Below are 57671 nucleotides of genomic sequence, written 5' to 3'. Positions count from 1 at the left end.
AGGAAAATGGGAAGGAAGCCCTGACTATGGTAAATTCAAAACAGGCTTTATTGGGTTGCAGGATCATGCTAGCCCTATCTGGTTCCGAAACATTAAAATTAGAAGATTATAAAAAGTATCAGGCTGATTGTTATTTAGGCTGTTCAACTTTTTATCAAATCAAGATTCAAATAATACAAAGCTCAACCATGTTGGGCTCTTAAACTCTAAATATGAAAAAAATTAGTTTACTAGCGATTGCACTGAGCTTCGCATTCACAAGTTGTCAGTCTAGCAAAGAACTTTTCAATGGAAAAAATCTTGAAGGATGGCAAACCTATGGTACCGAGAAATGGTATGTAGAAGATGGGTTGTTAATCTCTGAAAGTGGTCCAGACAAACAATATGGCTACCTTGCCACTGAAGAAAACTATAAGAACTTTGAGATCAATTTAGAATTTAAACAAGAAGCCGATGGTAACAGCGGAGTGTTTATCCGATCTGAAATTGAGGGCACAAAGATATCTGGGTGGCAGATAGAGGTTGCACCGCCAAACCTTCATACGGGTGGTATTTATGAATCTTATGGTCGTGGTTGGTTGATCAAGCCATCTCCTGAAAAAGAAGCGGCACTTAAATACGGGGCATGGAATGATTTGAGAATCAAAGTAAAAGACAACCAAATCACTAGTTGGTTAAATGGCGTGGAGATGGTCAATTTTTCTGATGAAAAAATAGGAGCTGCCAACGGCAAAATAGCCTTACAGATACATGACGGCGGCGGAATTAAAGTCTATTGGAGGAATATCCGATTGAAGACGCTTTAATAATTATACCAAAATTCTTGTAATTATTAAACCTGACAGGTTTTGCTCCTTCAGCGGACAGGTAAAAACCGGTCAGGTTTTTTTAGCAACTCATTTATAAGGGATACCTTACAAAGCCATCAAACTCCAAAATGAATTCTGTCATGAAATCTCTTTATGCATTCCTGTTACTATTAGTATTTTCTTGCAATATAAACGATAAAAAAAACATGTTTCCATCAGAAAGTGAAGCGAAAATTGCTATAAAAAAAGCTTTGGCCAATCAAGAAATTGCATGGAACACTCACGATTTGGAAGGATTTATGGACGGGTATTGGAAAAACGATTCCTTAAAATTTTTTGGGAAGAGCGGTATGACTTATGGCTGGGATAAAAGTTTGTCTAATTACAAAACATATTACCCTACCACAGAGGAAAGTGGCACACTCAAATTTGTAATCACTGATATTTCAATGATTGCGAAGGGTGCCTATTTGGTGTTTGGGGAATATCATTTAGAAAGAAATGTAGGTAATACCAATGGTGTTTTTACGATTATATTCAAATACATTAATGGCCATTGGAAAATCGTTGCAGATATGTCCTGCTAAGGAAGCTGCTCTTTCCACACATTTGAACTACTCAGAACTACTCAATAATTGACACCTAGTCAAGCGATCTATACCCTAATGCAACTTGTACTTGAACATCAACTATAGCTAAATGCCACAGTCACCATCCTTTTTAAATAATTGAAAACGAATGGCAAACTAGTGAAGGTTGGGGCCGCTCTTCAAGCTGCGGTTTCCTCAGATTTGAAATGCTCATATAAATCGTCACAGCCCATTCCTATAATGGAAAGTTTTTTACTTTTAATAAGAGATTCATTATGCAATTGAGCCAAAGCATTCACGCCATAACGATCAATACTAGTGAGTTTTTCAATGTTAATGACAACAGCATCCTGTTTTTCAAAAACATTTGAAAATTCTCTTTTGAATTGGTGTACATTGAATTTGTTAAGAACTCCCTTTACTTGAATAAAAGCGGTGTGTTTAGTAATTTCTAACTCCATGACAGCATAGATTAAGTTGGTTAATAAATAAATTTTGGGCTATTAATCATTGGTAATGAGACAAATATGGTTAAAAAATAAAAAACTCAACAATTTATTCGACCAACCGCTTTTTGATGGGTTTAGAGGGCAAAAAATTCCAATATATCCGATAAAAACACCATAAACAAAACCTTTTTAAAACTTCCGATCCGGACTAAACATCTTTAATTCTAGACTTGGTTTTTTTTCTGAAATCAGTTCAGACACTAATTTCCCAGTTCCCGTGGCCATACTCCAACCCAACATGGCGTGACCTGCCGCGATAATTAAATTAGAACATTTGGAAGACGTCCCAATATAGGCCAATCCATCAGGAGAGACCGGCCGTAACCCTGACGCTGCTGCATCTTTTTCAGTATCGGTTACTGATATTTCTGGATAATATTTGGTAACCGCATTAGCAATGGCGTTGACCCTCGATTTATTGATGGTATCATTAATTCCCGCAATCTCCATGGTGCCTGCAAAACGAGTAAAACCGTGCATCGGTGTTACGGCCACCTTGGATTCAACTAAAATGGCGGGCAACTTTATGCCGGTGGACCGTGTGGTATCAATTCTATACCCCTTTCCGGCCTCCAATAATAAATGGATGCCTAACTTTTTACTTAAGGTTGCGCTCCAAGAACCTGCCGCTAAGACAAATTCATCGGCAGTGAGTTTATGAGCTTTAGTGACAAGTGCTACTATTTTCTTATTTTTCACTTCTAAATCTTCCACCTTCTCATTGGGATAAAATACCACCCCATTCGTTTTTAAATAGGCTTTCATTTCCGTCATAAATTCGTTTGGTGTGGTATGTGCATCGCATTTATAATACATACCACCTAAAACGTTCAAATTTACATTTGGCTCCAATTGTTTTAAATCAGTAAGCGTCACTTCATTCACTTCCAAACCTTCTTCCGTAGCCAATCGCGCATGTTTGAGCTCTTCGTGAAGCATTTTCTCAGTCTGAAACAACATCAATATTCCATCTTTTTGATATTGAGATGAGAAGTGCTCCTTTTCCCTAATGTCCTTATATAATTCTTGGCTCAACACTGCCAAGGATTTAATGGCTGGAATCGCGTTTTTAACATGATTGGGATTGCAGGATTTATTAAAGGCATAGGTCCATTTTAAAAAATCAGAATCCAGTCGTGGCTTGATATAAAGAGGGCTTGTGGGATCAAACATCCATTTCAAACCTTTCCGCATTACTCCGGGAGCAGACAAAGGAATGATATGGCTCGGCGATAAAAACCCAGCATTGACATAGGACGCACCAGCGTCCATATTGGATTGGTCAATAATTGTGACGTGATGCCCTTCCTTTTGAAGATAATATGCGGAACACAAACCGATGATTCCGCCTCCGATAACGATAACATTTTTATTCATTTATTCCCATTTAAAATCCCAAATTGGCACCTCCTCCTTTAAATGCTCCACAAAATAATTCCATCTTTTTTTAATGAAATATTTGTTAGCCTTGCCTTGATAACCATGACGTTGACTTGGAAAAATGAACAAATCAAATTCCTTATCTGCATTTATTAAAGCTTCCGCGAATTTAAAGGTGGCGGAAGGATTTACGTTTTCATCAATCCCACCATGCACCAACAATAATTTTCCTTTCAAGTTTTTGGCATTTGTTATATTGGACACCTCTTCATAAGTTGCATCTACTGGCCAGCCTTGGTACATTTCAGGCCACCACGCTTTTTCCATTCTAAAATCATGGTCTGCAGAACTTGCCACCCCTACTTTGTACACCTCAGGAAACGCGAGCATCGCTCTTCCCGTATCATATCCACCTGCAGAATGACCAAAAACCCCCACACGATCAGTATCCACCCAAGCGTATTGATTTCCTAAATAAGAGATGGCCAGAATGTGATCTTCAAGATTATTGCCCATGTTTTTATAGGAATGGTCATGAAATTCTTTTGAACGCCCAGAGCTCCCCAACCCATCCACCATCATCACTATAAAACCGAGTTCGGCCAAGGATTGATTCATAAATGCCCTGTCAAACGATTTTGGAAACATTTGGGTATGCGGACCAGAATAGGTATGATCAATTATTGGATACGATTTGGTGGGATCAAAATGAGTTGGTTTCCAGAGGGCTCCATAAATAGTGGTCTTGCCATCTTTTGCGGTTAATTTAAATGGTTCTGGCGCTGTCCATCCTTTTACCAAAACATCCGCAATCTCTGCCGTTGTTAATTCCGCCACTATTTTACCAGATTTAGCCAATCTCAAAACAGTGTTGGTAGGATTATTTACGCTTGAATAATTATCGACAAAGTAGAGTCCATCGTTTGAAAAAGACACCAAATGATGTGCATTCTCTGGGGTCAGCAAGAGCGTGTTTCCTTTGAAATCAACTTTAAAAAGCTGCTGGTGATAAGGATTCATTTTGGGGTCTTTCCCTGACGCTAAAAAATAAATTTCTTCGTTTTCTTCATCGGTATGTATAACGGAATTGATGTAAAACTTACCACTAGTTAAAGGTTTCGTTTCATTCGTTTTGATATCAACCATATAGAGTTGTCGCCATCCGCTGCGCTCCGACAAGAAGATGACCTTTTGTTTGTTATCAAACTTTCTATACCAAAAATTATCAATATTCGTTTTACTTGTTTCTTCTACAAGCGTCTCTTCAGTTCCTGTATTATGGTCTATTAGTTTTAAAAATTCCTTTTTATAACCTCTTTCTGAATATCCTGCCAACAGTACGCCAGACTTTTCCATCCACTCCACAGCTACTGAATTGATATGTGTTCCTATTGGCAGGTTTGTTTTTACTTCCTTTTTGCTTTCAACATTAAAAAACACAGGTGTGACATGAACCATAGTCGTATCTCCAGGAGAACCTCTGTAATACGATAGTAATTTTGATTTATAAAGGGAGTCAATACTATGGTCTAACAGATACATCTTCTCTGCATTTCTAAAGTCTACAACATCAGCTGCAATCCATTTAGAATCTTTAGACCACGTCACTTTAAAATGTTTTGGACGTTCCGCATTTTCTCCTTCCAAAATATCATACCAACCATAATACGTTGCGTATTCATAGTCTTTTTTACCGTCAAAGCTCAATTGGTACTCCTGATCTGTTTTTGTAGATTTTATGTACAGATTATAATCTTTGGAGAAAGCAATCCAGTTTTCGTTTGGCGACTTAGTTTCAAATTCATTTTTCTCCTGTTTTTGCTCTTCTTTTTTAAGCTGAATTTGATAGGTTTTAGGATGGAATGTATAGGTCTTCGAGTCAAAATCAAAAATTAGACCCTCCCCTTTTGTTCGCTCAATATTTGAGAGCTCCAATTGATTTGCCTCAATTTTTTTTTTCGTTATTTTGGATAATTCTTGAGCAATTCTTTCATGATCAAACAGCAGTTTTACTTTATAATCCTCAAAAGAAAGGGTTTTATAAGTCTCGTTATTTTTGCTGTAATCCACAAACCAAAGTCCGGAATGGTCATTAAACCAATACGCGTTAGTGTAAAGATTAAATACCGTTTTATTGTTTAAATTCTCGTGCATAAAACTTACTGCGCTTTGATACTCTGCTGGAGTAAGTTTTTGTGCACTAACGTGAGTGGTCAGAAAGATGGCTACTAAGAAATAATAAAAGCTCTTCATTGTATTAAATTTATATCACCTGAAATCCAAAGGCATACGGATCATCTTCAGAATCGATTGTTATGGTGTTATGTCCATATATTTTGGCCCAACCTTTAATGCTCGGGATAATAGCTAAGGTATTATTTAAAGTGGTTTCTTTTTCCACACGACCTATAAATTTGCTTCCTATAAAACTTTCATGAACATAATCTTCACCAATCTGCAGCTGCACTTTTGTGTACAACTGCGCCAAACGTGCGGATGTTCCTGTGCCGCAAGGACTTCTATCTATAGCTTTATCGCCATAAAAAACTGCATTTCTTCCAGAGGACGCCGCATTGATTGGTGCGCCTGTCCAAAGTAGATGTGTAACATTTCTTATACTCTCATTTTCCGGATGCACAAACCAATTGGGATATTTCTCATTGATGCGCTGTCTTAACACTTGAGAAAATTGAATAATTTTTGAGGCAGAAAACGCTTGCACGCCTGCAAAGTTTTTTTGTTGATCTACGATTGCGTAATAATTTCCGCCATAGGCCACATCAAAAGTTAACATTCCCAACTCTGGGCATTCAACGGTCAGATTTTCTGCAGCCAAATAACTTTTCACATTGGTCAATTTTACCCAATCCACCTTAGATCCTGATTGTTGGTATTCAATTTCCACCAATCCTGCCGGTGCTTCCATTTTGATGCGACCTGGTGTTTTGGGTATAACCAAGCCTTCTTCAATGGCAATAGTGACTGTTCCAATTGTTCCATGGCCACACATAGGTAAGCAGCCAGAGGTTTCTATAAATAGAATGGCAAAATCATTTTGAGGATTTTGAGGAGGAAATAATATAGAACCACTCATCATATCATGACCGCGAGGCTCAAACATCAAACCTTTCCGAATCCAATCATAATCTTTTAAAAAATGTTGGCGCTTTTCATTTATGGAATGCCCAATAAGGTTTGGGCCACCTTCTTTAATCACTCTCACCGGATTTCCGCAGGTATGTGCATCGATACAAACGAAGGTATTCTTACTCATTTTTTAGTTTCTGAATATAATTATCAACGCGCTTCTCCAGGATGGCTAAGGTCACGGTACCCTGCTCTAAAATAATTTCATGGAAATCTCTGATATCGAACATTGAAGCCAATTCCTTTTCCGCTTTTTTACGTAATTCCCGAATCTTAAGCTCTCCTATTTTATAGGACAAGGCCTGCCCTGGCCATGAGATATAGCGGTCAGTTTCCGTATTGATTTCATGTAATGATAATGCAGTGTTTGAGGCCATATAGTCCACCACTTGCTCACGTGTCCAGCCTTTAGCATGAATTCCTGTATCAACAACCAATCGGCAGGCACGCCACATTTCGTAGGTTAGTTTTCCAAACTGCTCATAAGGCGTGGTGTACATGCCCATTTCATCGGCTAAAAACTCGCAATACAAGCCCCAACCTTCGCCGTACGCTGACAGGTACAGGTTTTTTCTAAATTTTGGAATACTATCTCCCAATTCATTGTTTAAACTTATCTGCAAATGGTGTCCAGGAACAGCTTCATGAACGGTTAATGCTGGCAGGGTATATAGGGTTCTGCTGGGCAAATCATAAGTGTTTACCCAATAATATCCAGGATCTGTATTCTCCTTAAAAGTTCCAATATAGCGGCCTGTGGTATATTTTGGAGCGATGGCCTCAGGCACTGGAGCCACACCATAAGGTTTACGGGGAAGTGTTTTAAAATATCTTGGCAATTGCGCATCTGCCCGTTTGGCCATATCACGTGCAATCATTAACAATTGTTCTGGAGTCTCCGCATAAAACTGCTTGTCAGTCCTTAGGAAATGAAAGAAATCGGCGAAGCTGCCTTCGAAATTTAAGCCTTTGATGACTTGCTCCATTTCTGCTTTGATACGCGCCACTTCCTTCAATCCGATTTGGTGAATGTCATCCGCTGTATATTGCGTACTGGTGGTGTAAAAATTGATCCTATTTTGATAGTATGCTTCTCCATTCGGGATTTCAGAAATGCCTAAAGTGGTTCTTGTTTTTGGAAAATATTCCGATTCAAAAAACGTTTTGATGCGCTTGAATTCAGGCGTTACTTTAGTTTCGATTGCTATTTGAGCCGCATTTAATACGGAATCATTTTGTGTTTGTGTTAAATCGTTCGGTAGATTTTTAAATGGTGAATAAAAAAAGCTATCTTGATAATCCTTTACAATATGGTCGTTATAGGTGGACTCATAGCCCTTAAAAATAACTAAGGGTTGTGAAACGTCTTTTTTCAAACCTTCACGGATGTTTTCCAGATTCTGGTCCACAAACTCCGGAATGGCGTTTAAACGGTTTAAATAATTTTTGACTTGCCCGTAATTAGACAATGGCCCAACCCCATAATTTAAATTACTATGAAAGCCTGAATCTGAAAGCAGCGGGTTGAGATAGTGTTCAAATTTGTAATAATCGATTTTGCCCTGTAAGGAAAATGCTAAAAGTTCGGCCGAAATCCGTTGGGTTTCCGGTAATCCTGTAATATCAATTATTGATAATTCATTGAGCTTTTCTTGAGCAAAATCGGCTTCTGCTTTAAAATAGTCCTTAGTATATAAGCCTAAGGGATAGCGTTTGTTATCATAACCATCATGTTGCTCGTAACTATTAATCAAGCTATCCAACATGGTTGAAGGATTTTGAGAATGTGCATGATCCGTCGCAAAAAGCGAGAGTATTAAAATGATAATAGATTTTAAAAAATTCATAGGTCCTTTTTAGTTTGAATCCCATTAATGTAACGATTTATTCCCAAAACATTTCGATCCTTCAATGCCTTTGGCAATAATTCATTAGGCCAATCTTGATAACTGAAAGGGCGTACCCAACGTTTGATGGCGTGCACGCCAATTGCCGTAAACCTACTATCTGTTGAAGCTGGAAATGGACCGCCGTGCATCATGGAAGGACAGACCTCAACACCCGTAGGCACTCCATTAAAAATGATACGCCCTACCTTATCCTGCAAAGCAGCAATCACTTTTGTATATTTTGATAATTCATTAGTTTCTGCCATGACAGTACCGGTGAGCTGCCCTTCCATGTTCAAGATGATCTCTTCCAATTGCTTTTCGCTCTCACATTGTATTACGATAGAAAAGGGCCCGAAAACCTCTTGATGCAAGGTGGAATTGTCCAAAAAAGTGGCCCCATCCACAGTTACTATTGCTTGTTTCGCGTAGTTGGGCTTTATTTCTGAACTATAATCAGCAGCTACGTCAATTCCGTTTTGTGAAATTGCCGTATTCTTGTTGCGATCATAGGCCTCATGAATTTTTGGATGCAACATGGAAGTAGGATCAATCTTTAAAATTTCTTCAGACAAATTTTGAATAAATTTAGATAAAGACTCACTTTTGATTCCCAATAACAATCCTGGATTGGTACAGAATTGACCTGTTCCAAAGTTATTGAACCCGCATAGGTTTTTGCCAAAGCTTCGGCTTTAATGTTCAAGGTTTCTGGAAGCAAAACTACTGGATTGACACTTCCCATTTCCGCAAATACGGGAATAGGTTCTTCACGCTGTGCAGCGAGATCAAACAGTGCTTTTCCAGCGTTAAAACTTCCGGTAAATCCGACAGCTTTTACTTTTGGGTGTCTTACCAGTTTTTGTCCCACTTCAATACTCTTCCCATTGAGATTAGAAAAAACGCCATTGGGCATTCCCGTTTTTTGCGCTGCTTTTATAATGGCTGACGCTACCAATTCCCCAGTTGCGGAATGCATCGGATGCGATTTGACAATTACTGGACAGCCTGATGCCAATGCCGATACGGTATCGCCACCCGCCGTTGAAAATGCCAACGGAAAATTACTCGCTCCAAAAACAACGACCGGACCAATCGGGATCAGCATTTTGCGAATGTCTGATTTTGCCATGGGTTGACGTTCTGGTTGTGCTTTGTCTATTGTGGCCTCAACCCACGATTCTTCGGTCACCAAATCTGCAAATAATTTTAACTGATTGATGGTTCTTCCTCGTTCACCCCGCGCTCTTCCTTCGGGCAATCCGGTTTCTGCACAATACGTTTGGATCAACAGCTCATCCAGAGCTAGAATCTCTGAGGCAATACTGTTGAGAAACTCCGCCTTTTTTGCCCCCGATATCTGTCTATAAACTTCAAATGCATCTGAAGCCAAATAAGCGGCAGCCACAATTTCTTCTGAAGTGGCTTCTGTAAAAACGGTGTCGTTTTCAATGTTTAACTGCGGATTGAAGGTTTTATAAGTGGTATTACCTTCTGCCGATTGTTGATTTCCAATATAATTTTTCCCTGTGATCATACCTTTCCCCTTTTTGTTACGAATTCTTGAACTTTTACATTTTTCTGAATTGAAGTGAGTCTTTACTTAAGCTTTCGTCTTAGGACTATCAACTTTTGAAACCCACTCTAAGACCATTCTTTCAATTTTTATTCGTGTAATCGTGACTTTATTTTATATATTTTTATAGTCTGGTAATTTTGGTCTGCTTTTGATGGCGTCTTCAATTGTTTTGATAACCTGCCTCCGCTCCTCACCCACCAACGGCAAACGTGGTGCACGTACATTTTCAGTACCAATCTTTGTATACACTTCGGCCAATTTTATATTCTGCACCAATGTAGGAACAATGTCCAATTCTAGCAAAGGCATGAACCAGCGGAATATTTCTATGGCCTCTTTAATTCTGCCCGCTTTTTGAAGTTCGTAAATGGCTACTGTTTCTGCTGGAAAGGCACATACCAAACCTGCAATCCAACCATCAGCTCCCATAATCAAACTTTCAAGCGCAATCGTATCTACACCAGTCATAATTTTCAGTCGGTCACCAAAACGATTTTTTATTCGGGTTACATTTGTAATATTACGAGTAGATTCCTTAACGGCTTCCACATTATCACATTTAAGCAGTTCCTCAAACATATCTAAGGTGATTTCAATTTTATAATCGACGGGATTATTATATATCATGATAGGTAATGATGTATTATCGGCAATGGCCTTAAAATACGCCACCGTTTCCCGATCTCCAGATTTGTAACGCATTGGAGGTAACACCATCAATCCACTAGCGCCATCTTCTTCAGCTTTTTGTGCTGCCAGAATAGCATTCTTTGTGGTTTGTTCCCCAATATTGATTAAAACCGGGACCTTACCTTTTACAATATCTACCGTGGTGGTGGTCAAAGTGCGTTTTTCAGCATCTGATAAGGTACTGGCCTCGCCCAAAGTACCGCCCAAAACAATGCCGTGAACACCCGCTTCTACCTGGGCATTGATATTGATTTCAAAGTTCTTTAAATCAAGTTCATCATTATCGTTGAACTTTGTGGTGACTGCTGGCATGATGCCTTTCCATTGAATACTCATAATTTTGGCGTTTAAATACTGTAAATTTAAGCGTCTTTAGAACGTCATATTAATCTTCATTTAACCTAAATTAATAGGACATTATCCATTATAAAAATAAAACCTTTATTTTTGAATAGTTTACGTTGTACAACACCATGAAAGTTTTACCTTTTAAAATACCGAAACCTCATCAAGACGCCTTCTACTTTCAGATTGATGACGACCTAATTTTTTACGATAAATTGCACCAACATGAGGAAATTCAGTTAAGTTATATTGTGGAAGGACAAGGCAAACTCGTTGTTGGAGATAGCATCAATTATTATGCACAGGGTGATATTTTGGTGATTGGAAGCCATCTCCCGCATGTTTTTAAAAGTGATTACAACATCTCTAGATCGCGCATGTTTACACTGTTTTTTACGAAGAACTCTTTTGGAACTGATTTTTTCGAACTTGAAGAACTCAAGGAATTACAACAGTTTTTCAACCGTTCCAAACACGGATTTAAAGTAATTTCTGAAAGAAAACAGTTGGAAACCTTATTTCTGGAGCTCGAAAAACCCTCTAAATTAAGCCAACTTTTAATTTTGCTTCAATTGTTGAAGATTGCGTCAACGGTCGAATATAAAAGCTTATCCTCATTTATATATGGTAAAAAGTATTCGGATAACGAGGGCAAAAGGATGCGAAATGTTTTTGAATATACCATGAACAATTTTAATAAAGAGATCTCATTACAGGCCATTTCGGAAATTGCCAATATGACGAAAAATGCTTTTTGTAAGTATTTCAAAAAAAGAACCAACAAAACATATATCCAATTCCTGAACGAGTTGCGGCTAGAACATGCCTGTAAACTATTGCAGAATAAGAGTGAATCTTCAATTGCGGAAATTGCTGAAGCCTCAGGATTTTCAAATATTTCAAATTTTAACCGGCAGTTTAAATCGGCATTGGGAATGACGCCACTTGCCTACATAAAATCAACAGCCAAATGAACACAAAACACATTTGGATACTGTTGACTATTGCTGCCATAATTACCATTTACGGTGTGCTTTCTGGAAAGTTCTTCTTTTTATTCTTTATGTTTCCACTTGGATTTGGACTTTTTAAACGAAAGAATAAAGACGATTGAAAATCAGGAGCGATTGAATGCCAACCAATACAATTAGTTCTTTTTTACATATTTAGTGATGATGACAATCTGCTGACCATCAACTCTTCCTTCAATAAATTCAGCGTTTTCATGATCTAGACGAATGTTTCTAACCGCTGTACCTTGCTTGGCGACCATACTAGAACCTTTAACTTTCAGATCTTTAATCAACACGACTGAATCTCCTGCTTCCAAAACAACACCATTCACATCACGGTGGATGATTTTATTGGCCTCATCTTCATGTTCTCCAGTAGCTCTTGCTAAAGCCATAGCATCAGCATCAAGATACATCATGTCCAACAAATCTTTTGGCCAACCTTCTGCCCGCATTCTTTGGAGCATTCGCCACGCCATAATTTGGACGGCCACATGTTCACTCCACATACTGTCATTCAAACAACGCCAATGGTTGGTATCCATGTCAACAGTCCCTTCAATTTGGTCCAAACAGGTTTTACAGACCAAAACATCATTGGCTACATTTTCATTTAGCGATGGAGGGATGGTGTATTGGGATAGATTTTCGTTGGAACCACATAGCTCGCAAGTGTTGTTGCTTCTGTCTTGAAGCATTTGTAAAACCGACATAAGAATAACAATTGAGGATTAATAGAACTTGAAGTTCCAAACAATAAAATATCAAATTCCAATTAGAGGTTTTGATTTTTCAAAGATAGAACTTTTGTGAACATGAAACCTGGAATTTTGAACTTCAATTTAAGGAATCCCGCATCTTTTTGGGCATGCCTTTGACCACCATTTCGTAGGAATGATCAATGAAATCGGCCAAGAGTTTTGGAGATATTTCGTCCGTCGTTAAATCGATGGTATTCCAATGTTTTTTGCTCATGTGGTAACCAGGATAAATAGCTTCATATTCAGCACGTAATTCCTCTGCATAATCAGGATCACATTTGAGGTTGATGGTTTTCTGACCTGCTTCCCACTTTTCCAATCCTATTAAGGCAAACATTTTCCCCAATACTTTAAAAACAAGGGTATCGACATCAAATGGAAAGTCCTCTGTGACTTCTTTTTTTGAAATACAATATTGGCGAAGTTGTTCGATGTTCATAAAAAAACACGTTCAGATTTCAATTGAACGTGTTTAAAATTAATGAATTCTGGGCATCTTTAAAAGTATTTCCCTACCCATTTACAGTCTGGGATACCTTCTACAGAAGTTACCAACACTTTATCAGGAAAAGACGCCATAACGTTAGGATTGGTTTTATGAACGTTTTCAATTTTATATTCGATAAAATTAAAACCTGCTTTTAGGTCGAGATCATACGTGTAACTAACTTGAGCATCACCATCATCTAACATTATCGTTTCGATACAATCATGGTTATATTGAAAAGGAGAGGCTACATAAATCAATTCAAAATAGGATGCCAGAATAGGATCCATATCTGTAGAATCTTCAATCCAAGGGAGTAAATCTTCATTTGACACAGTAAAAACTACACCTACATAACGATTATCAGTTGTCCAAAGAGACAAAGCTCCTGTATCAAAAGAAAATATATTATCGGTTTCCGCAACCATTTCTGAACCCTTATCACATTGCGAAAAAATAGTGTACCAGAGTTTTGAGGATTCGCTCACTTCATCTTCTTTTGTCACATTTTCTAATACTGAAGGAAAATCAAATTTAATTTCTCCTGATTTAGATAGCGCTCCAATAACAATTGGATTTTCCATACCAAAAGGGAATACGACCAAATTTACATCCAAATTTGCAAATGGGTAATTATCAATTGCTGGTTGGGCTTGTGAAAAGCTTAAAGCCATATATGCGAAACTCAATAAAATAGAAATGTGCGTTTGCATGAGTTTTAGTTTTTATGAAATTGATGGTCTGCAATCCTTCATTTTTCAGAATAGATGTTTACCGTAAGCTGAACAACAACTACGACGAGATTAAGGTTTAACCAACATACTGAAGTTTTTAATGAACTTAAGGTTGAAAGAGTCGTTACATGCAAACAATGGCTTACATGAATTTATAATCAGCTTTTTTAATTGATTTTTTAACTTCCTCCAGACCTATGCACTCCATGGTTGCATTTTCTTTTTTGTTTTTTAAGTTTTTCATATCCATATGGATCATGAGCACCTTATCATCAGGGTTAAAATAATCTTTGAGTGCATCAGGAATTTTAGTTTTGCTATTTTTATAGATATCATCAAAGCTAACTTCAGCATCCGTAGTGAAATACATGATCATTTCATATCCGTCATTGACGGCCTTAACCCCTTTACAATCATAACCATTGATGGTTTTGTTTGGCAAGGTTTCAAAAGTGAACTTTTCGGTTTCTTGGTTAACTTCGTCAATATCCAAATCCGGCATTTTATTGACCATACCAATATTATTTCCGTCAGAACCCATAAACATGGCCATGATATTATGTTCATTATCCATAACCGTAAACATATTAGCCATCATGGCAGAAGTGAATCCGAAGTAAGGTGCATCAGGTTTGAGGTAATAATCAAAAACAATTTCGCCTTCAGCAGTTGACATTTTAAGTGAATATTTCCAAGTAAAATCATAAGAACTCGCTACCAAAGATGGATCAGCCTTTTCTTTACCTGCCCCAAATGGATTGATGTCAAACATTTTATCCATAGATTGAGAAGCCTTTTCTGCCGCTTTATTGGCAGTTTTCTCAATAACAGCATTTTCAACCTTTTGCTCTACGCGTTTTTGAAGCCGTTTGAGAAATTGTGACTGTGAGGTTGGAATAAAGCATAGCGAAAAGAATCCCACCAACAGTATTCGACAATTTAAATTTTTCATGTGATTTAGAGTTTTCATTTGACTTAAGTTTTTAATTTTAGATTATAAAATGGGATGATGAGCATCAAACGATGCATCTGCCATTTTTACTTAGGGACAACATGATTACAAAAAAATGAGCGCATAATTTCTTCCATTAAAAGGCACACAACTGTAAGCGATTAAATACAAAATATAAACGTTGCTATTTTATTAAAATTTAGAAGCACCACGGAGAAATAATGATCCGCTAGCTTCAATATCGTGGAGAGTATTTTTCAAAAAATTATTGAATATTTTTTGATAGATTATATCTTATATAACTGCGCATCACAAAATGAATTACAACTATGACTTCATCTTATTTTATGGATATCATCTTGGGGACGTCCACAAAATTCAAGAAATATTCAACAAAAACGCAAATGCTATAATTGCTAATGTATAAAAATATAAAAAAAAATCGACAACAACAATTGTATTTAGCTAAATAATAGACACTTAAAAAGACTGTTGTCAAATAGGATGACTATTTAGAAATTTACAATTTGATATAAAGCTGCTAAAATCAAATCGGAAATTACCGTCAATGATTGAAGTTTTGACACTTTAAAACGTTTTCCAAATGTGCAATAAGGATACTGGAGAGTTAATTCGATTCGCCTTTTAACCCCCTTAAAAATATAAGCATTTCAATAGGAGACCTTCATTACACTACAATCAACCTATCTCTTTGATACATTCAGTTATAAGGGCAGAAAGAATGTACTGAAGAAGTAATTTACGACTTAGAAGCTAATATAATTGAGACGTCAGACTTGGTCTTAACGTAATTACTTAAGTTTCAAAGGTCCCAAATGCGAATCATTAAACGAACTGCTATATTTTAAACCATACCCAAAAATCCTATCCAACGCTGCATGGGTAAATAAGATAATACACGCAAGCTGCAGCATCTCGTTTGCAAGATAAATGCCCGTAAAATAAATTAAGATCGCCACGCCTTTATGATGAAAAATATTATAGCTCAGTGCACCAATTTTTGTGTTGATGAGATATCCGACCATGCCAATATCAGGGGTCAGGATTAAAATCAAAAACCACCACCAGGCAAAATCCAATTGGTTAAATGCAAAAATCCCGAGAGCAAACATAGCCAATTACTCAAGTTTTAAAGTTGTTTTCATGTCAATCAATGAGTTCATATAGCACTGGTTTACTTGGAGTAGCATCATTTTCAAATGGTGCAATTTGCAGATTTAACATATAACTCCCGTCCATTATTTTGTTTCTCACATATATAAATTCAGTGATGGTGCAATCCAACCTTCTATTGCCATCAAAATCCCAAAAAGCCTTGTGTGACAGTAATTTTCCTCCATCATGTTCGCGGTCTACACTTGGCAAATCTACCAACAAATGTTTGATTCCTTTTTCCCGTAGAAACACCATCGCCTCCTCAGTTAAATAAGTCCAATTGGTCTCAGAATAATGCCGATTCTTTTTACTTTTTGTATTGGGCATTGTCCGGATAACAAGCGCTTCAGGCGTTTTACCCTTCAGCAAGAGTGCAATTTGATTTTTGGAAACCACCGTGTCCTTCATGTAGTTTTCTGGAGCAACAGAAATTAATTCTGCAGTAAAAAAGAACTGTTTTAAATTCTTGTTAATGGAGTGGCCTTCTTCCGTAATATGACCAATACATTCCGTATGCGTCCCGTGGGCATGTGGATTGAAATAAATATTATTGAAATTGACCGCAGCACCCGCCTTCACACTTCCAATCCAATCGTCATTTTTAACGGGTTCAATTTTTGGTTCTCCAATATACCACGCATTGACGTTAGTTGTTGAAGCTCGAAGTGGGATGGAAATATCAAGTGGTTTTGATAAGTCAATTTTTATTATTTTGGAATGGTGCTCGATGATTGCTTTCAAGATAAATTGATTTTAAAAAGATCAGATGCAATGCCATCACTCAAAAATTTGCCCTTTTTTGTGACCAGCAGCTTGCCATCGTCAAGATACAATAAATGTTCCATAATATGTTTTTCGGATTGCGCCAAAAGATACGTTTTATACGATTCGCCAAATTCCTGTGCTACTTTCTCTAAACTAACACCCCAAATGGTTCTTAAACCAGTCATTATATATTCATTATATCTATCATTAATAGAAAGAGTTTCCGTTTCGATAGGAACAATGTTCTTATCTAAAGATTTGATGTATTTTGAGTTATTCCGCACATTCCACCCACGGTGTTTTCCATCAAATGAATGCGCCGAAGGTCCAATCCCTAAATACGGTATACCTTGCCAATAGGCCGAGTTGTTGCGACTAAAATATCCTTCCTTTCCAAAATTTGAAAGTTCATAATGTATAAATCCAGCGCCTTCCAGTTTTTCAATAAGAATATGAAATTGCTCTTGCGCCAAATCATCATCTACATTTTTGATAATCCCTTTTTTGATAAAAGTCGCCAAAGCTGTTTTAGGCTCAACGGTCAATGCGTAACTTGAAATATGAGGAATGTCAAACGCCAGTGCGGTTTCAATATTGTCAATCCAGCGCTCGTTACTCATCCCCGGAATACTATAGATCAAATCGATGGAAATATTATCGAAGTGCTTGGTAGCTTCTTCCAAACATTTCTTTGCTTCTTCCGAATTGTGCGCGCGATTCATCAGTTTTAAATCCTCTTCATAAAAAGATTGGATGCCAATGGAAAGACGATTGATTCCGATGGTTTTGTAATCTTTGAAAATTGTTAAAGGAAGCATTTCGGCTGCGCTCAGGGAGTCAGGCTCACTAATGAGATCATCAGGATTGGCTTCTATCGTAATTTCAGGCTTTTCAGAGACATTATAATTTTTGTAGACTTCATCAATCAAAAATTTTAATTCTTCAATCGCTAATAAACTTGGGGTGCCTCCACCAAAATAAATGGTTGCAACGTATTTGTTTTTGAATTCGTCTTTTCGCAATACCAATTCTTTAGCCAAGGCATTGACCAATTCATCCTTTTTATTTAATGAGGTTGAAAAATGGAAGTCGCAATAGTGACAGGCTTGTTTGCAAAAGGGGATGTGGATGTAAATGCCGAAAGACCCATCCAACTTTCTCGAAGTGGAAGCACTCTTATTCGCGTGGTTCATGTTTTTGTACTTCAAAATGGATTATCCTTTTCTAATGATGTTCAACAATGGTTTTGTTTGTAAAATTGGTTTTCGGGATTAAAAGATTAACGAAAATAAAAAAGCTATTCCACAAAGCCCCTTGAAGTTTCATAAAGAAACACTTAAGTGAATACGGATCTGCTGGCTGAAGATTACTAACTTCCTAATACAGAACAAAAAAGCCTCACACTTTCTTTTTTCTCAAATCAATAATCGGATTGTTTTTGACGCCACCTTTGGTCGCAGGGGTGCTATTTTGCTTTACAAAAGCACTCCATCCGGAATAACTTTTCCCAATTTCAATCTTGCCTTCATTATAAAAGTGACATACGGCAGCGGCGAGACCATCCATGGAGTCCAAGTTTTTTGGCAAAGTCTTTAAACCCAATAAACTTTGGAGCATTTTCGCCACCTGTTCTTTACTGGCATTTCCGTTGCCAGTAATGGCCATTTTGATTTTTTTTGGAGCATATTCGGTAATCGGAACTTCTCTGCTCAAACCTGCTGCCATCGCGACCCCTTGCGCACGACCCAATTTTAGCATACTCTGAACGTTTTTTCCAAAAAATGGTGCTTCAATCGCTATTTCATCAGGATGATGGGTATCAATAAGTTCGATGGTACGTTCAAAAATAAGTTTGAGTTTGAGATAGTGATCATCGTACTTTTTGAGGTCAAGTTCGTTGAGCTGTATAAAAGACATCGTTTTACCCACCACTTTTATAAGTCCAAAACCCATGATAGTCGTACCAGGATCAATCCCTAAAATAATTTTTTCTTTTATCATCTAATAAGAACAGTAATTGCACCCACTCAAAGATATAGATACTCCTATGGCAACATAAGCTAAATCGCCATTAAATGAAAATCCATCCGTGACCACATTATATTTATCACTACCAGCAAGCGAATATGCATAAGATCCATCCGCAAAAATTGATACAGACTTTGACAGCCTGTAATGCAATTCAAGACCGGCCAATAGATTTATATATGTATAAGTGTTATTTGAAAAATTACCCAAAGGTTTGGTCATACTCACACCCAGACCTGCATGTGCCACGATGCCAATTGGTGGTGGCAAAAAGGTAAATATATCTTTAAAATCATACACTGCCTGCGCATTAATGCGGGTATAATTTAATTTGTAAGGTAAAGAACTCTCTGCTTCAGACGACCGATTGTAACCCAAATCAAGCTTAGCACCCCAGTTTCTGGCAAACATGTACTGAACTCCAAAATTAATGGTAGGGAAATTGATTTGTTTCGAGAAATAGCCAGGAGTTTGACCTTCATCAAGCGTATTATTGATCCCTAACGCAAGCTGTAATTTCCATTTCTCAACATCCCTTTGTCCTACACATAAAGACGTGGTCATAAGTGTTAAAAACAAAAGCCAACTCAAGTTTTGTATTTTAAAATAAGGTGTCATAAGCTAATTATCATTTAATTTGCGATTATGTTTATAGCAATCTCCTACAAAACTAAACAATTCTCGCTTGTACTTATAAAATTAGGACTTGTTGTTGCCGCATTTTATTTTATATATCTAAAACTATTTCAAAATAAGGATTTAAATTTTAAAGAGCTGATTCAGAATCTGACGGATCTTAGCTCAATTACCACAAATACTAGTATTATTTTAGTAACTCTGAGTTTTTTTAACTGGTTTTTTGAAATCCTGAAATGGCAGACCTTAGTAGCTAATATTTCAAAAATCTCATTTCAGGAAGCCACATCACAAAGTCTAGGCGCACTTACTGCGTCATTATTTACACCAAACCGAATTGGAGAATACGGGGCAAAAGCAATGTACTATCAATGGTATCTTCGAAAAAAAATAATGCTTTTGAATTTGTTGTCGCATAGCTTACAAATGGCCATGACCACAATTTTTGGAACATTGGGTCTTGCCTATTTTATTTTATATTTTCAACCAAAATTGAATTATGGCGGACTCTTAATTTCGGTTTTACTTGTGGGTATTATAGTCATCAGTATGATGCATCTCCTAAAAGTATCTTGGTTTAAAAAGCAAAAACACGCATTTAACCGACTGATTAATTTCGCAAAATCAATTTCCAAGAACAGCGTCTTAAAAACAGTTTTGTTTTCTTTAATGCGTTACTTGATTTTCTCTTTTCAATTTTATTATTTGTTGGTTCTATTTGGGATTGATCTATACTATCTGGAAGCTATGGCAGCTATTTCCACCATGTACCTGTTATCCTCCATTATTCCATCCATTTTTATTTTTGATGTAGTTATTAAAGGTGGTGTTGCGGTGTATGTATTCGGGATTTTTGGCATTCCTAATCCTATTATATTATCTGTCGTCACTTTGATGTGGGTATTAAATTTTGTATTGCCTAGCGTCATTGGCAGTTACCACGTATTGACTTTTAAACTTCCTAAAACCGTTTCATGATCTCCCTTATTATAGGCATTACGGTAATTTATATTTTCTTGATCGGGAGTTTTATTCTGGGTTTTGATCGGATTCAATTGTTTGAACTGACCTTCCTAAAACCAAAAACACGCTTCAGTATTATTATTCCTTTTCGGAACGAAGCCAAAAACCTTCCTCTGCTTTTAAAATCAATTTCAAGATTAAAATATCCGAAAGATTATTTTGAAATTATTTTTGTAGATGACGATTCTGACGATGATTCAGTTGACGTGCTCAATGCAATTCTGACAGAAACAGGGATCACGCCAACTGATATTAAGGTTATTAAAAATGTAAACTCCTCCAATTCACCGAAAAAAGATGCTATTAGCTTGGCGATTTTGCGAGCCAAATATGATTGGGTCGTTACCACAGATGCTGATTGCACACTTCCCATCTATTGGCTGAACAGCTTTGACGAATGCATTCAGAAACAAAACCCTGATCTCATTGCTGCGCCGGTAACCTATCACCACACAAAAGGATTCTTACAAAATTTTCAACTTTTAGAAGTCTTAAGTTTACAAGGGGCAACCATTGGTGCATTTGGGATTAAAAACCCATTTTTATGCAATGGAGCCAATCTTGCTTATAAAAAATTACTTTTTAAAATGGTCAATGGTTTTCAGGGAAACTCAGAAATAGCAAGCGGCGATGACGTTTTCCTACTTGAAAAGGCAACTGAGCAGAAATTGGCCAAAGTGCACTATTTAAAATGCAAACAGACCATTGTCACTTCTACTGCTTTAAACTCAACACCTAATTTGATTGCTCAACGGGTCCGATGGGCCGCAAAATCAAGTGCGTCCAAAAGCATCTTTGGAAAGCTTACAAGTCTTGTTATTTTGGCGCAAAATGCACTTATCATCTGCGGACTTATTTTCACGGCATGTGGTATTTTAACACCAACAGCACTCCTATTTATTTTTATGGTAAAGCTCAGTATCGATTTTACTTTAATCTATAAAACCGCTAATTTCTTTGATCAAAAAAATCATCTAAAACATTACTTGCTATCTGCCTTATATTATCCGTTTTTCAGTGTTTGTGTGGTCTTTATTGCAATTTTTAAAGGCTATAAGTGGAAAGGTCGCAGATATCGTCAATAGAATAAGTGTCATTATTTTTGGTAGATTTACTATTCCATAAATTCGCTTTTATGAAAAAATTTGTACTCCTTGCGGTTTTTTTGTCCAGTTCTTTTTTTGCCAATGATCTAAGAAATCTATACTATGGCGGGGCAATCCATTCAACTAAAAAAACTGCCGTTGAAGGGGCTCTTGATTTGCTTTGGTCAATTACTGCCAAAGCGTTACCGCTATTCCACAAAAACAGAAGATCAATAATTCATTGATTTGAAGGCTACTCCAAATGCAGAAAACGAATACCAAGAGCAATTAAGAGAACCTACAAATAATACCTTAGAAGTTTCTAAAGTTATTTTGGATCTACCAAGTAGCACGCTTTATTGACAACTATAGCGCCACGGCCACCCCCAATTATAAGGCTATCGGTATCGGGTCTTAAATACTTCACTATTTAATTTGTACGGTGATGTCTAATTTCAACCCTTAATTTCACAAATGCCACCATCACTTTTGAAGATGATGAATCCAACAAGATTACGAAACAAATTGATGAAATCACGTTTGATGTGCCGGTTATTATAGGCCTAGGCGCAGATCTAAGATTGAGCGATAGGATGTATGCCAATTCGAGCTACAACCAAATTTCTGCTATCTTTTTCAAAAACCAAGGCAACTTTTCTACTGATATTACCTTTGGACTTCAATTCAAACTCAATTAACCCACTTATTCTTTAGCAGCTGTTTTTAGTTCTAAAATATATTTATTTGATATTGACAATGACCGGCAAACTGAACTCAGTGGCTACTTGCTGACTGCGCTTTATGGCGGAATAAATTTTTGGTAGAGAATCAAAACTATGCCTCAAGACGCTATCCAACTGCGGAATCTGTTCTCTGGTCAAGGCATTCATGTCAATGTTCTTAATTGAAAATTGACCGGTTTTATCGATATGAATTTTTAAAACTACGGTATCTGACACATCCTCAGTCACCACAATTTTTTGATTGGCTAAATGGGATGTGAGCAGCTCATAAAGGTGATTTTCAAAACAGGTTTTCTTTTCTTGAGTTGTGGTGGCGCTATCACAATCAGAAAACGTTGGATAGTCATCCACGTCATTCCAATTGATGGCTTGCATTTCTTCTTCCAAGAGTTGTTCAGTGGAGACTTTTTTAGCTTGAAAATAATCGCAAGACGTCAGGACGATAAAGAAAACAAGTAATAGTAGCTTCATTGTATAAGGGTACTGAAGCTGAAAAGTACAATTTTTTTGGAGAATAAATTCACAAGACCTATTTCTGAACGCTAATTTCTTTAATGATGATTTGAACCTTACTCAGATTTCATAAATTTTTCTTCCTTTAACTCCTGTAATCGTTTATTGGCAAAGGGTACATAGACACTTTTAGGGAATTTCTCCATGAAAACCTCATAGACCTTAATTTTAGAATCTCTATCAACATAATACTCATCTTTTGTACGCACCAAAAAGAATTGTGCCACTTCATCCTGTGGATTTTCCTTAATTGCCCTGTTCAGAGCAACGATTGCTTCCTTATATTTCTTTTGCAAATTTAAAACAGTTGCCAATTTTACATACTCTGCGTTTAAAGGCTGGTCCATGAGATTTAAAGCTTTGCTGATCCATTCTTCTGCGGCAGCATAATCATTAACCTTCTCATATAACTGACCTAAAACATATAGATTTCCTGATTTTTTTCGATCATAGGCCACAGCATGACTGGCATGAACAATCGCCTTGTCAAATAAAGCCTGTTCTGCATAACAAAAGCTCAACTTCTCATGGATAAACTGAGAGCTTTCGCCTAAATCCAATAGTTTTTCGAACCAGATCGTAGCTTCTTTATAATCTTCCTTCCAATAATAATTAAGTGCTTTTAAACTGATCAGTTCTGCATTGTTGGCAAAGCTTTCCAATCCGGTATCAATATATTGAAGGGATGCCTCATGCTTGCGATTTACTAAATAGTATCGGGCTATTTTAGCAATGGACTTTTGGTGGGTTTTGTCGAGATTATACGCAGAATGATATCTGTTCATGGCCGTAGAATCACCCTGTTGTTCAAATACGAGACCTAATTCATAATGGTAATTTGGATTTATATAATCAAGATAGACCAACTCACTGAATAGCACTGCCGCATCATTGAACTTCTTCGTTCTGGAAAGTAGCTTGGCATAATCATACTTAATTAAGGCATCCTCAGGAAATGCGTTCAGCGCTTTCTCATAATTCTCCAAGGCCAGATCATAATTACCCAATGCCAAATGGGCTTTTGCCATCTTTTCATAAACGCGTTCCTGCTTTTCATACTTTTGAAACAATGCAATAGCCTGGGAATAATTACCATGGACATACAAGCTGTCTGCGCGCTTCAAATCAGCTTCTTGGGCTTGGACATTCCACGTAAGCAACACGATAATTAAAAAGTAATAGCATTTCGTCATGAAGATCTTTATTGGTATTTGGCATGATGGTCTTGGTCATTAAAGCGCGAATTGAAGTTTTGCATCTTACATACTTTCAAAATTCTTATGCTGTGCAAAATCACTTCCCGGAAAAAGAGATGTGTTTTCGCCAACGTCCATCTATTTTTGGACGTTAAAAAGAATAGGAAGACTGTAAGGCACGATTACTGCTTTACCACGTTGCTTGCCAGGAAGCATTTTTGGCAACATGCCAATCACTCGAATGGCTTCTTTTTCTAATTCAGGATGCGGTGCTCTTGCTCTAATGTTTGAAATCGTGCCATCGGTACCAATTTTAAAGATCACCATCATACGTTGCTTTCCTTCTAGCCCCAATTTCTTTGCCAATTTCACATCGAAATTTTTATTGACAAATTGACTTATATAATCAGAAGTACAGGTCCTACGACTATCTCTTGAACCAAACTCTTCGCAAGATGGAAACGTTGGCGCTTCTTCAATTACGGCAAAAGGAACTTCGATATTTTCATCCATATTTTGTTCTCGGAGCTCAACATTTTCTACGATGTTATCAGCGTTACCTGTAATTTTATTATCCGTTTTTTCACTTTCGACACTATCATCTTGCACCATAAACAGGATAGGTAAACTATAAGGCACCGTAACGGCTTTCCCTTTTTGTTTTCCTGGCGTGAATTCAGGTAATAGTTGTATTACCCTAATCGCTTCCTCCTCTAAGGCTAGATGTGGTGCTCTCGCTTTGATCTCTCTAATCTTTCCGTCCTTGCCCAATTTAAAGATAACACTGATGCGCTGCTTTCCTTTAAGATTATGTTCTTTAGCGATGTCGACATTGAAGTTTTTATTGACAAACATTGACACCTTATCAGACATACATTGTTTGCGCTCTTTATTTGAATTAAAATCTTCGCAACCTGTAAATATAGGTACTTCGTCTACCACTGCGAAAGGGACTTCAATATCATAAGCTTCAAAATCATCTTTTTTCCTATCTTTATCTTTTTTAGTAAAATCTACCGATATATTGGATTTCCCATCGGTCATGTTAAGTTTGTTATAAAAATCATCTTTTTCAACCAGAGTCAATAGTTCTGCTTTACGTTTTTTTTCAGCTTCGGTCAAATTTCCCATATCATCAACAACCAAACGCTTCTCACCAATTGACGCAAGTTCTTCCCAACTTTTTTTAGCTAAATCAGTCTTTTTGTAGGCCAGATAGTCTTCATACGTCTTGTAGTTATTTGTAATTCGTTTATACCTCTCATCATCATCTTCCTTAAATTCACCTTCAGCTATCTTTCGATCCTTCATAGCTTTATACATGTAATTCATAAAAGCCTGATTTTTGGCAACATTTTCTTTGCTGTCGATATAGTTATCCGTTTTTTGAGTATACTTTTTGAATACTTCAGCGACACCTTTTTCAGTTGACATCATTTCTAATATCTCATTGTAATATTTGTCCACAAGTTCCTGAAAGGTCAATTCTTGAGTTTTAGATTCCTTCTGAAAGATTGGAAAAGGATCTTTAATTTCACCCGCATAAGACGAGGTGTACATCAACATGCCCATAACCATAGGGACCAATAAGGCATATTTAATGAGATGGATTTGTTTTGATTTTGATTTGCTTAACATGACGATTCGTTTTTTGATTAATGATTGTTTGAAAAATGGATTGATGAATGAGATGTGCTGCGTCTCAAAAACTTGGGACAGCAAACTTTGAAAATAGGCTGATTTGCCTTTGTATTTGACGGCTTTAGCATCGGCGATGAACTCGTGCAAATTTGCCAATCTATTCTGATACATATAAATAAGCGGATTGAACCAAAATACAATTCTCAATATTTCGAAGATCAATAAATCCAGACTGTGCTTTTCTTTGACATGTACCATTTCGTGCTGTATGATATGCTCTTTCTTTTCAGCTTGAATATCAATCCCCAAAAAAATATAATGGAAAAAAGAGAAGGCCGCGCTGCTGTTCAATAAAAACACAAATAGAGCATCACCCTGCCAGCGCCGTGGATTTTTATAGAGCATGCGCACAATCTTTACGATTTTATAAACTAAAATACCTGCTGCCAACACCATCCCAGCAAGCCAAACATAAGTCCAAGAAAAGGTGATGGCTTGTTCCGAAACTTGCTCAGCGCCCATTACCATAATATTGGTATCAAACGTTGGTGACACCTCGCCAATAATAACTTCCGGAAGTCTGACAATCATAGGTTCTGGAACAATAGCCTTTATGCTTTCAAATTTCAGAAATGGCAACGTAAACGACAAAAATGCAGTACCGATTAAATAAGCGCGATTCCAATTAAAGAAGGTTTCTTTTTTCAGAAAGGCATCATAAATGATCAAAAAGAACACCTGAAATGCGATAGTTTGTAGAATATAGTGTAACATATCAATCTTCTTTTTTATTAATTTCCTTTAAAATAGACTCCATTTCTTTTAAGTTTAGGTCATTCTTCTTGACAAAAAAGGAAACCATACTCTTAAACGAACCCTGAAAATAATTATCCACCAGCATATTGATGCTTTGGTTGCTGTAATCCGTCTTTGCCATCAAAGGAAAGTACAAATGGCCTTTCCCCTGTTTTTCATAATCTACAAAGCCTTTGCTTTCCAAAATCCGAACAATGGTAGAAACGGTATTGTAGGCAGGTTTCGGTTTTGGTAACTCTGCAATAATGGCTTTAACGCTTGCTTTTTGCAATTGCCATAACACTTGCATAATCTCTTCTTCTGCTTTTGTAAGTTGTTTCATAATAAGGTCCTGCGAAGGCAGCTGTCTTTTGAGTTAATCTTAAATTTTATCAGGAATAAGGAAATTAAAAATCCATAATCCGCTAACTGTACGACGCCAATGTAACTAAAATTTTAGTTAAAACTAAATTATTAGTTACAAAATTTTAAAAGATTTTGTTGAAATTGAACACAATTGACCATCAGACACCTGTGGAATTATTAAGAAATGGCTTAAAACGAAATATTTTAATAGCTTCGAACTTTTTGTTTTGATGTCCTGTCATGGGAAATTGGATAAAGAAATAAACCAGCCAAAAAACTGAGAAACAAACTGAAGTTTTTAAATAGAACTCAATCACTCGCTATTATAAATAAATAAAACCTAATAACTTTCCAGAAGGTCAGTTATTAGGTTTGTGCTTTTTTGCTATTAATTCAACAAACATTTTAGAGGGATTAATTAATTGTTGTTGACCTGCCAAATATAGAAAACGGATATGATATTAAATTACGGTATTACCGTAGACTTGCTGTGGCAAAACCGTAGTTTCTAGCAGTAGCATGGCTTTGTTGCACGTTTAAAACTCAAACAAAAGTGAAGATTTGCCAGTTTCATTGATAAACAGTTACAAAAACCCTTTTTTCCGAGCTTCCTCAATGAGAGTTTCATCTTTTCCATCATTTACTGAGAACAACAGCTTCAGTTGTTTCTTGCGCTTTTCAATAGCACTCATAGAAAGATTAATATGCTCTCTTAGGGTAATGGTACGAATTCCTTGCGATAAAAGATGGAGGATCTTCCGATTAATATCATCCACATAAATATCGGCCGTGACTGATTTCTTTAAAAAATTGCTTACCGTGCTACTGTAATATGGTGGTGAAGATAAAATATGCTGAAAGGCTTCTGCAAGCTCACTGGAGGTCATATCGCTTTTGATCAAAAAACCGTCCGGATTAATTTCCTTGATAATATTATGCACCCTAAAAGATTCGTTAAACATGGTCAAGATAACTATTTTGGCATTGGGCATGATATCTCGCGTCATCTTTGCCAAATCTTCTCCTGAGGTCAATTTACCATTAGAAGATCCCGGAAGACTGATATCAAAAAAACAGATATCAAATGGTTTTTCCTTAGCGGCACGCTGTAATAATTCATTTGCGGTATCACAATCATTTGCCGTCTCTATTTGTAGTGTCTGATTTTCCTTTTTGGTGGCCATCAGGGTATTTTGGTAACCTTCAATAATAATAGGATGATCATCTACCATTAAAATATGAATGTTTTGCATAAACTTTTAGATTGTATAGGGGATTTTTATTTTTATGGTGGTGCCTTGATTAACTTGTGAATCAAATGCTACCGAACCATTTAGTTCTTTAATTCTCGAATTGATGTTTTTGAGGCCAATTCCCTTTTTGCTCTTATCAGGATCAAAGCCAATTCCGTCATCACTAATAGACAAGCAAATTACCGATTTTTTTAGTTGGAAACTAATATTAACCGTTTTTGCTTTGGCGTGTTTATAAATATTCTGAAGCGATTCCTGTACCACTCTATAGATGTTGATTTTAGTTTTATTAGAAACTGATTCCCAATAGATATCGTCCGTATAATTAAAATCATAGTCCAGTTGATAGGCTTCGGTCTGCTGCTCCACCATCTCTATCAAGATATCCATAAACCCTGAACCTGCCACAAAGTCGGTATCCAATTCATGGGAGATTTTCCGAATATCATGTTCTATGGTTTTAAGTTCTGTAATATATTTTGATCTTATTTGCACTGCTTCTTGTCCTTCAACTAAATTATAGCTATCCAAACTCAACCGTGTCCCAAAAAGTCGTCCCAACACCCCGTCATGTAACTCCTGTGAGATACTTCTTTTCTCCTCTGCCCTAGCTCCGTCAACTTTATCTTGCTGTGACAACATTAAATTATAGATCTCTTCATTGGCTGCCTGCTGATCTTGTTTAAATTCCAATTCCTTATTTTTATTCCGTTGCGTAATGATGATATAAACCAAGATAGACGTTAAGAGGAGAACAATAGAACTTATGTTCCACCACATTTTTTCTGTAGCAATGCGTTCATTTTCCAATTCGATTTGATCCGTCTCAAATTCAATACGTGCAAATTTATTCCTGATTCCGCGCTCATGTGCCAGAAGACTATCACTTAAATTGATGTAATCTTTCAAATAGGCTTTTCCGGTCTCTCCTGAATTGAGTTCAGAAAGAAGCACCATCGATTCCAGTAAAATATCATTTGAAGAAAGATAAGTTGCCAATTGATAGGATTCTTGTGCGTAAGTAATGGCATCGTCAATTTTATTTTGACTCTTATAAAATTTCGACAAATCAATGGTAACTGCCAACTTCGTCATAGGGTCCTCTAAACTATCACTCAGCCGGTAAGCCTCTTTTAGCATGTTTTCTATTGCAGCAGAATCCTTGTCTTCGGACTCAAATTTTGTAAATGCGAGGTTTTCAAGAATCAACGGATAAAAACTAGGATCTTCAATAAACAGTTCCTTTTGAGCTAAAATCTCATTATACAATTGAATCGCCCTAGTGTAATGCCCTTGTTTCCTTAAAACATAGGCTTTGTTATTGATGGAGGTATAATAATCTGATCGGCCATTTTTCATCCTATTGCTGATGCTTATGGCTTTCTCATGGTATTCAAGAGATGTTTCGTATTGGCCCAAATCAGATGAGATATTACCAAGTCTATTATTAAGGATCCAGAGCATCGGCAAGTTTTCTTTGTAGGAAGGAGAATCTTCTATGAGCCTGAGCGCCCTAATACACATTTCTTCACTTCCAAAATAATCTCTTTCAATATATTGAATTAAGGAAAGATTAGACATAACCTCTATTTTTCTCGAAATTTCCCCAACTTGATCATAGCTCTTAATGGCCTTTCTATAATAATAGTAGGCACTGTCATTTTGAGTCTGGGTTGAGTGGTAAAAACCCAGGTTATGATTGGCAATTCCAATAACGAGAGTATCATGTATTATTTTGGAAATCTCTAAGTTTTTATGATTGATCTTACTGAATTTTTCATAATCTCCTTGATATAAATATACGGTTGATAAAACTCTATTACTTCTTAAAATAATACTATCAACGTTTAATTCTTTTGAAAGTTCAACAGCCTTTTGAGCATATTTGTAACGTTCATCCAAAGATGTGGTTTTGTCCCTCCCTTGATTTCTAAGTTTTAAAATACTGTCATATTTAGCAGATTCAAGAAGGTCTTGAGCAGCACATTGGGGAACGGAAAGATAGAAAAAGATTAGAAAACAGAGGATTCTTAGCACTGAAATGAATTATTAAATTTTAAATTTAGAATAATTATTTGAAACACTGAATTTAATCGAAATTAAGTACGATTTAAAAAAAAGTCTTATATCCATAAACAAGTAAAGCTCTTATTAATCAAAATAAGAGCTTTTTAAATTTCCAAAAGAGGCTTATCCTTGGGTAGGAAGCACAACTTTATCTCTAGTATGCGCTAACAAATCATAATACGTTTTGGTTGTTTCTTGAACATCAGCTTTTTTTGCCGCTTCAAGACTCGTGTTCGCTTTGTACGTTTGGCTAGATACCATTAAGAATAATGCAAGTAATAGAGTAATTTTTAGGGTCTTCATTTTAATTCAATTTTAGGGGTTATATACTATTTAGTTAATTAATAATTGGGCATAAAAATGCCATTCGAGGGAAGAATGGATAATTAATTTTTAGGCATAGCGGCCCAACGTTGCATAAAACGTCGAGGGAAGAGGAGACATGCAACTTTGTCTAGTATAAAATGGACTAAAATGTTCTTGAATAAGTCGTTAGGGGCTCATTTAAGAACTACAAATATATTATAATAAAGTCACTAACAAAATTTTCATCCGTAAAGTGTAATATAAATTCGATGAAATGGAAATAAAAGTAACAATCTTCCTGTTAAAAAATTAAAATGACTAGATTTTATTTCAAAAATTAAGAACCTCGAACACCGTCTCAATCTGTGATGATTTTTAAAGAATCCACAAACCATCCCAAAACAAAAAAGCTTCTCGATTCTGTTAAAAACAGAAACGAAAAGCTTTCATCAGACTACTAAATTACTCTGGCATTACCCCTTCCCGACCCTATAAATCGAGATTTGGAAACATTAAAACATGTTTATAGTTCTGTAAAAAATATAATGTTGCACAGAGAAAAGACTTTTGCCATTTCAAACACCCACTTTTAAGCGTAGAGTTACGTGCTCAATTGACATCAAAATTCCATATTTGTCCGAAGGTTACACCACCCCGATTATCTTTAACGACATCATACCAATAATACTTGCTTTTAGATGTAACCTGCACCTGTATTTGTGGTGAAGGTTGATTGTGACCCACTAAAAGCATAGGCGGATTATCAGTTCCAAAATAGACATCAAAACGTAACGGGTCATTATCAACATCATTAGCTGACCATTTGAGGTCAATAAGCTGATCATCTATTTTAGCGTTTAAAATAGGCGACACCAATTGCGGTGAAAATGGCAAGTGATTTGAAACCGCTTCACCCTGGGTATAAAAACTAAACACTGGCGAAAAATTACTGGACGCATTTTTATCGTCTGAAGCCTTTACTCTCCAATAATAGAAAACCCCCTTCTTTAGCTTAAATGCGTGTGAAGTTGTGGTAGTTTTAGCACTGAAATCAAGGGTGCCGAACTGATTATCGGTAGCTACCTGGAGCATATATTCTATAGGATCATTGTTTGCATCACGAGCGGCCTCCCAACTAAAACTCACTGTGGAGTCTGTGCATAACAAATTATTTGTTGGATAAAACAATGCCGGGATTGTAGGAGCATCATTACTCTTCTCGGGCGGTGGAGCATCATCAGAACTGCCTCCGCACGACCACAACATCACACTTACTATCCATAAAACCTTTTTCATAGTTATTGTTTTAATAATTTTATTACTACTGGTGTTTCTGTATGCACCGTGATTAGATATAAGCCGCTGGACTGATCTTTCAGGCTCAGTTGCACATTCCCATCGGTTACAGGGTATTCACAATTAGATATCAATCGTAATTGCGCTGAATACATCGAAATAGAAATCGTTTTCTGCTGTACGGGTACTCTCATCTGAAAATCACCTTGGCTCGGGTTTGGGAAGATGCTAAATTCATTATCTATAGTAATGGTTCTGTGCAACACACCTTCACAGGCAATATCAGAATGTACCGCGATAATATCTCCATGCTTTACCTGCACTGAAAATGAAGGGTCGGATGTTTCCAAGTTCAAAGTTCCATTGATAAATATTTTGAAAGGTGCGGTCCCATTTTCCATATCCACCCTTAAGGATTCTGACTGTACGGAAGTTCTTCCCAAAATAGGGGCGGCAGCTGGCAACTCTACCTTATAACATTGTTTATACGAAGTTTCAGCTTCAACAATACAAAACTCATAACTTTTGGGAGGAAGGTCTTGAAGTGATAATGCTGTTGTAAATTGATGCTTTACACCATTTAAGGACACTTGATAAGCCTTGCCCACGCTGGCGGTGATATTGATTTTTCCATTATTCGATCCGGGACAGGATTCACCAATAACCTCAACCTTAAAATTATTGGAGGGCAGGGGTTTGGCCAATATCGCAACATCTAAATGTGCTTCCTGCCTGAGTCCGGTGTTTGCGTTTGTGGCAATGAGTTGCACTTTTCCCAAACCAGATTTGCCCCAATCCAACTTCATTTTATCATTGGATACCGTGAAGTTTTGATGCCCGGCAGCTAACCAATGGTAGCGTATATCAGCATGGATTGCTGTAGAATAGCCATGATTATTTGAAAACTCTTCAACCTCGGTAGCGCCATTGATGCTGACCATAGACTCTTGCTTAGCGACCGTCACGGTCATCTCCCTCACACTTCCAGATGCACAGTTGTCATAAGATTGCACTGTTATTTTATAAGTTCCTGGAACCGTCCATTCCACAGAAGCTGTATTACCAGAATAACTGATTTTATGAGGTCCGGTCACCGTCCATACGTAATTGGCATCAAGATCATTGTTTACCTGATACTGTTCCGTCGTTCTCTCGCGCACATAAACTGGACCAGCTATCGGACTGGCAGGAGCTAAGGATTGTTTCCCTCTCAGCTGTATAAATGTTTTATAACCGATAGCAAAAAGTTTTTCGTTGGCAAAATAAACTGCAGATAAGTCATCACCATGAGATACGAGCTCCCAATGGTCACCAGCATTCACCGTTCTGAAAATCATATCTTGGGATACGGTAAACCACTCTGAGGTTGTGACAGGAAGGATAAATCTGATTTCTGGCAGAGTTTTGCTGGTTTGTTTCCAAGTAACGCCGCCATCTATAGTTTTAAACAGGCCTTGCGAGGTGCCAGCAAAACCAATGTCATCTTTAAGATTTACAGCATACACGCTCATGTAGGCATCTCCAATGATTTCCAAAGGCACTGGCATCCATGTCAATCCACCGTCAGTTGTCTTGTACAGGCCATTCACTACCGTCCCCACATAGCCTTCATTTTCATTTTTAAAAAACAGATTCCATCCATTCTCGGGCACTGAACTCAAATGTGTCCAACTATGGCCGCTATCTTCTGATTTGAAAACACCTTCATGAGCTGTCGCATACACTATCCTTTCATTGACATAAAATAGAGTCTTAAAACTTGACGCATTTAAAATAGTCCAGTTGCTACCATAATCAATGCTTTTGAACAGACCATCTTGTGTTGAGATATAAATAGTCTTTTCAACAACTGACACATTCTTGACATCTTGGCCCGGTGCCGTAATACGCTCCCAGGTTACACCCCCGTCAAAAGATCTAGCGCCCTCATAAGATCCAAACACCAATCCTAAATTATCTTTCATATATATAGAACCTGTAGGATCAAAACCTAAGGCCAAATAAGAGACTGTGGTCCAAGGATTTTGGGCCTCTTGGGCATAAATAATGTGTCCCGGTGTTAAGCCCACACAGCAGGAAGCTCCGTGACCCACCATAATTTTTTTAGTGCCATCCGGACTTAAGGCTATGCTCTGCAGCCCACGATGGTAATCTTCCAAACGCTCCTCTACCCACGTCTTGCCAGAATCGTTGGTTTTGAATAACGAACCCTCCGTTAACACATAACCAATGTGGTCATTAAAAAATTTTAAATCTATGATATCTGTCGCATACTCGAGTTTTGAAACCACCTTCCAGGTCTTTCCACTGTCTAAGGTTTGAATAATCTTACCACTGCCCGTTCCAATAAATCCAACGGTATCATTTATAAAAAAAACCTTCGTAAATCTTTCGAATGTTGACAATCCTGATACCTGTAGCTCTTTTGATTCCCAAGTTGTGCCACCATCAAGGGTGGTATATATAAATTTTGAACTCCCTACAACAATGCCTTTATCGGCATTAAAAAAGTGCGCCGATTGATGATTGTTGTAGCCCACGTTTTTTTGCTTCCAATAACGGCCACCGTCGGTAGTACTATAAATAGTACCGTTTTCTCCAAAAAGATAACCTACCATTTCGTTTACGAAATATAAATTTCTTGGTGGGTAGGCCGCATTAGTCAATTTAATTTTGAACCATGTTTCTCCGCCATCTTCAGTTTTGAATAACCCATCTCCAATGGCATAACCTATTGTTGCATTGACAAATTGAAGATTGATTAGGTGTTTATGATCCTTACTGTTGATCCGTCTCCACGTCATACCGGCATCATCAGATTTCAAAATGGCGCCATGGCTTCCAACTGCAACCACCGTAGTGGCATCTAAAAATGTGACAGCGTTTAGACCATATCCCATGTTGACCTCTTCTACACCACAAGCTTCTAAAACAGGAGCTTCAATAACATCTAAGACGCTAATGGCAAACTGTTGAATGAGCTCGAGATTAGTAGTGTTATTGACACCACTAATAGAAATCTGATAGGTGTTTTTTTGCTCAAAATCAAAACTCTCCTTAGTCTTTAAAAGGTTGCCTTTAATTTTGAAATAGGCATTATCAGGATACTCCGGATCTACCGGCAATTGAAAGGCAATACCATCGACATTATCTTTTACCTTTAATTTACCCACCAGATAATTGTTGCCCGCATTCTCTGGTATAGAACTGCTATCAAGTAGAATGGTTGCTTCTGAATTTGTGAAGTCAATCATTTTTTTAAGCTGTATGGACTGACCATCGCTTAACCCTATTTCAGGCTCCGAAAATCCGGTTAATGCGATTTCAAATAAAGGGAAATTAACATCTGTACTATAGAAATATAAACTTGCATGTTTGACCCCCTTTGTACTTGGATAGAACAAAATTTCAAGTTCGGATGTCTCTCCAGGATTCATTTTCTGGTTCAAACGATCTTGGCCATTTTGAAATTCTGAACTCGCAATGGCATCATTGATATAAAAATCCCTTCCAACCACCTCAACTTTAGAAAAAACGAGCTCTTTATTTCCAATATTTTTCAAATCCAAAAGCACCTTGGCGACGCTATCTAGTTTTGATTCAAAATAAAGATCATCCTTCACATTGATTAAATGGGTCTGCTTCTTAACTTCCAAAATTGGGTTTGAAGAGATTGTGTATAGCGCAGTTCTTTCTTGATATGCTGCCTTAAAATACAATTCCCCTCCGGCAGCCTTCATAGTAAAATAACCATCGGATCCATGATAAACTATAGGCACGTTAGAAATTTTTGCTTCACTTTCAGTACTCCCACTGTTGGCCCAAATTTTTTGGCCACCGATATAATATAGCAAGTCTTCAAACACCACCAAGTTTGCCCAAGGATCAAGACGTGTATTTCCAACTTTTACTGTTCCTTCGGTCGTGCCATCTGATTTCCATAGTTTGTGATCAAGTGCGTTTCCTGCCCTAAAAAACAAATCATCTTTATAATCTATAAAGTTGGTGATATTGGAACCAAAAAGATGAGGATCCCAGGTAAAGGTTTTAACCAAAATAGTGCCGTCCTGGGTACCATTAGTTTTCCATAAATCATCGGTATTCTGACCGTTTTCTACTCTTTTTGCTATAGAAAAATAAACAGAACTGCCCACTTTAGTCATATTGAGAAGTTTCTGATCTCCAGAAAATTCGTGTAACAATATCGGATTCTCGTCCGCCTCTAGCTTATACAGACGAATCGCACTATCATAAGAGTTGTACGTTGTATAAAACAAAGCGTTATCCACTGCCATTAAACGATTGGTGGAATAATATACATCAGAAGGATATTCTTTAAAACCGTTCTGCGGATCATATGACATTAACATACTGCCACTCAATGTAAAATATAACTTATTATGTACTGCAACCAAATGAGACATCGTTGAGCCTTCTGCATCATGTAATTTTACGGTACCGTTTTCAGTGCCATCCGTTTTCCACAATTGATATCCTCCGCCAAGAAAATGATCGGTAGCCGTAAAATAAAGTTCATTATTAAAAACAGTAAAATTGCTAGGATTTGAACTTCCACCAAGAGCCTGATGACTATTTTTTACCATCCGCGTACCTTGTTCAGTGCCGTCAGTTTTCCATAATTCCCGACCGAAAAATCCGTCATTGGCCGAGAAATAAACTTCCCCATTAAAGACCGTCAGCTCTGCAGGATCACTAGATTGTAAGGTATTAATATCTTTAATTAAAAAGGTATTCGCTTTGGTGCCATCTGTCTTCCACAGTTCAAAACCTCTCTCATCTGTAGCTACGAAATAGGAATCGGTTCCCAAAGAAACCAGTTCTGTTATAGAAAAAAAATCTTTGATAAAAGTTTGGCCTTGAGCCACAGAAAAAAGGAAACAAAACAGCAGGGTGTAGTAGTATTTCATAAGGTTGATTTGGAGGTTCTAATTATGGGATAAATGTAGTTTTATTTTCAATTCAAAATACATTTGAATTAAATCTATCTCTAAGTATTTAGCCTTTAATAAAAGTGTTCCTAGAGTCTGCATTCTGCTGTTCTCAGGAATTCATAACTTTTAACTTAATCCTCTTTTTATGACTTCCGACGAATTCACAAACCACCCCAAAACAAAAAAGCATCCCGATCCTGTTGAAAACAGAAAAGGAAAGCTTCTCATCGGAATACCAAATTGCTTTGGTATCACTACGTCCCGAATCTCTTCGGAAACAACACAACATCTTCTCGATCCCATGACGATGGGAATCTTGCCAAAAAAAGCTCCAAATTTCTTTAGAGCTTCTTAGCATTATTGCGGTCTGGACGGGACTCGAACTTTGTTCAATTATCCCAACCATATCAACACTCTTGTTAAATCTCTTTTTCTATGTTGACGATTTGTGACCTTAAACACGTGGGTTATGGTACAATTTGATTTCGTCTGGTGCAAAAATACTAAATAGAATCAATTAACCATACTTAATATTAATAAAAGCACTTAAAATGTTTCGTGGAACCTATTTTGGTTCCAAATATGAATTATCACGGTATTATCTGCTTTCATATCCAGACTATTGTACTCCACTGCCATTAATCTTAACTTCAACCACTACCTACATTTGTTCTTTGTTGGTAATGAAAATTTCGGCTATCCTAAAATCTAAAGAATTAGAGATATGTAGCGAGTCTCAAAATAATGTAAATCAATAAGTTATTATAGTTAGGCATGCTTTTTGTAATCTCTTCCATACAACTATTTATAGCGTGTCATCTTCCTAAATTCTCTCAACTATTCAATATTGACTCTATTTATAGTCTCCTAAAACTCTAAATAGATATGATATGGATTTAGAACTACTTACACAGAATTTAGAACAAGAATTACTGGATATTGATGAAAATTCAAATACGATTATTGAAAGGTGCAAACGGTCCATAGTAGCTTGCAATAAACTTTTACAACTATTTCAGCGAGAAATTAATAAAAATGGGTTTAGCTCTGTTCCCGAGGAAATTTATTTTTTCCAATTCACAAAGCAAATGCCTTTACAGCATTTAATCTACTTTTCTGAAATACTCTCATTTGAACTTCAATTTCCAAAGGCCGATAAGGTTATTCAACGAAAATTTACAAGAAAAAAAATTCAAAATATCAATCGATTTTTCATTTATAATTTGGACTTTATACAATACACAGATTCAGATTACCACCATTTTGATCGAGAATACTATACACGTGAGTTTCTGGATAATTACCACATAGTCACTTCTAAAGTCTATTTTCAAGATTCAAAATTTTCAACCCCCAGAGATTTGCTTTTGGGTAAATTTAGAGCGTATGGTTGGTTTCTTATTTATCTTGAAAATCGCTTAGCGAATTTAACTTTAACTTTGCCAAGTACTGAGAACACTAGTGATAAGCTGAAAAAATTGGCATGGCCATTTACTAACACTGATTGGGTGGAACTAGTTTATGCAATTTACTTTGCCGGACTCTCACATAAGAACAATTTAAATATCAGAAAAGTGTCAAAAGCATTGCAACAAACTTTTGATTATATTCCCAAAGATCTTTACAAAACGTTCCAGCATATTAAATACCGAAAAAACAGTAAAACCCTATTTTTAGATTCGCTCTGCTCAGCCTTATTATTAGAAATTAAAAAAAGTCATGAATAGTATTAATATGTCCCTATTTTCGACTTCTAAAAAGACAGTAGTACTGTCGACCTACCGTTATCATCTTTTCACTGCTGTTTCCATTTTATTTATACCTATTTGATGATGGACTCTGAAGAAACAACAAGTAAATAACCGCAAAACGCATCAAATTTCAAAATGTTAAATTTTGACCGTAGTACGGTTGACATGGGGGAAAAAATCCAATAATATTATCCAAATTTGTAGAACGAAAGTCAAATCAGGTCAGGGGCTATCAAATTAGTTGAAAGCAATGCGATAGCCTTTTTACCATTAAAATCGCTCTATTATGCCAACAAGTATTATTACCACAGACGACCTTCGGGAATTCAAAATGGAATTGCTCGATGACATCAAAAAATTATTATCCAAACAAACAACAGGAAAACTTAAAAAATATCTCAAATCTTCCGAGGTTATGGATTTACTTCAAGTAAGTCCAGGCACTTTACAGAATCTTCGTATCAATGGTACTTTACCCTACAACAAAGTTGGTGGCATCATCTACTATGACGCAGAGGAAATTCAAAAAGTTATGGATGCCAACCGTGTGCAGCACGGCCTAAATTCTTAAAAGATGAACTACATAAAGCTACTTAATGCGGCTTTTGAAAAGTTCTATTTCGATGACCGCCTAAATCCTACCCATATCAGTTTGTATATGGCGCTATTTCAGGAATGGAACAGCAGTCGTTTTGCGGATGAACTTTATGTGAACCGAAGGGATTTGATGAGAGCTTCGAAAATTGGCTCTAAAACCACATATCACAGATGTGTTACAGAATTGGATTCTTGGAACTACTTATCCTACTTCCCTTCAAACAATCCATATAAAGGCAGTAAAATTAAGATGTCCATTATCGGGACAAGTGATGAACCTGTTACGGGACAGTACAATCCCACATTAGAACAACTTGCGGAACACTACCGTCCCATACGTGAACCAGTAGTGTACCAACACCATCCCACTAATGGACAAGCTGTGGACTCGCACCGTCCCACCAGTGGACAAGCACTGGTATCTACTATAAACAATACCAAACAAGTAAACACTATAAAACAACCAAAGGGCTGGCAGGCCGTTATTGATTTTTTTATTGAAAAAGATTTTAATGCTGATGAAGGAAAAAAATTCTTCGAATATTACGAAACTCGGAATTGGCAAACGAGTGATGGAAATGAAATTAGGGATTGGCGCGCTTTAGCGAGCAACTGGATGGACAGAACAGAATTATTCAACAAGGAAAACAACCCAAACAAAAAACAAGCGTCCCAAATCAAGGACAACTTGCGGACTACTAAAAATAAAGATTATGGACAACCCCTCTAAAATTACCGAAGGAGGCGTGGAATACTCGCTCGGAAAGTTTGATGGCAAAAGCGTGCTCTATGATTTTGACAAAATCCTGGTTTACTTGGAAGCAAAAGGGAAATTGCTCTTTGGAGAACAATTTAGAATTTACCCTGAGGACACGGTTATCATCCGCAAACTGTGTCACTATTTCATAAAAGACCAAGAAAATTGTATGAAAGATGACATTGATCCTGACAAAGGAATTCTTCTATCCGGACCAGTGGGATGTGGAAAGACAACTTTGATGAAATTGTTACGGCACATTGTCCCATTGCAACGACCCTACGAAGTGATTCCCTGTCGGAATGTGGCGTTTAGCTTTAATCACATTGGCTTCAAAACGATTGAAGATTACGGAAATACCAAATTCTTCTGCTTTGATGACTTGGGCATTGAACCTGCTGGGCGATTTTATGGCAAGGATCTCAATGTAATGGGGGAAGTGCTTTTATCGCGTTACGAATTATATCTGCAATCCAAGAAGAAAATAAAAACCCACGCCACCACTAATCTCAACGCAGAAGAATTGGAGGAACGCTATGGAAACCGCGTTCGCAGCAGAATGCGTGAGCTATTTAATTTAATTGCTTTTGACGAGAGTGCTGGGGATAAGAGGAAATAAATCAACTTCTGAAAGACTTATATAATAAAATTACTTCAGAAATAAATTGTTGAACAATGGTTTTCAAACTCATCGTTAATTCTAAAAATAAATCTTTCATAATATTACTGATTTTGTATGGATAGCAGAATGGCCAATGCGATATGTTGGATATTATCGGAATCAGAAATATAGCTGGCTTCATCGATATTACTCAAAAATCCAAGTTCCAAAAGCATTGATGCACAATAGTGATTCATTTCTCGCAAAACCTGAAAATTCGCAAACTTCACACCTCGACTGTCATATCCTACCCTTTTGCATAGTATCTTTTCAGTTTGATATCCTATAACTACGGATTCTCTTGAATAATCCCCTTGCACTCTTGAAGCATAAACCTCTATGCCTCTTGCATTCGGATTATCCGAATGATTACAATGCAAGGAAATAAACAGATCTGCTTTTAGAGCTTTAGCTAGTTTTGTTCTATCAAATAACGAAATAAGCGTATCGCTATATCTCGTTAAGTAAATATCCAGCGTTTTTTCAGCCTGTTCGTTAAGTCTCAATATCTTCAATGCAATATCCAGTACAACATCCTTTTCCTGGATGCCATTTATTCCGATTGCACCGGAATCCATTCCACCGTGCCCAACATCGATAATTATAATTTTTTGAGTTGCCGGTTCCTGTCCAAAAATGAGAGACATTTTTAGAAGCAAAATGACAAAGCTGACGTTTTTGAACACTTTTTTCACTTTAATTTTTCAGATTATCAACAACCGATATTCAAAATTCCATAAAATTTAATGCCAAATAACAGCAAAGGAATTCAAATGATATCAAACAACATTTTATTCACAAATATTTGATTATCAATTATTTAAAAGTAAATATATGTATATTTCCAATAACGAAAACAATCCAAAATTTAAACTGTTCCGTTATGAAAAAATCAATCTATTTCGCAGCTCTTATTTCACTATTCTCAACCTCGCTTTTTGCGCAGATTGGAGGTATTGAAGATTCCGTTAATGATGTTTCGGACACCATCAGGACAATTTTCCCAATTATATTGGGAGTCATCTTTCTTGTGGGTTTTCTGTTTAATGCAGGACACTTCTTTGGCGAAAACGCTGACCTTAAAAAGGGGATTACACGGGTTCTTGTGTTTGTACTCATTGCAGGTGCGGTGGTCGGGATATTCACTTACCTAATCTCCATCGTAGTCTAACCACCAAAGAGGAATTTATTAGAAAAGAAGCATGAAGAAATTCGAGATCTATAAAAACATCAGGAAACGGGCGGTCATTTTTGGACTGCCCATCTCCCTGTTTGCATTAATGATGGTGTCGATTATCGCTTCGCTCTTAATCATCATATTCTCTTTCAGCTTTATGTTGATTATTGGCATACTGGTTTTCAATGCGACCCTTTATGTTGCCCTGTCAAAAACGACCCACAATCCGCAACTATTTCAGATAGCGAAAGCCTTTCCAAGAATCATCAGCAATAAAAAAACCTCTGGTTTCGATTATGAACAAGATTAACCTTTCAGCATATCGTCCGATTGCGGATATTCAGGACAATATCATTTTTGCCAATAATGGCAACGTGGTCTTGTGCTATGAGGGGATATTACCTGAAATCTACTCCCTATCGGAAAAGGATTTTGAGGATTTGCACGGTGCATGGTTTCAGGCGTTAAAATCGTTGTCTGTTGGAACGGTCGTTCACAAACAGGATATCTATATAAAGAAATCCTACACGTCCGATCAATTGCCTAATTCTACCTTTCTGGAAAAGGCTACGCACGACCATTTTAAAGGGCGTGAATATATGGAACACCGTTGCTATTTGTTCTTTATACTTACCAAGAACAAAGCATTGAACAACCCAAAATATGTCAATCCTCTCCGAAAGGTGGTCAAGGATATCGTTCAAAAATTAGACGATAACGTAAAGAGCTTCATCGGGTCGGTCAGCGATTCCGTTTCCTTTATCAATAATAGTCGGAAGATTGAACTTATCCCCCTTGAAGCAAAACATATCCAAGAGTTAACGAATTCATATTTCAATGGATTCAATGAAGGATTTGACACCGATATTTTATTGGATAAGAAAAGCGTCACTATAGGCGAAAACTATTTTGATGCCCTTGCCATCAATAGTGAACTGTGCTTTGGCGAAAGTGTACAGAGTAGCAAGACCAATGAGAAATTCACTTCTGACGATTTTGTGTTTCATCAAGGGTTTATTGATGGTTTAGGGCTTACGCTTAACGAAAACCATATTGTCAACCAGATTATCTATTTGGACGATAAACAAAAGTGGCGCAAGCTGCTTGACAAGAAGGTCGAGGAACTTAATAAAAGTTCAAATTTCGGTTCACAGAACAAAGTTGTTCTTGGCAAAATTCAGCATATCCTTGACCAGATTAATGCCGACGATAATTCAAGAATTATCCGTGGCCATCTCAATATCATTTATTGGGATAAAAATGCAGAAAATTTAGCTCGGATTGGTTCTAAAATCAAGACTGAATTCAAGGAATTGGATATCATCCCATACTATCCACGAGGAGAGGAACGAAAGAACTATATACTGAACAGTTATTGCTGTTTCTCTTCCAATTTCAGCAATACCGATATGTATGTGACGGATTTGAAACACGCGCTTTGCCTGTTTATCAATAACACCAATTATAAATCGGATCCTACAGGAATCATTTTTAACGACCGAGAACACAACATTCCTGTCTTGAAAGATGTTTGGGATGAACGTAAGAAACGCATCAAGGCACGGAACTTTGCCATTTTCGCTCCAACTGGCGAAGGCAAATCCTTTCTGGCAAATAACATTTTGCGCCAATATTTTGAAAGTGGCGTTCGTCTGGTCATTATCGACTTGGGTGGTTCTTATACCAAATTCGCTAAGCTTTATCCTGAACAATATACTGTGCTTCGATACGAAAGTGGAAAGAATCTCGGTATCAATCCATTTTACATAAGTGATACGAACGACCTGACACCTGAACGATTGGAGGACTTATCCGTATTCCTATTTGAATTGTTTGCTTCAGATTTAAAAGTGACCAAGGCACAATCCGTTTCGGTAAAAAAGATTCTACGCCATTATTACGATAGCACGCCTGAAAATCACTCTTTGGATGGCTTCTACCACTTTATAGAGAGCAATCAAAAAGACCTCTTAAATCAACTTAAAATCCATCCTGACTACTTCAATGTTACTAGCTTCTTGCACGTCATGTCGGAGTATGTTGGCGATGGTCTCTATAGTTTTCTGTTTGAAGTCAGCGAAGACCAGACCTATAAAATCGAGGACAAGCGTTTAATTGTTTTTGAACTGGATGAAGTAAAGGACAACAAAGAAATCCTGTCCGTTATGTTGAAGCTGATTAAGTCAGCCATTCAACGGACAATCTGGAAGAACCGAGCCGAAAAAGGCATCATCCTTTTCGACGAGTTTGCTAAGCAACTGAAGTTTGAGAACGTATTGGAAAGTGTAGAATTCTATTATCAAGCGATCCGAAAGCAGAACGGTGCCATCGGAATCGTTCTGCAATCCATAAACCAGCTTCCAAACAATTCAACATCGGCGAGCATCCTTGAAAACACACAGGTGTTCTACAGTCTCCATAATGAAAAAGGTTATGCAGAATTGGTCAAGCGTCTCAATCTTTCCACCCATGATCTCAACCAATTAAAATCTATCAAGAACAATCTTTCCGGGCCACGCAAATACACGGAAATGTTTATAAAAATCGGTAAGGAAAGTAACATTTTCCGTCTCGAGGTACCAAAGGAAGTGTATGCCGCTTACCTGACAGATGGAAAGGAAAATGAAGAAATAATGAAGCTCTATGAGCAACATCAGAATATGGAAAAAGCAATTATTGAATTCACTTCTAAAAAATAATATTATGATACCAAAGGTTCACGAATACCAAAACAGATTTTTAACTATGAGTAAATCGAAACTTATAGTACTCGCAATGGCACTCTTATTCAGCTTGAACATCAATGCTCAGGGAATGCCCACTTATGACAATACCAATTTCATCAGCTTGGTAAAACAACTGATAGAATCTGGGAAGCAGACAGCAAACATTATAAAAACGGTTGAATTTATGAAAAAGGCTAAAGAAAATATTGAGAAGGTAAATGACGTGGTTAGACAACTAAATGCGGTTCGGGAAATCGGTCAAAATAACCAACGTCTAATTCGCGTGATGCAAAATGACTTAAGGGATATTCTTGATTCCCCTTATATCAAACCTGATGAAGTAAGTCGGGTATCGGAATCGTTTAGCGCCATTGTAGAAAACTCCTTGGATACAATGGATTTTATAGATGATATTCTGTCCAGTGATTTCTTAAAAATGACTGATGCCGAACGTACTGGAATCTTAAAAGAAAAAGAACTGGAATCCAAGGAAATGGTTTCTAATGTGAAAACCAAAACCAAACGCTACAAGGATATTATTTCCTTCAGAAAAATGCAGGATAAAATCAATAACCGCGAAACAGAATATTAAGATGACTGCAACCATCATTTTAGGAATAGGCTTGGAATATATCGATACGGTTTTCCAAACCATACAAAACAGTAGCTTTTCGCAATATACCATTGCAGGAATGAAAACGCTTGCGGTTTTGTTTTTCCTTGTGAACATTCTTAAAAAATACAATGAAGGTATTGCGGACAAAGATGGTTACACTTGGGGATTGAGCCCAGGCGAACTGGCAAAGAATTTTGCCATAGTTCTTTTGGTCATATTCTCGACACAGCTATTGGGCTTTTTTGATAGCATCTTGGTGTCAATAGAAGCGCAGTATAGAGGGACTGCTCCAGCACTTTTGCCCTTGCAAATGCAAGACATTCACATTGAGGAAGAAGTCAATCTAATGGATGCTGCAAAAAATGCGATGACTCTGCTTTACGAAGCTTTGGTCACACCACTTTATGGATTCAAAATAATTGCTTTTATCATTGGCATCATTCTATGGCTTTTGGACCTATTTATCTATCCACTCTTTTTGGCAGAACGGTTCTTTCTTTTGGGGATTATGCAGGCCTTTTTTCCATTGGTTATCAGTTTAGCAGTATTTGAAAAATTCCGATCATTGGCCTATAATTTTTTCAAATTATATGCTGCGGTTTATATGCTCGTGCCAGCCTTCTTTTTGGTTAATATATTCGTAAATGCACTATATACAGAACTCAACACCAACTTTTGGAATAATCTATTTGGAACCGACCTCGGACAAGGATTCTTTGCCCCCGTCGTACAACTTGGTTCCGTTGGATTCATAGTATTTCTAAAGTTCAAGCTTTACAGGCGTGCAACATCCTTCACCTTAAGACTATTTAACGGTTAATATAAATGACATGAAAACACCCTATAAAAACATATATGCAGTCCTCAAATTAAATCGTTTCATCGTTTTGGCGGTGGTGGTTTGCGCTTTGCTTACCAGTACATTTTCGATCTGGATGGTGTTCAATACTAATAAGAAAACTTTAAATAGTGCATTCGCTATAAACACTGATGGCAGTATCATTCCTTTAAAGCTCGTTACCCAAAAAGAAAATTTCGGGGTCGAAGCTTTGGCCCACTTGGAACTGTTCCATAATTACTTTTACAATATTGACGCAAGCAATTATGAAAAGAATCTTGCGAAAGCACTTTGGCTGGGCAATAGTTCAGTGGACAACCTATATCGTCAAAAAAGAGCGGATGGGGTCTATAACCGATTATTACAATTCTCCCTTGTTCAAAAAGTATTGAGCATCGATTCACAAATCGAGGAAAACAATGGGATTTACAGCTTTAGAACCATAACTATTTTTAAAATCAATCGTGGTTCTATCATCGACACTTATGAACTCGTTTCCACCGGAAACCTGAGTATGGTTGACCGAAACTTCCCGAATAATCCGCACGGATTATTGATAACCAATTATTTTGAAAACTCCTTAAAAAAATTTAAACAATGAAAATCGAGCCGACCCGCCTACCGTCGGGCAGGTGATGGGCATTTTAAAATTAACTCTCATGAAAATAGAAAAGAATAAAATTGTCTTTGCAGCCGTATTGGCTGTGATTTTAATGTTTCTAATTTCCTATACCATCATGGTTATGGGCGATGATGAAAGTGAAAATGAAAATCTTAAACAGACCCAAATACCAGCTTTGCAAGAAAATCAAAAAGAGTATAAGACCAAACTGGATGCCATCAATGATCTTAAGGAAGTGCGCGAAACGAATGCGCCGAGTATCTACAATGAAAAATTGATTGATTCCCTCGGCTTTTATGATGCAGATCTGCCTCAACGTGAAAAAGAACGTATCGTAGATAGTATCTATTCGGCAGGGAAAATCAGATATTCAGAAGTGGCATATCAGAATATGGGTTCAAAAAGAGCAGCTCCAAAAAAAGTTAAAGAAGTAGATTCCGCAGAAATAAGACGAGCACAGAAGATTGAAGTCCAAGAATTGGGACTGGAACATCAATTATTTTTTGCTGCTTCTCCCGAGCCAAACGATTCTTCAATCATCGGGAATACGGATGAAACCATATATGTGGTCGTCGATGGAGACCAAGTAGTAAAAGCAAACTCCCGATTGCGGATGCGACTTACCAAAGCTGCAATGATTAACAATAAGGAAATGCAGAAAAACACACTCGTTTTTGGATTTATCAGTTTTCAGCCCAATCGTGCTTTAATAGAAATTGAGAATATTAATCATCATCCTACCAAACTGAAAGCATTCGATTTGCAGGATGGTAGTGAGGGCATCTATGTCGAAAACAATTTTCGGGAAGAAATTACAACGGAAGTCCTAGACGATGTTATTGGCGATATCAACATTCCTAGTGTTCCGGAAGTTGGTGGTATTACTAAAATTCTAAAACGTAAAAACAAAAGCGTAAAAGTGACCGTGCTGAACAATTATAAGCTTATTCTAAAACCAAAACTATGAGCCACTTAAAGGTTCTTAAAAATTCAATCTTATGAAAAGATATATCATAACTTCATTTATTGCCGTTGCTTCCACTATCACACCCCACCTTTGCATGGCACAGGTTTCGGCCCAAAACCTAATAGTTATAGACACCATCTACGCAAATGACACTAAAAATGTGGCGATGTTTTTCCCAGAGCCCATTCGCCAAGGCATAACCGGTTCGGACAATTTTATATTCACTTACAATCGTGAGAAAGAGCAGTATTTCGGTTTGCTTCAAGCAAAGCCAGGAAAAGAAAGCAATCTTCTGATAGTCAATAGAGATGGTTCAATTTTTTCGTATATTGTAAGGTATAAGGCGCAGTTATCTAAATTCAATTATTTTATTCCGAAGTCCAGTAGTATCGGGAATGAAAAACCAATAATGAACGATACTATCTCGGTTGCTATTGCTGAAAGTAAAATTGATAACAGGAATTATTATTACCAGAAATTCAGTTCTTACCTTATTGAAAGAAAGCAGCGATTTGGTAGGAATAAAAAGCGAACCGAAGGTATTGTTTTGAGCGTCGAAAACATTGTTTTTGATACGGAAGAACTTTATTTCGTCATCGAGATAAAGAATAATTCGACTTTGGATTATGATTTAAATTTCTTAAAACTTTCGATTGAAACGCGTCAGAAAGGAAAAAGAAAATCGTTACAACGATTATATCAAGAGCCAATTTACATACATAATCTGCCCTCAAAAATTGCAGAAAGCGAAACGGTAAGGTTCGTTTATGTGTTGCCCAAATTTTCATTATCCAATGACCGTAGGGCAATTTTAGAATTGAATGAAAAAGATGGCGAACGCAGTATAGAACTGAAAATATCACATAGAAATATCAATAACCCAAATTAGAAAGATTATGAAAAATTTAGTCATTTGCTCGCTCATTTTGTTGTTCTTCTCGTGTTCAGAGAGCAAGAATCTTTCCCCTTCTGAAACTGCCAAAGTTGTTGCCGAAAGTTTTTATCATGGAAATGATGCTAACTTAAAAAAACATACCACTGCGGAAGGATATGCAAACCTTTCCAGCATTCAAGAAATGTTTGCTGAAGATAAAAATTCAGAAACTAACTTTAAAGTGGTCGATGAAGCTATGGATGGCGAGGTAGCTTGGATAAAATATTCTACAGCTTACGATCCAAAACCAGGTGTATTTAAACTGGTTCAAGAAGATGGCCAATGGAAGGTAACGCATAATGGGCCGAGGGATAAGGGGCCGTTTTAACTAATAGAATCTTCTCTCTGAATTTCATTCATTGATTTCTTCAAAATTCACTTTGCATATTTCAAGATGTTCATTAAATCTGAATGTTCATTGCCACTGAACAATATAAAAAAATGAACATCACAGATTATGTATCGAAATAATGATATCATTTACGAAGCTACTTCCAAATTAAAAGAGCTCGTCAATATCCAAATAATCGTGGACAGCATAAAGGAAAACTCTCACTTAACTATCAGCAATTCAAAATTCACTGTAGAAACCAGGTTTTATATTATAACATCTCAACAGGATTTAATTTAATTTTATTTCGATTGGAAGAAATGAAAAACAATAGCGATAAGCCAATTGTTTTAATCACGGAATATATTTCTAAAAAAAAATCCAAAACTTAAAGAGCGCGTTATCAACTACATCGACGTCGCTGGAAATGCTTTTACCATACATAATGATTTAGCAATTTTCGTAGAGTTCTATACTGAAAACAAGAGACTTTCTCGGTTTTGGAAAGGAGTTAACTAAGGGGAAGATAATCTTTACAGAATGACGTTAGATTTAGGTGGAATCGACTTGGGTTATCCTGTAGTTTCTATTAATTTCAGTACATTTTTGAAATTATTCGCAGAAATTTCTTTTTTATTCTATTTGAACGATACCAGGAAATATAGGTATTATTGGCATCCCGTCTATATTTTACTTTCGTTATTTTATATTGTGTACTAATTTCATGTAGTTTTCAAAAAATTGCTTTTCCATTTGAACTGATTTGTAAACCTTATTTAGGTAGTTTATCACTACAGCGATATTGGAAGATTCGACAATTCTTTTTGCCAAACGTATGCAGTAGTAAAAATTATAATATTATTTCATTCCAGCGGTGGTGGATTATTATTTTGAGCATAAATCCAATTCGGGACACAGTGCGTCCCGAATTATAAAAAATTATTTTTAATCAAATATTGATCGCGCTTCATCATAAATTCTTTCAAAGTTGGTCTCCAAGTCTTCATCTGAAAATTCAATAGCACTTTGTGGTAGTTCTCTTTCGATTCTGCCCAGCTTAAACTGGACCTTCTTATCCTTCCCATCAGCATAAGTAATAAACTCGCCTTGTTTCAGTCTAAAAAACACATCAGCTCTTATTTTCGGAATTTCCTTTTCGCCCGTAGTTATGCGCGTATCAAAATCAAGATTATGACCACGACTGATACTCTTGGTTGGATCTTTCACAATCTCAAAGAAACGTTCGTAATATTTGGCGGTGTCAGGATCATTGACTTTACCAAAAAACTGATAAGAAAGATTGCTCAAAATTGCCTTACTCCCCTTATCACCGTACATCATATCATTCTGAATTTTATCCTGCATCACATAAATTGTAGAAATATTATAACTCCGCAATGTTGCTGGAATACGATGCATATTCAATAATCGGATGGTAGGTGCCTCTTCCATCAAAAGAAATGAAGGCTTGCTATTACGAACACTCATTTGCTTTATGATGGTGTGAATAATGGTAGCGATAACTGGCGAATAGGAGGTTTCAAATTTGGGGTTGTTCACTATGGAAATCACAGTTGGGTTTTCTGGACTGTTTATATCTAGTGGTACGTCGTCTGCAGATAAGGTCATAAAAATCCGCTGTGTGCTAATTCGTTTCAGTGCATTCGCCAAAGTACTTTTTACACCTGCGGTCTGCCGCTCAGAATCCTTCCCACTGATAAAGGCATCTGCCATTGCTCTTGATGTGGTATTGGTTTCCAAAAATTTGATCAGGCTGTCCGTGTCCAGGTATTGATAAATGGCAATCAAGTGTGGAAGTGTGCAAAACTGAGGATAGGTGGTTTTCAGTTTCCAGATCAGGGCACCAATCAAGCCTTCCGCAGCATCATTGAAAAACTTTGTGGTTCCCGAAGTTCCTGATTCCCTTTGTTCCAAAAGGTTTTCGATTAATACCCTTGACACCTCATTGACGCTTTCCTCGTTCTCTAAATAGCGTGGCGCAATAGGATTTACCTTGTGAATGATTTTATCAAAGGAAATGACCTTAAACGGAATATCGCCATCCTTAAAAAGCGGATATGCCATTTCGGTCAGCTCAAAATCTTTGTAATCGTGGATGATGCCGCAAAAACCTACTTTTTGGAAATGTTTCAGGAATCCATACACAACACTCTCGGTCTTTCCACTTCCGGCAGAACCAATGATTGATGCCCCACGTTTGATGTTGTCCAGTTTAAAGTTTCCTTTTGTAGTGGAAAAGTTTACCTGATATTTGGCATTTCCATTTTTAGGCTTCTCCGTTTTATGCAAGAAAACATACATTCCTATGTTAATTAATATCAGAGGACAAACCAAATAAAGTGCTACTTGCACCAATGGTAATTGTTCATTTGAATAATACACAAGAGCACCAATCAAAAGAAGATTGACTACAAATGGATATCTGCTTATCCGAAATATTCCATAGAAAACACTACTGGCCAAACCAATAATAAAAAGTACCGTTACGAGATTGTCCATTTGCATAATTTTAAATTAGATTCCGATGGAACTCGATTTGATGGCCACTTCCGCACCACGTCGTAGCCGATTAAATATTTTCATTGCCAATTGTGCCTGCGTTACGGGAATTGTTGGCATTATTGGAATACCGGCTTTACCCATTATTTTAAAAGCCAATGCCTTCTCGTTGGTGGGCAGTTTCATCAAGGAAGCAAAATAGATTTTCGGATTCTTGACAAAATCCTTTCGTGCTTTATAGGTTTCTGCAAAGTTCCTTTGGTAATCGAATGTTTTATCAAACCGTTTCTCGGCACTCTCAAAAAATTTATCTCTATCAAAGCCACGTTTCACATTCTTACCGTGCATCTCAACTTCCGAAGCTTTATGTTTACTTCCTGGCGAAAGACTGAACGTATTGGATGCATCTTTACGACTTACTATGATGTGAATGTGGCTTTGGTTTCCAGCCTTTGGCATTCCTTGCACAATTCGTTTACCATCTTGTTGGTGTGGTGCTTGCTTTTCCAGTTTTGCAATTTCCCTTTTCATACTGTTGATATTCCCTTCCGCTCTCCCATCTTGCAGATTTCGGATTTCAGTTTTAAGCTGAAGTATTTTTGTAGCATAAGGCTGGTTTTCTTTAATCTGTATGTCAGTTCCTTTAAAGGTTCTTTGATGTTCTATTTTTGCATAGTATTTTATGTCATCGATGGTTATAGGTCTTCCATCGATTTCACGATTGAAGGATGCCACATAATCCTTGATCAGCTCCCGCGTGTACTTTTTCAAATCTTCACTACTGTTCTGCAACCTGTTCAATTCGTACTTTGACGGACTGACTGTAATGGAATAGAATTTCGGTTCTGTCTTTTTGAGTTTTGCAGTGTTTCCATCAATATCCCTTACCACGTCTTCAGCGGAAATACCTTCGCCATATTGATTGAAAAATTGTTCCATATCCTGTTGCTCAAGACCTTGGTTTTCCTTCTCCAGATAACCGACAAAATCGCCTGAACTTTGTGAATATTTTCCTCCCATTTTTTGAGCTGTGATCGTGATATACATCGCCTATATTTTAAAGTTCATTCTTAAGATTTTGTTTTTACCGCTTCGCTCTCCCTTTGGTCGTTAATCTCGTAGACTCGATTTCAAAAAAGCGAATTTCCTTTTTTTCTTCAGCATATTTCTTTTCCAATATCAAAGGTTTATTGTTTGGCTGTTCCGTCTCAAAAAGAGATTGAATCATTGCGACCGTGGGCTTAGTTTGGGTCTTTTCAACATCCCTCATTATTGCGATGACGGCATTGATTCTTTTAAGCAACTTGGCTTCGATGGTTCGCCCTGTCGGACCCAATTTTTCTTTTGGAGATATCTCATTGTAGAAGAAAAAATCGAGCATTGTAGCCATCGCTTCGGTGTGCGATTTGAAGTAAGTGCGGGAGAATGTTTGGAAACGTATGGCTGTTTCCTTTTTAAATCTAATTCCTTTAAATGAATCCATATTTCGCCGATTTGTCGCAAAATCTTCCCTAAAAATGAGCGTTTATAGCTCATTTGTCGCAAATCATTGATTGTCAAGAAATTACAATTATTTTAAACAGCTGACTATCAGCTATTTAAAAACGAAAAGGAATCCGAAACATCGCATCGCGTGTTACCCTCTTGCTATTCTTTTCGTCCCGCTTTAGCGGGACAAAAATTTCATACAATCTGGCTAAAAAGCCAATTGCCTTTTTAAGGAAATAAATTTCCGATATGTTATTTTTCGATGGGTACGGTTATAGGCGAAAGTGAAAAATGGATAACCCTAAGTAAATTTGAATGCTGAATTACAGCGAAATAAAGATACGTTTTTTTATTTGATTTGGAATTATAAAACAAAAAACACCTCCAAAATTTAGAGGTGCTTTATTATCTAGTTGGAAAATTAAATGTTAGAAATGAATGTGTAGGAATATAAATTTCGCAATGCCTCTTCCTCTATCATCGTTTCAAAACAGGTGTAATTTTCTCTTACGTATTTGCGAATATCATCGCCAAATTTTCGTTCCACGTATTTTTTAGAATTTTCCAAAAGTCGATTTTGAGTCTCTTCTCTCAAGTCTGTAAAATTGAGATAAACCATAGCTCTAAAATTTAGTATTCGCTTGGTAACATCAGTGTATCATTTACAAAATATAAACGCAGTTCATCGAGTGGAAAATCGGTTGCCCGATAGCCGTGTTTTTCTAAAATATTATCGTTACCATCGGTATAAATAATTTCAGCTTCGTAGCCTGTAAAATCTTGTCTTTCTTCTGACAATCTTTTAAAGTCTATGGTTATAAATTCGCTACGAGGAATCAGGCTTTTTGCAACTACCGAAGTATCCGTAATGAGCCAAAAACAATCCGCTACATCGGCCAAATATTTTAGACCGTCCGTAAAACGTGTTCTAATTAATGGGATTTGGAAGAACATTTCCGTTCCGTGAAAATGTTGCAATCCTTCTTTGATTTCATTAACTTGTGCTGTACTCATCGGTTCATATTTGTTTTGGAATTCGTGACCCGAGCCTTTAAGGCGAACGGATGAAATAATCTTTGATTTCATTGTGCATATATTTAAACTGTGAATAATGAAAAGAGGGCGCAACTTTCGAGAGGAACGCCCTCTTTGATTTTTAGGAATTACTTGTAATTTTTAATACCAAGTAAAAGAATCTCATTCGCTTCGATTTCGGTAACATATCGTTTGATACCCTCTTTGTCCTCGTAGCTTCGGGATTTCAATTTTCCCATAACACCCACTTCCTTGCCTTTGCCTACATATTTTTCGATAATTTCGGCATTATTTCCCCAAGCTACTACGGTATGCCAATTGGTTTCTGTTTGCTTTTCGCCATTGGCATCCTTGTAATACTCGTTAGTGGCAAGTGAAAAACGGGCTACTTTTTTACCGCTTTCAAGGTTTGCAATTGTTGGCTCTTGACCAACGTTTCCGATTAACTGTACGTGATTTTTTAAAGTGCTCATAATAAAAGAATTAAAGATTAATTAAAATGCTATCTGAACCCCGTCAATGTTAATTGTCGGGTAAACATTCAGACAGTACGTTTTTATATTTTTTTGAAGTGATTTACTTATTATATCTTGAGCGTTTTCCTTTTTTGTTTTTGTTGGTGCCGCTTCCTTTTGTATGTTTTTGTAAGATTTCATAAGATTCATTTTAGATTTACTTCCCATAGGCCCTCGCTGTTACCTTTTTTTGTTGCCGATACATTTTCAATATTTGGAATTGTTGAGGACTTATAAAAAAGTGCGAGGCACGAGCCTGGTTTATGCAGTCCGGTCAATTTCCAAATGTTGGTATTTTGCTGGCAAAAAAAGGTTAAGGCAGTGAGGGTGCGGAAGTGTTTCTAAAGACTTTTGTGAAGTACAATAATGTTGGAAGTGGCACCAAATGATGAAATGGAAATCCGAATTGGCGGACTCCGTTCACGATTTCGGATTGGGAATGAAGCGTCCCGTTCCGGCGCAGCGGACCGGGTTAGCGGAATGGAAAGTAGAAATTGGGGATGGTGTCCAAGACTTTTTAAGTGAAGCTCTTTTCCCGAAATGGAGCTTTACGCGTAATGCAGGGGAATGGGCTGAACGAATTATGAAAACGGATTATACTTTTAAAGTAGGATCTAAAGCGGACTGAACTTCAAAGACGGAGATTGGGAATGGAGTGTTGTTGCCGTTTTTCAGGCAGGATTAACATAATGGAAATCGGAGTATTTGGAGTTTTGTCCAAGACTTATCAAGGGAAGCGCTTTTCCCGAAATGGAGCTTTTCGCGGAATGCAGGGGAATGGGCTGAACGAATTATGAAAACGGATTATACATTTTAAAGTAGGATCTAAAGCGGACTGAACTTCAAAGACGGAGATTGGGAATGGAGTGTTGTTGCCGTTTTTCAGGCAGGATTAACATAATGGAAATCGGAGTATTTGGAGTTTTGTCCAAGACTTATCAATGGAAGCGCTTTTCCCGAAATGGAGCTTTTCGCGAAATGCAGGGGAATGGGCTGAACGATTTTGAAAACGGATTAATCTTTAGAAGTAGGATTTAAAGCGGACGTAACTCCAAAGTTGGAGATTGGGAATGGAGTTTGGCCGCTTTCCGGTTTTTCTCGGGAATAGACGGTCAAGTGGAATGGAAGTCGGAAACTTTGGAGTTGGGTCCAAGACTTTTTTAATGAAGCGCTTTTCCCGAAATGAAGCTTTTTCTGCGAAATGAAGGGGAATGGGCGGAATGGGTTGTGAAAACGGAATGTTCTTATTTAGTAGGATGTTAAGCATTCTGACCTTAATATGAAGAACCGAAATAGAGTTTTCAGCTTTTTTATTTTTACCGTGAATAGGGCAAAAGTAGAATGGGACTCGACGGTTATTTGATCTATATTGATGACCTTATGGATTGACTAACTAAAAATCTTTAACATGTATGATATTTGATTTTTTGATCAATATTTATATCCCGTTAATAAAACGATTACAACTTCATATAATCCTGCCATTTGATAAGGATATATTTTTCAACCCCATGTTCCTTTCGCTTTAGAAAACCATACTCATAAACAAAAAAATAAATATCTCCCTTTCCATTTCTCCAGTAGTGGGTGAAAAATTTAGGATTGAAACCACGCTCTAGCATTGTACTGGATCTTATCACGGCTTTCCCAGCTTTATTAAAATACGACAATATCCGCCTGTTTTTTTTAAGTTGGTTATTGACCACATTGTAGAAACTACCTCTTTGGCCGTCAATTGATTTTTTGTAATGGTAAGAACTTTTACAATATGCATCACAAAACTTTTTATCAGACCTTCCAACTAAAGCATTGCCACAAGCCAAGCACTGATGAGTTAATTCCATAAACAATTTCACGTTAGTGGTACATTAAACGAATGATATGCGTCTAATGTACTACTATATAAATTATATCATCTATAATTACCTGATATAAAGACGTTATGGAATTAAAAAAACATATTACCTTAAAACACCTGATGATTTCCCATAAGAAATGTATTGGTTTACATTTCCATACGGACAAAGTAATACTGGCTTTACTTAAAGAGATTCCTGATGTCAGTTGGAGTGAGGAATTCGGGATGTACCACGTTCCAAATACAAAACCGCATTTAGACAAACTATTTTCAATTTATAGAGGTGTGGCATGGATAAACTGTAAATATTTTTTTGACAAAAATAATTCCAAACAGTTGGACGATCCTATTGAGGTAGTTTGGATGGCTAAAAGAAAACTAAATAAGGACCATAGAGTTTGTCCAAAGGAATATTTACAAAAATTGGAAGTAAAAAGGTATTCCAACAATACAGTAAGATCTTATGTAGGCTGTTTCGAACATTTTATTAACTTTTACAAAAACGTACCACTTGAAAATTTGAACGAAGATGATATCCGCACTTATCTAAGGACATTGGTTTCCGAACAGAGGTCCAACTCTTATATCAATCAGTCCATAAATAGCATTAAATTCTATTATGAGGTCGTATTGGGAATGCCCAATAGATTTTATGCCATAGAACGGCCAAGGAAAGAACAGAAGCTTCCCATCGTACTCTCAAAATCAGAGGTACGGAAACTACTTGACAATACAAACAATATCAAGCATAAATGCATAGTAGGTCTTTTGTATTCTGCCGGTTTGAGACGTAGTGAATTATTGAATCTGAAAATACGGGATATAGATAGTAGTAGAATGATGGTTCACATTAGGGGAGCAAAGGGAAACAAAGATAGATATTCCTTATTATCAAAAAACATTTTAGAAGATCTTCGCATTTATTTTAGACAATGGCGTCCTAAGGATTATCTCTTCGAAAGCTCTGAGAACGCGCGCTATAGTGAAAGCAGTGTTTCTAAAATCGTATTAAATGCTTCCCTAAAATCAAATTTCAAAAAGAATGTCACCCCGCACACCCTGAGGCACAGCTTTGCAACCCACTTACTTGAAGCTGGCACAGATATTAGGTACATACAGATACTTTTAGGCCATAATTCGACAAAAACAACAGAAATTTACACTCATGTTGCTATGAGCAGTTTTGATTCTATCAAAAATCCATTAGATTTGTAAGTATATAGTGTATGTATATGCACCGGTGTACATACCCACATGTTGCCCACAATTGAAAAAAAATTACGAACCAAAAATAAACTAAATGAGAACTTTTAAATACACCGCATTAATTATTCTTGCAATTTTGATTTGGACTGCATTTATCGGCTTCGGATTTATAGATGGATTTTTATTAAAACCAATTACTTCAAATAATACTTCGGATTCTTTTATAGATGCTACCAAAGAAAAAATAGATGATGAATTTGTTGGAAATTTTGCAATGACTCTAATCGAGAACGGAAAAATCTCAAAAAACTTCTTCTATTCTGTTGACAAACCCATAAATAAAAAT

The 57671-nt window shown here is 36.9% G+C and carries 54 protein-coding genes and 3 pseudogenes (1 of these 57 running past the window's edge); 24 read left to right on the top strand and 33 right to left on the bottom strand.

Features of this window, described 5'->3' with window-relative positions; genetic code table 11:
• The 3 genes from G525_RS0109090 to G525_RS0109080 all read left to right on the top strand — a co-directional run.
• Window positions 1-112 carry the 3' end of a 3-keto-disaccharide hydrolase gene (locus tag G525_RS0109090; RefSeq protein WP_027125902.1) on the top strand. The gene continues 707 nt to the left of window position 1, outside the view, so only the last 112 of its 819 coding nucleotides appear in the window; its start codon lies off the left edge, out of view; it ends in the stop codon at window positions 110-112.
• Window positions 113-212: 100 nt separating this feature from the next.
• Window positions 213-806, top strand: a complete 594-nt coding sequence (locus tag G525_RS0109085; RefSeq protein ID WP_027125901.1) for a 3-keto-disaccharide hydrolase — start codon at window positions 213-215, stop codon at window positions 804-806.
• 209 nt (window positions 807-1015) lie between these two features.
• Complete coding sequence (locus G525_RS0109080) at window positions 1016-1396, top strand: YybH family protein (RefSeq protein WP_245577759.1); 381 nt, start codon at window positions 1016-1018, stop codon at window positions 1394-1396.
• 182 nt (window positions 1397-1578) lie between these two features.
• On the opposite strand, the gene G525_RS0109075 is transcribed toward G525_RS0109080, so the two are convergent.
• The 7 genes and pseudogenes from G525_RS0109075 to G525_RS0109045 form a co-directional block, all read right to left on the bottom strand.
• Window positions 1579-1860, bottom strand: coding sequence for an STAS domain-containing protein (locus G525_RS0109075; RefSeq protein ID WP_027125899.1), 282 nt, complete (start codon window positions 1858-1860; stop codon window positions 1579-1581).
• Window positions 1861-2037: 177 nt separating this feature from the next.
• Window positions 2038-3285 carry an NAD(P)/FAD-dependent oxidoreductase gene (locus G525_RS0109070; RefSeq protein WP_027125898.1) on the bottom strand — a complete coding sequence of 416 codons (1248 nt, stop codon included), beginning with the start codon at window positions 3283-3285 and terminating at the stop codon, window positions 2038-2040.
• Complete coding sequence (locus G525_RS0109065; RefSeq protein WP_035479368.1) at window positions 3286-5541, bottom strand: S9 family peptidase; 2256 nt, start codon at window positions 5539-5541, stop codon at window positions 3286-3288.
• 10 nt (window positions 5542-5551) lie between these two features.
• Window positions 5552-6562 (bottom strand): 4-hydroxyproline epimerase, encoded by a 1011-nt coding sequence (locus G525_RS0109060; RefSeq protein WP_027125896.1) that lies wholly within the window; start codon window positions 6560-6562, stop codon window positions 5552-5554.
• Window positions 6555-8282, bottom strand: coding sequence for a DUF885 domain-containing protein (locus G525_RS0109055; protein WP_027125895.1), 1728 nt, complete (start codon window positions 8280-8282; stop codon window positions 6555-6557). The genes G525_RS0109060 and G525_RS0109055 overlap by 8 nt, the downstream gene beginning before the upstream one ends.
• Window positions 8279-9861, bottom strand: a pseudogene (locus tag G525_RS20605) (aldehyde dehydrogenase (NADP(+))). Before G525_RS20605 ends, G525_RS0109055 begins: the two are co-directional and overlap by 4 nt.
• Before the next feature lie 153 nt (window positions 9862-10014).
• Window positions 10015-10929 carry a dihydrodipicolinate synthase family protein gene (locus G525_RS0109045; RefSeq protein ID WP_027125894.1) on the bottom strand — a complete coding sequence of 305 codons (915 nt, stop codon included), beginning with the start codon at window positions 10927-10929 and terminating at the stop codon, window positions 10015-10017.
• A gap of 137 nt (window positions 10930-11066) precedes the next feature.
• Here G525_RS0109045 and G525_RS0109040 point away from each other — a divergent pair, with 137 nt between their 5' ends.
• Both G525_RS0109040 and G525_RS22385 read left to right on the top strand, forming a co-directional pair.
• On the top strand, window positions 11067-11912 hold the full coding sequence (locus G525_RS0109040; RefSeq protein WP_027125893.1) for an AraC family transcriptional regulator: 846 nt from the start codon (window positions 11067-11069) through the stop codon (window positions 11910-11912).
• On the top strand, window positions 11909-12052 hold the full coding sequence (locus tag G525_RS22385; protein WP_027125892.1) for a hypothetical protein: 144 nt from the start codon (window positions 11909-11911) through the stop codon (window positions 12050-12052). The genes G525_RS0109040 and G525_RS22385 overlap by 4 nt, the downstream gene beginning before the upstream one ends.
• A 33-nt stretch (window positions 12053-12085) precedes the next feature.
• Here the strand turns inward: G525_RS22385 and G525_RS0109030 are convergent, their stop codons facing one another.
• From G525_RS0109030 to G525_RS0108990, 9 genes are all read right to left on the bottom strand, one after another.
• Complete coding sequence (locus tag G525_RS0109030) at window positions 12086-12664, bottom strand: PhnA domain-containing protein (protein WP_027125891.1); 579 nt, start codon at window positions 12662-12664, stop codon at window positions 12086-12088.
• A gap of 124 nt (window positions 12665-12788) precedes the next feature.
• Window positions 12789-13151 (bottom strand): MmcQ/YjbR family DNA-binding protein, encoded by a 363-nt coding sequence (locus G525_RS0109025; protein WP_027125890.1) that lies wholly within the window; start codon window positions 13149-13151, stop codon window positions 12789-12791.
• Window positions 13152-13210: 59 nt separating this feature from the next.
• The gene (locus G525_RS0109020; RefSeq protein ID WP_027125889.1) at window positions 13211-13912 is read right to left on the bottom strand and encodes a hypothetical protein; all 702 of its coding nucleotides are present in this window, start codon (window positions 13910-13912) and stop codon (window positions 13211-13213) included.
• Between the two features lie 163 nt (window positions 13913-14075).
• Window positions 14076-14885 (bottom strand): DUF4412 domain-containing protein, encoded by an 810-nt coding sequence (locus tag G525_RS0109015; RefSeq protein ID WP_027125888.1) that lies wholly within the window; start codon window positions 14883-14885, stop codon window positions 14076-14078.
• Window positions 14886-15697: 812 nt separating this feature from the next.
• On the bottom strand, window positions 15698-16018 hold the full coding sequence (locus G525_RS20600; protein WP_245577768.1) for a DUF4260 domain-containing protein: 321 nt from the start codon (window positions 16016-16018) through the stop codon (window positions 15698-15700).
• A gap of 34 nt (window positions 16019-16052) precedes the next feature.
• Window positions 16053-16802, bottom strand: a complete 750-nt coding sequence (locus tag G525_RS0109005; RefSeq protein WP_027125887.1) for a cyclase family protein — start codon at window positions 16800-16802, stop codon at window positions 16053-16055.
• Window positions 16799-18019, bottom strand: a complete 1221-nt coding sequence (gene hemW, locus G525_RS0109000) for a radical SAM family heme chaperone HemW (RefSeq protein WP_051209867.1) — start codon at window positions 18017-18019, stop codon at window positions 16799-16801. Before hemW ends, G525_RS0109005 begins: the two co-directional genes overlap by 4 nt.
• 205 nt (window positions 18020-18224) lie before the next feature.
• Window positions 18225-18827 carry a crossover junction endodeoxyribonuclease RuvC gene (gene ruvC, locus G525_RS20595; protein ID WP_245577758.1) on the bottom strand — a complete coding sequence of 201 codons (603 nt, stop codon included), beginning with the start codon at window positions 18825-18827 and terminating at the stop codon, window positions 18225-18227.
• The gene (locus tag G525_RS0108990) at window positions 18828-19418 is read right to left on the bottom strand and encodes a porin family protein (protein ID WP_051209866.1); all 591 of its coding nucleotides are present in this window, start codon (window positions 19416-19418) and stop codon (window positions 18828-18830) included.
• Between the two features lie 81 nt (window positions 19419-19499).
• Here G525_RS0108990 and G525_RS0108985 point away from each other — a divergent pair, with 81 nt between their 5' ends.
• On the top strand, window positions 19500-20468 hold the full coding sequence (locus G525_RS0108985; protein WP_027125884.1) for a lysylphosphatidylglycerol synthase domain-containing protein: 969 nt from the start codon (window positions 19500-19502) through the stop codon (window positions 20466-20468).
• On the top strand, window positions 20465-21598 hold the full coding sequence (locus tag G525_RS0108980) for a glycosyltransferase (protein WP_027125883.1): 1134 nt from the start codon (window positions 20465-20467) through the stop codon (window positions 21596-21598). The genes G525_RS0108985 and G525_RS0108980 overlap by 4 nt, the downstream gene beginning before the upstream one ends.
• Window positions 21599-22338: 740 nt before the next feature.
• Here the strand turns inward: G525_RS0108980 and G525_RS0108970 are convergent.
• From G525_RS0108970 to G525_RS0108930, 9 genes are all read right to left on the bottom strand, one after another.
• Window positions 22339-22812, bottom strand: a complete 474-nt coding sequence (locus tag G525_RS0108970) for a hypothetical protein (protein ID WP_027125881.1) — start codon at window positions 22810-22812, stop codon at window positions 22339-22341.
• A gap of 98 nt (window positions 22813-22910) precedes the next feature.
• Complete coding sequence (locus tag G525_RS0108965; protein ID WP_027125880.1) at window positions 22911-24047, bottom strand: tetratricopeptide repeat protein; 1137 nt, start codon at window positions 24045-24047, stop codon at window positions 22911-22913.
• A gap of 141 nt (window positions 24048-24188) precedes the next feature.
• Complete coding sequence (locus G525_RS21710; protein WP_051209864.1) at window positions 24189-26465, bottom strand: M56 family metallopeptidase; 2277 nt, start codon at window positions 26463-26465, stop codon at window positions 24189-24191.
• Between the two features lies 1 nt (window position 26466).
• Entirely contained in the window at window positions 26467-26829 is a 363-nt protein-coding gene (locus tag G525_RS0108955) for a BlaI/MecI/CopY family transcriptional regulator (protein ID WP_027125879.1), read from the bottom strand.
• Between the two features lie 607 nt (window positions 26830-27436).
• Window positions 27437-28105 (bottom strand): response regulator, encoded by a 669-nt coding sequence (locus tag G525_RS0108950; RefSeq protein ID WP_027125878.1) that lies wholly within the window; start codon window positions 28103-28105, stop codon window positions 27437-27439.
• 6 nt (window positions 28106-28111) lie between these two features.
• Window positions 28112-30142: a tetratricopeptide repeat-containing sensor histidine kinase gene (locus tag G525_RS20585; protein WP_051209863.1), complete on the bottom strand. Its 2031-nt coding sequence runs from the start codon at window positions 30140-30142 to the stop codon at window positions 28112-28114.
• 153 nt (window positions 30143-30295) lie between these two features.
• The gene (locus G525_RS0108940; protein ID WP_027125877.1) at window positions 30296-30475 is read right to left on the bottom strand and encodes a hypothetical protein; all 180 of its coding nucleotides are present in this window, start codon (window positions 30473-30475) and stop codon (window positions 30296-30298) included.
• 612 nt (window positions 30476-31087) lie between these two features.
• The gene (locus G525_RS0108935; RefSeq protein WP_027125876.1) at window positions 31088-31774 is read right to left on the bottom strand and encodes a glycoside hydrolase family 78 protein; all 687 of its coding nucleotides are present in this window, start codon (window positions 31772-31774) and stop codon (window positions 31088-31090) included.
• Between the two features lie 2 nt (window positions 31775-31776).
• Window positions 31777-36702, bottom strand: a complete 4926-nt coding sequence (locus tag G525_RS0108930) for a YCF48-related protein (protein WP_084647733.1) — start codon at window positions 36700-36702, stop codon at window positions 31777-31779.
• Window positions 36703-36871: 169 nt separating this feature from the next.
• Between G525_RS0108930 and G525_RS0108925 the strand changes: the two genes are divergently transcribed.
• The 5 genes from G525_RS0108925 (at window position 36872) to G525_RS0108905 (ending at window position 40450) form a co-directional block, all read left to right on the top strand.
• Window positions 36872-37081, top strand: coding sequence for a hypothetical protein (locus tag G525_RS0108925; RefSeq protein ID WP_027125874.1), 210 nt, complete (start codon window positions 36872-36874; stop codon window positions 37079-37081).
• Between the two features lie 535 nt (window positions 37082-37616).
• The gene (locus tag G525_RS0108920; RefSeq protein WP_027125873.1) at window positions 37617-38453 is read left to right on the top strand and encodes an RteC domain-containing protein; all 837 of its coding nucleotides are present in this window, start codon (window positions 37617-37619) and stop codon (window positions 38451-38453) included.
• Between the two features lie 310 nt (window positions 38454-38763).
• A complete protein-coding gene (locus tag G525_RS0108915; protein WP_027125872.1) occupies window positions 38764-39048 on the top strand; it encodes a helix-turn-helix domain-containing protein in 285 nt (94 codons plus the stop codon).
• Between the two features lie 3 nt (window positions 39049-39051).
• On the top strand, window positions 39052-39804 hold the full coding sequence (locus G525_RS0108910; RefSeq protein WP_027125871.1) for a hypothetical protein: 753 nt from the start codon (window positions 39052-39054) through the stop codon (window positions 39802-39804).
• Complete coding sequence (locus G525_RS0108905) at window positions 39788-40450, top strand: P-loop NTPase family protein (RefSeq protein ID WP_027125870.1); 663 nt, start codon at window positions 39788-39790, stop codon at window positions 40448-40450. The genes G525_RS0108910 and G525_RS0108905 overlap by 17 nt, the downstream gene beginning before the upstream one ends.
• 104 nt (window positions 40451-40554) lie before the next feature.
• Here the strand turns inward: G525_RS0108905 and G525_RS0108900 are convergent, their stop codons facing one another.
• Window positions 40555-41187: an N-acetylmuramoyl-L-alanine amidase family protein gene (locus G525_RS0108900; protein ID WP_027125869.1), complete on the bottom strand. Its 633-nt coding sequence runs from the start codon at window positions 41185-41187 to the stop codon at window positions 40555-40557.
• A gap of 188 nt (window positions 41188-41375) precedes the next feature.
• On the opposite strand from G525_RS0108900, the gene G525_RS0108895 reads away from it, so the two are divergent.
• The 9 genes and pseudogenes from G525_RS0108895 (at window position 41376) to G525_RS0108855 (ending at window position 48700) form a co-directional block, all read left to right on the top strand.
• Entirely contained in the window at window positions 41376-41663 is a 288-nt protein-coding gene (locus tag G525_RS0108895) for a hypothetical protein (RefSeq protein ID WP_027125868.1), read from the top strand.
• Window positions 41664-41694: 31 nt separating this feature from the next.
• Window positions 41695-41979, top strand: coding sequence for a hypothetical protein (locus tag G525_RS0108890; RefSeq protein ID WP_027125867.1), 285 nt, complete (start codon window positions 41695-41697; stop codon window positions 41977-41979).
• A complete protein-coding gene (locus tag G525_RS0108885; RefSeq protein WP_027125866.1) occupies window positions 41966-44368 on the top strand; it encodes a TraG family conjugative transposon ATPase in 2403 nt (800 codons plus the stop codon). The genes G525_RS0108890 and G525_RS0108885 overlap by 14 nt, the downstream gene beginning before the upstream one ends.
• 46 nt (window positions 44369-44414) lie before the next feature.
• Window positions 44415-44987, top strand: coding sequence for a hypothetical protein (locus tag G525_RS0108880; RefSeq protein WP_035479363.1), 573 nt, complete (start codon window positions 44415-44417; stop codon window positions 44985-44987).
• A 1-nt stretch (window position 44988) separates the two neighbouring features.
• Complete coding sequence (locus G525_RS0108875; protein ID WP_027125864.1) at window positions 44989-45831, top strand: hypothetical protein; 843 nt, start codon at window positions 44989-44991, stop codon at window positions 45829-45831.
• A 10-nt stretch (window positions 45832-45841) separates the two neighbouring features.
• Window positions 45842-46454, top strand: a pseudogene (locus tag G525_RS0108870) (conjugal transfer protein TraK); the annotation flags it as partial.
• Window positions 46455-46508: 54 nt separating this feature from the next.
• Complete coding sequence (traM, locus tag G525_RS0108865; protein ID WP_027125862.1) at window positions 46509-47438, top strand: conjugative transposon protein TraM; 930 nt, start codon at window positions 46509-46511, stop codon at window positions 47436-47438.
• Window positions 47439-47469: 31 nt separating this feature from the next.
• The gene (locus G525_RS0108860; protein ID WP_027125861.1) at window positions 47470-48327 is read left to right on the top strand and encodes a DUF4138 domain-containing protein; all 858 of its coding nucleotides are present in this window, start codon (window positions 47470-47472) and stop codon (window positions 48325-48327) included.
• 7 nt (window positions 48328-48334) lie between these two features.
• The gene (locus G525_RS0108855; RefSeq protein WP_027125860.1) at window positions 48335-48700 is read left to right on the top strand and encodes a nuclear transport factor 2 family protein; all 366 of its coding nucleotides are present in this window, start codon (window positions 48335-48337) and stop codon (window positions 48698-48700) included.
• 948 nt (window positions 48701-49648) lie between these two features.
• Here G525_RS0108855 and G525_RS0108850 read toward each other — a convergent pair.
• From G525_RS0108850 to G525_RS0108825, 6 genes are all read right to left on the bottom strand, one after another.
• The gene (locus G525_RS0108850) at window positions 49649-51229 is read right to left on the bottom strand and encodes a type IV secretory system conjugative DNA transfer family protein (RefSeq protein WP_027125859.1); all 1581 of its coding nucleotides are present in this window, start codon (window positions 51227-51229) and stop codon (window positions 49649-49651) included.
• A gap of 9 nt (window positions 51230-51238) precedes the next feature.
• Window positions 51239-52270, bottom strand: a complete 1032-nt coding sequence (gene mobB / locus G525_RS0108845; RefSeq protein ID WP_027125858.1) for a MobB family relaxase — start codon at window positions 52268-52270, stop codon at window positions 51239-51241.
• 37 nt (window positions 52271-52307) lie between these two features.
• A complete protein-coding gene (locus G525_RS20580) occupies window positions 52308-52706 on the bottom strand; it encodes a BfmA/BtgA family mobilization protein (protein ID WP_051209862.1) in 399 nt (132 codons plus the stop codon).
• A 426-nt stretch (window positions 52707-53132) separates the two neighbouring features.
• On the bottom strand, window positions 53133-53330 hold the full coding sequence (locus tag G525_RS0108835; protein WP_027125857.1) for a hypothetical protein: 198 nt from the start codon (window positions 53328-53330) through the stop codon (window positions 53133-53135).
• Window positions 53331-53341: 11 nt separating this feature from the next.
• Window positions 53342-53725 carry a DUF6876 family protein gene (locus tag G525_RS0108830; protein ID WP_027125856.1) on the bottom strand — a complete coding sequence of 128 codons (384 nt, stop codon included), beginning with the start codon at window positions 53723-53725 and terminating at the stop codon, window positions 53342-53344.
• 149 nt (window positions 53726-53874) lie between these two features.
• A complete protein-coding gene (locus tag G525_RS0108825) occupies window positions 53875-54219 on the bottom strand; it encodes a single-stranded DNA-binding protein (RefSeq protein WP_027125855.1) in 345 nt (114 codons plus the stop codon).
• A gap of 427 nt (window positions 54220-54646) precedes the next feature.
• Here G525_RS0108825 and G525_RS0108815 point away from each other — a divergent pair, with 427 nt between their 5' ends.
• A complete protein-coding gene (locus G525_RS0108815) occupies window positions 54647-54889 on the top strand; it encodes a hypothetical protein (protein ID WP_027125853.1) in 243 nt (80 codons plus the stop codon).
• 832 nt (window positions 54890-55721) lie between these two features.
• On the opposite strand, the gene G525_RS0108810 is transcribed toward G525_RS0108815, so the two are convergent.
• Window positions 55722-56105 carry a hypothetical protein gene (locus G525_RS0108810; RefSeq protein WP_027125852.1) on the bottom strand — a complete coding sequence of 128 codons (384 nt, stop codon included), beginning with the start codon at window positions 56103-56105 and terminating at the stop codon, window positions 55722-55724.
• 98 nt (window positions 56106-56203) lie between these two features.
• On the opposite strand from G525_RS0108810, the gene xerA reads away from it, so the two are divergent.
• Together xerA and G525_RS20575 are read left to right on the top strand one after the other, a co-directional pair.
• Window positions 56204-57334, top strand: coding sequence for a site-specific tyrosine recombinase/integron integrase (xerA, locus tag G525_RS0108805; RefSeq protein WP_027125851.1), 1131 nt, complete (start codon window positions 56204-56206; stop codon window positions 57332-57334).
• An 85-nt stretch (window positions 57335-57419) separates the two neighbouring features.
• Window positions 57420-57671: pseudogene (locus G525_RS20575) on the top strand (serine hydrolase domain-containing protein); the annotation flags it as partial.

The sequence above is a fragment of the Gelidibacter mesophilus DSM 14095 genome, assembly GCF_000423005.1.
GTDB classification, from domain to species: Bacteria; Bacteroidota; Bacteroidia; order Flavobacteriales; family Flavobacteriaceae; genus Gelidibacter; species Gelidibacter mesophilus.
Note: the sequence above shows the minus strand (reverse complement) of the source record. Positions and strands in the feature narration are given on the sequence as shown.

Bases quoted from the DNA above. Each gene is read 5' to 3' on its own strand.
- G525_RS0108850 (WP_027125859.1), bottom strand. From the start codon at position 51,229: ATGCAAATGGACAATCTCGTAACGGTACTTTTTATTATTGGTTTGGCC.
- G525_RS0108910 (WP_027125871.1), top strand. From the start codon at position 39,052: ATGAACTACATAAAGCTACTTAATGCGGCTTTTGAAAAGTTCTATTTC.
- G525_RS0108990 (WP_051209866.1), bottom strand. From the start codon at position 19,418: ATGACCACGTCTTTATGTGTAGGACAAAGGGATGTTGAGAAATGGAAA.
- G525_RS0109080 (WP_245577759.1), top strand. From the start codon at position 1,016: ATGTTTCCATCAGAAAGTGAAGCGAAAATTGCTATAAAAAAAGCTTTG.
- G525_RS0108880 (WP_035479363.1), top strand. From the start codon at position 44,415: ATGAGTAAATCGAAACTTATAGTACTCGCAATGGCACTCTTATTCAGC.
- G525_RS20580 (WP_051209862.1), bottom strand. From the start codon at position 52,706: ATGGATTCATTTAAAGGAATTAGATTTAAAAAGGAAACAGCCATACGT.
- G525_RS0108955 (WP_027125879.1), bottom strand. From the start codon at position 26,829: ATGAAACAACTTACAAAAGCAGAAGAAGAGATTATGCAAGTGTTATGG.
- G525_RS0108860 (WP_027125861.1), top strand. From the start codon at position 47,470: ATGAAAAGATATATCATAACTTCATTTATTGCCGTTGCTTCCACTATC.
- ruvC (WP_245577758.1), bottom strand. From the start codon at position 18,827: ATGATAAAAGAAAAAATTATTTTAGGGATTGATCCTGGTACGACTATC.
- G525_RS0108890 (WP_027125867.1), top strand. From the start codon at position 41,695: ATGAAGAAATTCGAGATCTATAAAAACATCAGGAAACGGGCGGTCATT.
- G525_RS0109070 (WP_027125898.1), bottom strand. From the start codon at position 3,285: ATGAATAAAAATGTTATCGTTATCGGAGGCGGAATCATCGGTTTGTGT.
- G525_RS0108980 (WP_027125883.1), top strand. From the start codon at position 20,465: ATGATCTCCCTTATTATAGGCATTACGGTAATTTATATTTTCTTGATC.
- G525_RS0108970 (WP_027125881.1), bottom strand. From the start codon at position 22,812: ATGAAGCTACTATTACTTGTTTTCTTTATCGTCCTGACGTCTTGCGAT.
- G525_RS0108925 (WP_027125874.1), top strand. From the start codon at position 36,872: ATGACTTCCGACGAATTCACAAACCACCCCAAAACAAAAAAGCATCCC.
- xerA (WP_027125851.1), top strand. From the start codon at position 56,204: ATGGAATTAAAAAAACATATTACCTTAAAACACCTGATGATTTCCCAT.
- G525_RS0108875 (WP_027125864.1), top strand. From the start codon at position 44,989: ATGACTGCAACCATCATTTTAGGAATAGGCTTGGAATATATCGATACG.
- G525_RS21710 (WP_051209864.1), bottom strand. From the start codon at position 26,465: ATGTTACACTATATTCTACAAACTATCGCATTTCAGGTGTTCTTTTTG.
- G525_RS0108950 (WP_027125878.1), bottom strand. From the start codon at position 28,105: ATGCAAAACATTCATATTTTAATGGTAGATGATCATCCTATTATTATT.
- G525_RS0108815 (WP_027125853.1), top strand. From the start codon at position 54,647: ATGATGAAATGGAAATCCGAATTGGCGGACTCCGTTCACGATTTCGGA.
- G525_RS0109075 (WP_027125899.1), bottom strand. From the start codon at position 1,860: ATGGAGTTAGAAATTACTAAACACACCGCTTTTATTCAAGTAAAGGGA.
- G525_RS0109065 (WP_035479368.1), bottom strand. From the start codon at position 5,541: ATGAAGAGCTTTTATTATTTCTTAGTAGCCATCTTTCTGACCACTCAC.
- G525_RS0108935 (WP_027125876.1), bottom strand. From the start codon at position 31,774: ATGAAAAAGGTTTTATGGATAGTAAGTGTGATGTTGTGGTCGTGCGGA.
- G525_RS0108915 (WP_027125872.1), top strand. From the start codon at position 38,764: ATGCCAACAAGTATTATTACCACAGACGACCTTCGGGAATTCAAAATG.
- G525_RS0108855 (WP_027125860.1), top strand. From the start codon at position 48,335: ATGAAAAATTTAGTCATTTGCTCGCTCATTTTGTTGTTCTTCTCGTGT.
- G525_RS0108885 (WP_027125866.1), top strand. From the start codon at position 41,966: ATGAACAAGATTAACCTTTCAGCATATCGTCCGATTGCGGATATTCAG.
- G525_RS0108810 (WP_027125852.1), bottom strand. From the start codon at position 56,105: ATGGAATTAACTCATCAGTGCTTGGCTTGTGGCAATGCTTTAGTTGGA.
- G525_RS22385 (WP_027125892.1), top strand. From the start codon at position 11,909: ATGAACACAAAACACATTTGGATACTGTTGACTATTGCTGCCATAATT.
- G525_RS0108905 (WP_027125870.1), top strand. From the start codon at position 39,788: ATGGACAACCCCTCTAAAATTACCGAAGGAGGCGTGGAATACTCGCTC.
- G525_RS0109015 (WP_027125888.1), bottom strand. From the start codon at position 14,885: ATGAAAAATTTAAATTGTCGAATACTGTTGGTGGGATTCTTTTCGCTA.
- mobB (WP_027125858.1), bottom strand. From the start codon at position 52,270: ATGTATATCACGATCACAGCTCAAAAAATGGGAGGAAAATATTCACAA.
- traM (WP_027125862.1), top strand. From the start codon at position 46,509: ATGAAAATAGAAAAGAATAAAATTGTCTTTGCAGCCGTATTGGCTGTG.
- G525_RS20600 (WP_245577768.1), bottom strand. From the start codon at position 16,018: ATGTTTGCTCTCGGGATTTTTGCATTTAACCAATTGGATTTTGCCTGG.
- hemW (WP_051209867.1), bottom strand. From the start codon at position 18,019: ATGAACCACGCGAATAAGAGTGCTTCCACTTCGAGAAAGTTGGATGGG.
- G525_RS0109055 (WP_027125895.1), bottom strand. From the start codon at position 8,282: ATGAATTTTTTAAAATCTATTATCATTTTAATACTCTCGCTTTTTGCG.
- G525_RS0109030 (WP_027125891.1), bottom strand. From the start codon at position 12,664: ATGTCGGTTTTACAAATGCTTCAAGACAGAAGCAACAACACTTGCGAG.
- G525_RS0109060 (WP_027125896.1), bottom strand. From the start codon at position 6,562: ATGAGTAAGAATACCTTCGTTTGTATCGATGCACATACCTGCGGAAAT.
- G525_RS0109045 (WP_027125894.1), bottom strand. From the start codon at position 10,929: ATGAGTATTCAATGGAAAGGCATCATGCCAGCAGTCACCACAAAGTTC.
- G525_RS0108920 (WP_027125873.1), top strand. From the start codon at position 37,617: ATGGATTTAGAACTACTTACACAGAATTTAGAACAAGAATTACTGGAT.
- G525_RS0108835 (WP_027125857.1), bottom strand. From the start codon at position 53,330: ATGGTTTATCTCAATTTTACAGACTTGAGAGAAGAGACTCAAAATCGA.
- G525_RS0108965 (WP_027125880.1), bottom strand. From the start codon at position 24,047: ATGACGAAATGCTATTACTTTTTAATTATCGTGTTGCTTACGTGGAAT.
- G525_RS0109025 (WP_027125890.1), bottom strand. From the start codon at position 13,151: ATGAACATCGAACAACTTCGCCAATATTGTATTTCAAAAAAAGAAGTC.
- G525_RS0109040 (WP_027125893.1), top strand. From the start codon at position 11,067: ATGAAAGTTTTACCTTTTAAAATACCGAAACCTCATCAAGACGCCTTC.
- G525_RS0108825 (WP_027125855.1), bottom strand. From the start codon at position 54,219: ATGAGCACTTTAAAAAATCACGTACAGTTAATCGGAAACGTTGGTCAA.
- G525_RS0108830 (WP_027125856.1), bottom strand. From the start codon at position 53,725: ATGAGTACAGCACAAGTTAATGAAATCAAAGAAGGATTGCAACATTTT.
- G525_RS0109085 (WP_027125901.1), top strand. From the start codon at position 213: ATGAAAAAAATTAGTTTACTAGCGATTGCACTGAGCTTCGCATTCACA.
- G525_RS0108895 (WP_027125868.1), top strand. From the start codon at position 41,376: ATGAAAAAATCAATCTATTTCGCAGCTCTTATTTCACTATTCTCAACC.
- G525_RS0108930 (WP_084647733.1), bottom strand. From the start codon at position 36,702: ATGAAATACTACTACACCCTGCTGTTTTGTTTCCTTTTTTCTGTGGCT.
- G525_RS0108940 (WP_027125877.1), bottom strand. From the start codon at position 30,475: ATGAAGACCCTAAAAATTACTCTATTACTTGCATTATTCTTAATGGTA.
- G525_RS0108985 (WP_027125884.1), top strand. From the start codon at position 19,500: ATGTTTATAGCAATCTCCTACAAAACTAAACAATTCTCGCTTGTACTT.
- G525_RS0109020 (WP_027125889.1), bottom strand. From the start codon at position 13,912: ATGCAAACGCACATTTCTATTTTATTGAGTTTCGCATATATGGCTTTA.